This is a genomic window from Paenibacillus chondroitinus NBRC 15376 (assembly GCF_004000765.1).
Taxonomy (GTDB): domain Bacteria; phylum Bacillota; class Bacilli; order Paenibacillales; family NBRC-103111; genus Paenibacillus_E; species Paenibacillus_E chondroitinus.
In genome coordinates this window covers 1-45,257 of record NZ_BILW01000049.1, presented here as the reverse complement: position 1 = coordinate 45,257, position 45,257 = coordinate 1, and the positions used below count along the sequence as shown (strand labels likewise).

The 45,257-nt window shown below is 42.4% G+C and carries 44 protein-coding genes and 2 pseudogenes; 11 read left to right on the top strand and 35 right to left on the bottom strand.

Translation table 11 applies throughout. From position 1 onward, the window contains the following. Positions 1-263 precede the first annotated feature (263 nt). The 3 genes from PCH02S_RS30985 to PCH02S_RS30975 all read left to right on the top strand — a co-directional run bounded on the left by PCH02S_RS30985 (position 264) and on the right by PCH02S_RS30975 (position 5,459). The gene (locus PCH02S_RS30985) at positions 264-1,178 is read left to right on the top strand and encodes a hypothetical protein (protein ID WP_127457959.1); all 915 of its coding nucleotides are present in this window, start codon (positions 264-266) and stop codon (positions 1,176-1,178) included. Positions 1,179-1,699: 521 nt separating this feature from the next. Beyond that, positions 1,700-4,474, top strand: coding sequence for an HD domain-containing protein (locus PCH02S_RS30980; RefSeq protein ID WP_164819805.1), 2,775 nt, complete (start codon positions 1,700-1,702; stop codon positions 4,472-4,474). After that, a complete protein-coding gene (locus PCH02S_RS30975) occupies positions 4,431-5,459 on the top strand; it encodes a hypothetical protein (protein WP_127457957.1) in 1,029 nt (342 codons plus the stop codon). Before PCH02S_RS30980 ends, PCH02S_RS30975 begins: the two co-directional genes overlap by 44 nt. Positions 5,460-5,902: 443 nt before the next feature. On the opposite strand, the gene PCH02S_RS30970 is transcribed toward PCH02S_RS30975, so the two are convergent. The 3 genes from PCH02S_RS30970 to PCH02S_RS30960 are packed head-to-tail and all read right to left on the bottom strand — an operon-like array spanning position 5,903 to position 9,707. After that, positions 5,903-7,012, bottom strand: coding sequence for a GerAB/ArcD/ProY family transporter (locus PCH02S_RS30970; protein ID WP_127457956.1), 1,110 nt, complete (start codon positions 7,010-7,012; stop codon positions 5,903-5,905). Continuing rightward, positions 7,009-8,199, bottom strand: a complete 1,191-nt coding sequence (locus PCH02S_RS30965) for a Ger(x)C family spore germination protein (protein WP_127457955.1) — start codon at positions 8,197-8,199, stop codon at positions 7,009-7,011. The genes PCH02S_RS30970 and PCH02S_RS30965 overlap by 4 nt, the downstream gene beginning before the upstream one ends. Next, the gene (locus PCH02S_RS30960) at positions 8,196-9,707 is read right to left on the bottom strand and encodes a spore germination protein (RefSeq protein WP_127457964.1); all 1,512 of its coding nucleotides are present in this window, start codon (positions 9,705-9,707) and stop codon (positions 8,196-8,198) included. Before PCH02S_RS30960 ends, PCH02S_RS30965 begins: the two co-directional genes overlap by 4 nt. Before the next feature lie 76 nt (positions 9,708-9,783). Between PCH02S_RS30960 and PCH02S_RS35965 the strand changes: the two genes are divergently transcribed. Then, a complete protein-coding gene (locus PCH02S_RS35965; RefSeq protein ID WP_164819804.1) occupies positions 9,784-9,954 on the top strand; it encodes a hypothetical protein in 171 nt (56 codons plus the stop codon). 13 nt (positions 9,955-9,967) lie between these two features. Here the strand turns inward: PCH02S_RS35965 and PCH02S_RS30955 are convergent, their stop codons facing one another. The 4 genes from PCH02S_RS30955 to PCH02S_RS30940 all read right to left on the bottom strand — a co-directional run bounded on the left by PCH02S_RS30955 (position 9,968) and on the right by PCH02S_RS30940 (position 15,170). Continuing rightward, positions 9,968-11,119 carry a Ger(x)C family spore germination protein gene (locus PCH02S_RS30955; RefSeq protein WP_127457954.1) on the bottom strand — a complete coding sequence of 384 codons (1,152 nt, stop codon included), beginning with the start codon at positions 11,117-11,119 and terminating at the stop codon, positions 9,968-9,970. Continuing rightward, complete coding sequence (locus tag PCH02S_RS30950) at positions 11,116-12,603, bottom strand: spore germination protein (protein ID WP_127457953.1); 1,488 nt, start codon at positions 12,601-12,603, stop codon at positions 11,116-11,118. Before PCH02S_RS30950 ends, PCH02S_RS30955 begins: the two co-directional genes overlap by 4 nt. 5 nt (positions 12,604-12,608) lie before the next feature. Further along, positions 12,609-13,694, bottom strand: coding sequence for a GerAB/ArcD/ProY family transporter (locus PCH02S_RS30945; protein WP_127457952.1), 1,086 nt, complete (start codon positions 13,692-13,694; stop codon positions 12,609-12,611). A 126-nt stretch (positions 13,695-13,820) separates the two neighbouring features. Continuing rightward, positions 13,821-15,170, bottom strand: a complete 1,350-nt coding sequence (locus tag PCH02S_RS30940) for an aminotransferase-like domain-containing protein (RefSeq protein ID WP_127457951.1) — start codon at positions 15,168-15,170, stop codon at positions 13,821-13,823. Between the two features lie 117 nt (positions 15,171-15,287). Here PCH02S_RS30940 and PCH02S_RS30935 point away from each other — a divergent pair, with 117 nt between their 5' ends. Next, on the top strand, positions 15,288-16,256 hold the full coding sequence (locus tag PCH02S_RS30935; protein WP_127457950.1) for a DMT family transporter: 969 nt from the start codon (positions 15,288-15,290) through the stop codon (positions 16,254-16,256). A gap of 63 nt (positions 16,257-16,319) precedes the next feature. Here the strand turns inward: PCH02S_RS30935 and PCH02S_RS30930 are convergent, their stop codons facing one another. Then, on the bottom strand, positions 16,320-16,583 hold the full coding sequence (locus tag PCH02S_RS30930) for a hypothetical protein (RefSeq protein WP_127457949.1): 264 nt from the start codon (positions 16,581-16,583) through the stop codon (positions 16,320-16,322). Positions 16,584-16,728: 145 nt separating this feature from the next. Between PCH02S_RS30930 and PCH02S_RS30925 the strand changes: the two genes are divergently transcribed. From PCH02S_RS30925 to PCH02S_RS30915, 3 genes are read left to right on the top strand one after another with little or no spacing between them, the layout of a single operon-like run. Continuing rightward, positions 16,729-17,058, top strand: coding sequence for an ArsR/SmtB family transcription factor (locus PCH02S_RS30925; protein WP_127457948.1), 330 nt, complete (start codon positions 16,729-16,731; stop codon positions 17,056-17,058). Next, positions 17,055-17,585 (top strand): SRPBCC family protein, encoded by a 531-nt coding sequence (locus PCH02S_RS30920; RefSeq protein WP_127457947.1) that lies wholly within the window; start codon positions 17,055-17,057, stop codon positions 17,583-17,585. The genes PCH02S_RS30925 and PCH02S_RS30920 overlap by 4 nt, the downstream gene beginning before the upstream one ends. Continuing rightward, entirely contained in the window at positions 17,582-18,010 is a 429-nt protein-coding gene (locus PCH02S_RS30915) for an SRPBCC family protein (protein WP_127457946.1), read from the top strand. The genes PCH02S_RS30920 and PCH02S_RS30915 overlap by 4 nt, the downstream gene beginning before the upstream one ends. Positions 18,011-18,080: 70 nt before the next feature. On the opposite strand, the gene PCH02S_RS30910 is transcribed toward PCH02S_RS30915, so the two are convergent. The 7 genes from PCH02S_RS30910 to PCH02S_RS30880 form a co-directional block, all read right to left on the bottom strand. Beyond that, positions 18,081-18,995, bottom strand: coding sequence for an aminoglycoside phosphotransferase family protein (locus PCH02S_RS30910; RefSeq protein WP_127457945.1), 915 nt, complete (start codon positions 18,993-18,995; stop codon positions 18,081-18,083). Between the two features lie 130 nt (positions 18,996-19,125). After that, on the bottom strand, positions 19,126-20,718 hold the full coding sequence (locus tag PCH02S_RS30905) for a type 2 periplasmic-binding domain-containing protein (RefSeq protein ID WP_127457944.1): 1,593 nt from the start codon (positions 20,716-20,718) through the stop codon (positions 19,126-19,128). Positions 20,719-20,736: 18 nt separating this feature from the next. Then, complete coding sequence (locus PCH02S_RS30900; protein WP_127457943.1) at positions 20,737-21,624, bottom strand: carbohydrate ABC transporter permease; 888 nt, start codon at positions 21,622-21,624, stop codon at positions 20,737-20,739. A 36-nt stretch (positions 21,625-21,660) separates the two neighbouring features. Next, positions 21,661-22,620: an ABC transporter permease gene (locus tag PCH02S_RS30895; protein WP_246069327.1), complete on the bottom strand. Its 960-nt coding sequence runs from the start codon at positions 22,618-22,620 to the stop codon at positions 21,661-21,663. Between the two features lie 110 nt (positions 22,621-22,730). After that, on the bottom strand, positions 22,731-24,464 hold the full coding sequence (locus tag PCH02S_RS30890; RefSeq protein WP_127457942.1) for a sensor histidine kinase: 1,734 nt from the start codon (positions 24,462-24,464) through the stop codon (positions 22,731-22,733). Beyond that, positions 24,461-26,059, bottom strand: a complete 1,599-nt coding sequence (locus PCH02S_RS30885) for a response regulator (protein WP_164819803.1) — start codon at positions 26,057-26,059, stop codon at positions 24,461-24,463. Before PCH02S_RS30885 ends, PCH02S_RS30890 begins: the two co-directional genes overlap by 4 nt. Positions 26,060-26,188: 129 nt before the next feature. Beyond that, the gene (locus PCH02S_RS30880; protein WP_127457940.1) at positions 26,189-27,154 is read right to left on the bottom strand and encodes a right-handed parallel beta-helix repeat-containing protein; all 966 of its coding nucleotides are present in this window, start codon (positions 27,152-27,154) and stop codon (positions 26,189-26,191) included. A gap of 120 nt (positions 27,155-27,274) precedes the next feature. Between PCH02S_RS30880 and PCH02S_RS30875 the strand changes: the two genes are divergently transcribed. Continuing rightward, entirely contained in the window at positions 27,275-28,186 is a 912-nt protein-coding gene (locus PCH02S_RS30875) for a haloalkane dehalogenase (protein ID WP_127457939.1), read from the top strand. Positions 28,187-28,233: 47 nt separating this feature from the next. Here PCH02S_RS30875 and PCH02S_RS30870 read toward each other — a convergent pair whose 3' ends face one another. From PCH02S_RS30870 to PCH02S_RS30860, 3 genes and pseudogenes are all read right to left on the bottom strand, one after another. Continuing rightward, positions 28,234-28,578: a DoxX family protein gene (locus tag PCH02S_RS30870; RefSeq protein WP_127457938.1), complete on the bottom strand. Its 345-nt coding sequence runs from the start codon at positions 28,576-28,578 to the stop codon at positions 28,234-28,236. Positions 28,579-28,649: 71 nt separating this feature from the next. Next, complete coding sequence (locus PCH02S_RS30865; RefSeq protein ID WP_127457937.1) at positions 28,650-29,075, bottom strand: MarR family winged helix-turn-helix transcriptional regulator; 426 nt, start codon at positions 29,073-29,075, stop codon at positions 28,650-28,652. Between the two features lie 112 nt (positions 29,076-29,187). Beyond that, a pseudogene (locus PCH02S_RS30860) lies at positions 29,188-29,304 on the bottom strand (SRPBCC domain-containing protein); the annotation flags it as partial. Between the two features lie 85 nt (positions 29,305-29,389). Between PCH02S_RS30860 and PCH02S_RS30855 the strand changes: the two are divergent. Both PCH02S_RS30855 and PCH02S_RS35960 read left to right on the top strand, forming a co-directional pair. Beyond that, positions 29,390-29,722, top strand: coding sequence for a nuclear transport factor 2 family protein (locus PCH02S_RS30855; protein WP_127457936.1), 333 nt, complete (start codon positions 29,390-29,392; stop codon positions 29,720-29,722). Between the two features lie 147 nt (positions 29,723-29,869). Next, positions 29,870-30,031 (top strand): hypothetical protein, encoded by a 162-nt coding sequence (locus PCH02S_RS35960; RefSeq protein ID WP_157326216.1) that lies wholly within the window; start codon positions 29,870-29,872, stop codon positions 30,029-30,031. A 44-nt stretch (positions 30,032-30,075) separates the two neighbouring features. Here the strand turns inward: PCH02S_RS35960 and PCH02S_RS30850 are convergent, their stop codons facing one another. From PCH02S_RS30850 to PCH02S_RS30780, 17 genes and pseudogenes are all read right to left on the bottom strand, one after another. After that, positions 30,076-30,606: a GNAT family N-acetyltransferase gene (locus PCH02S_RS30850; RefSeq protein ID WP_127457935.1), complete on the bottom strand. Its 531-nt coding sequence runs from the start codon at positions 30,604-30,606 to the stop codon at positions 30,076-30,078. A gap of 4 nt (positions 30,607-30,610) precedes the next feature. After that, positions 30,611-31,186 carry a histidine phosphatase family protein gene (locus PCH02S_RS30845; RefSeq protein ID WP_127457934.1) on the bottom strand — a complete coding sequence of 192 codons (576 nt, stop codon included), beginning with the start codon at positions 31,184-31,186 and terminating at the stop codon, positions 30,611-30,613. Positions 31,187-31,214: 28 nt separating this feature from the next. Continuing rightward, the gene (locus PCH02S_RS36555; protein ID WP_246069326.1) at positions 31,215-31,499 is read right to left on the bottom strand and encodes a hypothetical protein; all 285 of its coding nucleotides are present in this window, start codon (positions 31,497-31,499) and stop codon (positions 31,215-31,217) included. Between the two features lie 3 nt (positions 31,500-31,502). Continuing rightward, a pseudogene (locus PCH02S_RS37100) lies at positions 31,503-31,826 on the bottom strand (class I SAM-dependent methyltransferase); the annotation flags it as partial. A gap of 190 nt (positions 31,827-32,016) precedes the next feature. Further along, the gene (gene ltrA / locus PCH02S_RS30835) at positions 32,017-33,309 is read right to left on the bottom strand and encodes a group II intron reverse transcriptase/maturase (protein ID WP_127457932.1); all 1,293 of its coding nucleotides are present in this window, start codon (positions 33,307-33,309) and stop codon (positions 32,017-32,019) included. A gap of 585 nt (positions 33,310-33,894) precedes the next feature. Then, positions 33,895-34,722 carry a carbohydrate ABC transporter permease gene (locus PCH02S_RS30830; protein WP_127457931.1) on the bottom strand — a complete coding sequence of 276 codons (828 nt, stop codon included), beginning with the start codon at positions 34,720-34,722 and terminating at the stop codon, positions 33,895-33,897. A 14-nt stretch (positions 34,723-34,736) separates the two neighbouring features. Further along, the gene (locus tag PCH02S_RS30825; RefSeq protein ID WP_127457930.1) at positions 34,737-35,627 is read right to left on the bottom strand and encodes a carbohydrate ABC transporter permease; all 891 of its coding nucleotides are present in this window, start codon (positions 35,625-35,627) and stop codon (positions 34,737-34,739) included. Positions 35,628-35,701: 74 nt separating this feature from the next. Beyond that, entirely contained in the window at positions 35,702-37,060 is a 1,359-nt protein-coding gene (locus PCH02S_RS30820; protein ID WP_164819802.1) for an ABC transporter substrate-binding protein, read from the bottom strand. Between the two features lie 546 nt (positions 37,061-37,606). Next, positions 37,607-39,040: a DHA2 family efflux MFS transporter permease subunit gene (locus PCH02S_RS30815; RefSeq protein ID WP_127457961.1), complete on the bottom strand. Its 1,434-nt coding sequence runs from the start codon at positions 39,038-39,040 to the stop codon at positions 37,607-37,609. Between the two features lie 171 nt (positions 39,041-39,211). After that, positions 39,212-39,385: a hypothetical protein gene (locus tag PCH02S_RS35955; protein WP_164819801.1), complete on the bottom strand. Its 174-nt coding sequence runs from the start codon at positions 39,383-39,385 to the stop codon at positions 39,212-39,214. Between the two features lie 82 nt (positions 39,386-39,467). Then, positions 39,468-40,373 carry a helix-turn-helix transcriptional regulator gene (locus PCH02S_RS30810; protein ID WP_127457929.1) on the bottom strand — a complete coding sequence of 302 codons (906 nt, stop codon included), beginning with the start codon at positions 40,371-40,373 and terminating at the stop codon, positions 39,468-39,470. A gap of 515 nt (positions 40,374-40,888) precedes the next feature. After that, on the bottom strand, positions 40,889-41,707 hold the full coding sequence (locus tag PCH02S_RS30805; protein WP_127457928.1) for an SDR family NAD(P)-dependent oxidoreductase: 819 nt from the start codon (positions 41,705-41,707) through the stop codon (positions 40,889-40,891). A gap of 79 nt (positions 41,708-41,786) precedes the next feature. Continuing rightward, entirely contained in the window at positions 41,787-42,365 is a 579-nt protein-coding gene (locus PCH02S_RS30800; protein WP_127457927.1) for a TetR/AcrR family transcriptional regulator, read from the bottom strand. Between the two features lie 133 nt (positions 42,366-42,498). Further along, positions 42,499-43,806 carry an ankyrin repeat domain-containing protein gene (locus PCH02S_RS30795; protein ID WP_127457926.1) on the bottom strand — a complete coding sequence of 436 codons (1,308 nt, stop codon included), beginning with the start codon at positions 43,804-43,806 and terminating at the stop codon, positions 42,499-42,501. Between the two features lie 18 nt (positions 43,807-43,824). Beyond that, a complete protein-coding gene (locus tag PCH02S_RS30790; RefSeq protein WP_127457925.1) occupies positions 43,825-44,271 on the bottom strand; it encodes a GyrI-like domain-containing protein in 447 nt (148 codons plus the stop codon). 13 nt (positions 44,272-44,284) lie between these two features. Continuing rightward, positions 44,285-44,656 carry a VOC family protein gene (locus tag PCH02S_RS30785; protein ID WP_246069325.1) on the bottom strand — a complete coding sequence of 124 codons (372 nt, stop codon included), beginning with the start codon at positions 44,654-44,656 and terminating at the stop codon, positions 44,285-44,287. Positions 44,657-44,699: 43 nt separating this feature from the next. Continuing rightward, entirely contained in the window at positions 44,700-45,161 is a 462-nt protein-coding gene (locus tag PCH02S_RS30780; RefSeq protein WP_246069324.1) for a MarR family winged helix-turn-helix transcriptional regulator, read from the bottom strand. Positions 45,162-45,257 lie beyond the last annotated feature (96 nt).

Here is a 45,257-nt window from a genome sequence, read left to right as displayed (position 1 = left end):
ATGGTAGGTAGCAGTATTGACAGATTCCTTAACCCATTTTCATCATCTGTGGTGCAGCGCTTGCGCAGCATGTATGGCTAACGGGCAGCAGGTTTGCGTCGAGCAAGTCAATTTTTATGTTGAGGAATCAGCATTCATTCGGGGAGGTAGTTAATACACCCTTTCTATTGCATATACCTTAAAATTAACTAAGATAAGAAGGATATATGACAGTTCTTCATGAATTGTTTAATAATTACAACATCAATTAGGGAGAGTTATCTATGGAAACCACGAATTATGAAGTCTTAATAAGCTTGCAACCTATTGAATCATTCTGTTTATGGTGTGATTTGCTTGGATATGGAACACCATTTATTAATTCTAATTGGGATCTTACTAGTAAAGAATCAAGGAAAAATCTTATAAGAATTGCGAAATTACAACATTTAATGAGAGGAATAAACTCTGTTAACCCTAAAGAAACGACACTAGTGTTAAATGATGGGTTTATTAAAAATGTTGATGTAAATGATCGACATGATGGGCCACTAGCTTATATTTACTGGTTGACATCAGTAATCAACTATTTTCGTTATCTTAATAAAGTTGATAAGGAAAATGGTTTTCCAGGAGCGAGAGGTGTACTGACTTATGGCCATAGAGTAGGATTTTCTAGAGATATTGAAACAGCAAGAGGAAAAATTTTAACACACCCTGATGATCAAGATTATTATAATAATATGAAAGTAGTATACTCTCCAAATGAGTTTCAAATGAATACCGCTTTCTCAAAAGCGTATATTATGGAGTCTTTGGGTTCACGAGTTGGGTTACGTGGTCCAAATTTGTACATTGATGCTGTTTTTTTAGATCGCTTTGTAAAACTTATTTATGATTCTAAATCCCCATTTTTTAATCGGCTTGAAAATCCTGTAAAAGATAAAGATAATGATAATGTTTATACAATGGAGATTAAACAAGTTCCAGTGTCTTTTGAGGTAAATGAATATGAAGATAATGAATTTTATGTTTGGGAAGTTATCCAATCTACTGATAACTCATCTTCCAGGGTATTGTTCAAGTTGTGGTTTGATAAAAATTACATAAACATCTCCGAAAAAGGTATTAATACTAAATTGTATAAGCTCATCAAGTATAAACCGGATAATGAGGATTCAATTATAAATTTAGAATAACCGACATTGTTCCAGTTCATGATATATGGATATGTTCATGTTAATAGGTAACTAAAAAAACACACATCGGGTCAAAAAAAGAGCCGCTGTGTGTTTTTGATTTCGAGAATAAGCCCCTCGGTATAAAGTTCTTGTCATCATCCGTCCGACACGACACAACAACAACACAACCCGCAGCGAGTGTCCAATGGCACAAATGTGCCAACATAATTTTAAATATAAATGCCTGAGGAATCAGGCTTTTTTATTTTTATGTAGGAGAATTTGTGTCATCAAAAAATGCACAAATGTCCCAACATTGTAGTCTTGCGACACAAATTTACCTACATATAGAAGATAGATTTTGGGATGAAATTCTCCACGTTCATGAACGGGCAGATTAACTGAAGATCAATTGTGATGAACGGTACCGTAAATGATGGATAAAATTCCAATTTTAATGAAAAAAGAGTATTATTTTAATGGTGACAATGTAGAATATAGAATTCTGTATGTTAAATATGAAGGAGTGGATCTATCATATGACTTTACTTGAAGAACTTAATTCGAGGTCGAATAATGGGAATATGTCTTCTAAGTTATTTATTTTAGCTCAAGAAGTAACAGAAACGGTGACAGATCATTTAAAGTTGATTAATCAGCAACTACCTGAATTCGATATTCACGATGCTTCACATAGTAAAAAAATTATTGGAAATATGGAAGGCTTAATGAGATCCGAAGTTATTAAGCGTCTGAGTAGTTATGAAATATTTTTATTATATATGTCAGGATATCTTCACGATTGTGCCATGGCACTTCCGGCTTGGGAACACCATCTTCTTAGAATGACAGAGGGAATGGTCGGCTTCACAAGTAACGATCTGGTTAATCCTATCGCAAATGATGGTAAAGTACCATATAAGTTATCCAAAGCTTTAGATTATATAAAAAGCAATTCAATAAAGTTATACAACAGCTATGAAATGATAAAATCATATATATTTTTATCCCAAAATGAAAACGAACTGCATCGTGACATGGCAGAAAGGCTCGTAGAATACCAACAATTCAGAAACGGATATTCAGAAGAGTTGAAACAGAAAGCAGAAACAGGGTCCGTAAAAAGTTATTTGGAATATAGTGATTTAATTCGGTACGAATATATACGAGTAACACACGCCCAAAGAGTTGAGAAGTATGTGCGAAATTTATCTTCTCTTTTCCAAGAACGAATTGGAGGTGTATGGGGGGAGGCTCTTGCAAAAGATCTTGCAATAATATGTCGCTCTCACGGTGAATCGTTAGAATATATAAAAAGACTAGAAGTACAAGCAGGTTATTTTGGAGAAGAGACTGCTAATTTACAATTTGTAGCTGTAATGCTACGTATTGCAGATATTTTACATTTTAGTCATGATAGAGCACCTAAATCTTTATTTGCTGAAAAAATGATCCATTCTAAAGAGAGTTTACTCCATTGGAAAGCAAAGTTTCAAGGGGTTAACTATACTCTAGATGAAGTTGATGGGAATGGAAAAATTAAAATTAAATATATGGCATACTGTGATGAACCTAGTTTATATTACTTTATTCTTGAATATTTAGACTGGATTGATTTTGAAATCGGGAATTACTTTTTATTCTATCAGGATATGCAATACAACATCCAAACTAGCCACTTAGCAGACAAATACAAGTTACAAATTGCTAACAAAGTAGACCGATCACAGATCAAGTATGATGAGAATAGTTTTATGCCTGTTGACAACTTAAGTTTTACTCTAAATCAAAAAAAAATATTAGAGTTATTAATGGGGGTTGGTTTATACAAAAATAAATTTTTATGCTTAAGAGAGTTATATCAAAATGCGTTAGATGCATGTCGATGTATGATATCAATGTTAGATAATCGGCATGGAAAAATAAAAGGAAACATTGAGTTTGGATTGGGGCAATGTATTGAAAACAACAAAACAAGAACTTATTTATATTGTCTTGATAATGGCATAGGTATGACCAGGGAAACAATTGTTAAATATTTTTTGAATATTGGTAACTCCTTTTATAAATCTAAGGATTTCCAACAAAAAAATGCTGCTTGGGGGAGGAATTTTAAGCCGACGTCGCAGTTTGGAATAGGTATTTTGTCTTGCTTTATGATAGGTGATAAATTGGAAATAACAACTAAGGCTTTAACTGATGATGAGAAAAATGGTGAAATTGTACGATTTTCTATTGATGGACCTCATGAACATTTTTATTACATGAAGCCTGATGAACTAGATATTGAAAAGATTGAGCAACATGGTACGCTTATAAAAGTATTTCTCAACGACGATATCATTATCTTTAATGACAACATTGAACAATTGGATCTAGCTATTCATGGACAGAATAAAGAGATTTATCGAGATAAAAATATTGAATTTTTTAATAGATGGAAAAATCACCTTTTTTATATTATTTATGATTCCATAGCCATTCCAAATAACAATGTTGATATAAACATAAAAATGGAAGGTGATAAAGAAGCAAGTTTAGAACCTTGGATTACACCATTCGATGTGATAGCTTACGACATTTCTGATATTAAATTAATGTACTCAGACTATAGGTATTTCTCTGATGGATATAATCCTATAGATGACTATATTAGAAGCAAGCCATTTATTGATACAAGAGCAGTGAAAATCACTAGCGAAGATGTAGAATATCATTATTTATTCAGTTTGCCTTTGGCTGGATTCTCGGAATGTGATTATAGGATACTTTTATTTGAGAAGGCATTGTTTAAAGAAAGCACCATTTTAGTTGATGGAATAGCAGTAGGAGATTACAACCGTTTAAAATTTGATTTCAATGAGAACCGGGATTTAATAAGAAATGGAACTATTGAATTTGTAGAAGTCCCTCTAACTGCTAGGGATTTCGCTCGACTAGAAAAAATTGAGTTAAAATTATTCGATGCCCGAAAGCTCTCTAGAACTGCTGAACTTATATTATTCGGGAAAATATTTATGGCAGAATATGTTCAAGTGTGTGAGACAAATGTAACTGTGGAGTCAAAAACATTTAGGGAGTTAGGTAGTTTTGGAAGGGAATCATTTAATAATAATCTCCCCGGATTTGTTGTAAAAGCAGATAAATGGTTGGGCCAATATGAAGAATATGATTTAGTTTCGTCACTTTGGCCCGTAATTCCTGAGAAATTGTACTGTAGTTTGAACGACGATTTTGAAGTTGTTAAAATTGGTGAAAGAGTTAAGACTGTTGGAAATTACGGTAACTCACAAATTGATAAATGCGTGTCCTAGCTGTTTGAGCGAAATTCCATTTTTATTAAGCGATAGCGTGCTCAGCGAACCGTTCACATGTAAATGTGGTTTTAAGTTAGCTAATTTCACAGAAACTTATTGGTCTGAATGGAATTTCCCAGTAAACATAACTGATAATTCAGTCTCTGAGTGGATTGAAGGCAAGGCAAGAAATGATGATACTCGGTTTGTATTTATCCCTAGATCTGTTTCTATTGAAGATTTTAGCCTTGAGCCAATAATCAAATCAAAGTACTTTTACGAAGTTAAACAAACCTCCGCACGTGAATACACAAATTGTAAGACGTTTAATGACGAAATATATTTCGAAAATAAATGTTGTTTTAGAACGATAGACCGATTTATAAAGAAAAAATTTCTAAAAAAACATCGAATCTGTGCACTTACACTTCAGGAGTTAAGAAAGCAGGAAGTAGGGGAGTTTCCACCAATTTGCCCATTTGCTTATGCATATGTTTTTTGGAAACATACATTACTTCAAACGACACATTTTCATAAAGTTATAAAAGGGGATGAAACAAATTCCAGAAAGTATCTAGGGCTAGAACTAGCAACTCAACTAATAGAAAAAATTATTATTGAAACTAAAAACAAATTAATAGAGCATATGAATCTCTTTGAAGTTAATAGAGAAATACTTCACTGGATCATAAAAAGAATTACATCTGAGTTGTGTCTAAATTATTTCTATCATTGGCTTGAAATATCAACAAAGGGAACAGAGCAAATACGAGTTCCTAATTGGAATCAAGTTAGGATGATGCTAGAAAAGAGTATACCTAAAATAATTTTTAAACTTTCAGAAGTTGGTAACAAAAAAGTCATTGAAGTGATATTGCAAAACGAAACAAAAAAGAAGACTGATATTAATTGTGTCATTAGCTCAAAAAGCATTAAGAAATCACTAAGAAAAATGAAGTCATTTACATCTGGCGGGAATGGGATAAAGTTCTTAAAACGTTAAAACTATGAGTATAGACATATGTATAAAATATGGGTTTTGTGAATATGTAATGGGTAAAGTCGCCAAGAGCTGCTCCCGTCGCAATCTTTCCAACTGCTATCGCGCTATAAATTCATAAATACAGTGGTTTGAACTCGGTTTGAACTCTCTGCGACTTTAGCCCCCAATTCATTTGGGCTCAAAATCACCCATTCTCCGTCGCAATCTTTCAATTTCTATAATTTCACGAAATAAATTCAATTCATTAATATGGAAAAAACCCAGGATTTCGCGAAATAAATTCATAAATACAGTGGTTTGAACTCGGTTTGAACTCGGTTTGAACTCTCTGCGACTTTAGCCCAATTCATTTGGGCTCAAAATCACCCATTCATCCTTGGATATCGACTTTAAGGATTCTGTTCAGTGTGCAGCCACCAAAGGTACTTTTCGCAAAGGCAAAATTACGACGAAGCAACGCCATCCAGCTTCTTCCGAAGCAGCATCCTTAGCCCCAGCAGAATCAGCGGCAACCCAATTGCGACAGGCAGCGCAATTTTTGGCCAAACGTGTTCCAAATAATCAATTGCGCGAAAATGATCCTCTACTATCCATGTCCCGAACACACCAAGAATGAGGCAAACAGGCAGGATCATCGTTTTATTGCTCTTCAAGCCCAGGATGCTGGCGAGACTAACTGACGAACCATAGATACAGAACATGACTTCGAACAGAACCGAAACGGAATAAAGCGCAATCATAATCATTTCATATCTCTGCAAAAAATTACCGATATGCGCATTCCTCGCCAATTTCATGCAGGAGATCGTGTATTGGCTTGTTACCTCCGCAGATAAGACTGCACCCTCAAGAATTGCCCAGATGATGACCAGCATGCCGCTCGCCAGAATGCTGATGACACTTAGCTGGCCGCCACGTGCTGCCGTACCGTTTACGTACGGGATGATTAGCGCGCCGAGCATGACGGCAAGCGCCCAATCCACATCAAAGTGCAGGCTCGCGGCAGCTGTCCGGAGAAAGCCATGCTCGAGAAACGGCAGCAAATTTCGAATATCGAATTCATTGGTTGAGCCGAGAATAATCAGTGTGTTCAATAGAAAAATAAAAAGCAGACCGATCAGTGCAATTCGCCCCATCACTTCGAGGCCGTAGTAGCAGCCAATCGCCCCAACAATCAGGGAAGAAACCGTAAAAAGCCAGACCGGTGCTTCAGGGAGAAAATAGTCCTTCAAATGATACACGAAAGTAATCATGATCGGTCCGAATTCCCCCAAGAAGAAGACGAAGATCAATAACGCTATGATTTTTCCGAACCATTTGCCGAGCAGCAGCGCGCTGAGTTCAATATAATTCAGATGCGGAGTTCTGCGCAGAACGATGTAAGTCACAAACATCATGACCGCGCCTTGGAGTGTTCCCAGCAGCGTTGCCACCCACATGTCTTGGCCGACGGCACGTGCCAGAACACCTTGCGTTACACCGATCGCCTTGGCGAAGATCACGTTGACAACCATTGCAATGAACATGCCGTTGGTAATCTGTAGTTTTCTCATTTAACCCCCTGCTCTGCTGCTTTCAGCACGGTCGACTTAATTGTTGTCTTGATCTCAACGGTTGTTTGCGCTTCGGAGAACGCAGCCCCCCACTTGGAGCCGAGTTGCTTCCATTCCATCGGAAACTTGTTGCGAAATACGTCTCCGAGTTTCAGAAAGTCGGAATGGTATTGCTGCTGTGCTTTGGTCAAGACGCTTTGAATTTCGGAGTTCAGCTTAGCCTCAAGCGCTTCTTCGGTCTCTTCGCGTAAATCCGTCATGGGAGCCCCGCAGTTGTTCTCCACTACATCTGCCTTGATCATTAGTCGAATATGGAAGCTAGGTAGCTTATCTGAATAGGATGGCTTTACTTTAAAGTCAATATCTTTAAATTCCATTGTCACAATCTTATTTTGATTATTTGGGCAAGGAATCACTTCAATACCGCTTTTCAGTTTTTGCAAGAAAAACATTAACCCCTTGGTTTCCTTCGGTGAAAGCCACCCGACCATCTTGTCATTTACAAAAGCCGCTGCTCCCTCCAAATCAACTTGCTTAATCGAACCGTGCTGCTCTGGCCTCTTATTGGAAATCCCCCTAGTTACGAGCCGTACTTGGGCAACGACGGGTTCCACGGACCGGCTCAAATAGGCTTCTTCCAAATTCATCATATTACTGGCGGGAGCAAGTCCTACGATTTGCACGTTACGGAACAGGCGGTCAACCGCTTCGCCGGGCACAACCTCCAAGCCCGTAATCGTCGAGATAACCTCACTCGGTGAATCCGGCGTTACTGTGACCCATGTATTCATGCGAAGTTCATGGTTGCGGGTGAAAAAATCAATCATATCTCCGATACCTCTACGGGCATAGCTTTCGTGCATCACAATCAAGAAATTGTGCGCCCAATAGACGCGACGTGATGTAAAATGCCCCAGATTGCGAATGGCTTCGAAAATACTTTTGCCTTCGGCGCTAACGGAATAAATCGGCTCTCCCGTGCCGCCGGAAGGCGCGCCCGTCTGCCCTCGAGCATCCGCTGGACGAATAATCTGCACGGACAGCTTGACGCTGTCAGGTTCCTTGCCCACATCCAAGCCGACTGCGGTGACAATCGCCAATTCGTTGATCTGGCGCAAACCGTAGCAAGAAGATGTAAGCAGCAGCAGAGGCAAGAACGCCAGGAGTAAGCAAACTAATCTTCTCATGTCTCTTGTTCCTCCGGCACATGCGGCTTCTGTTGATCGCTCATCCGCTGTGTATCTTGGGCGAATGCCGGCCGCTGATCAAGCATCCATAGCGGAAATCGGAGCATCATATCCCGCTGATCCACTTCGCGGAAAGGACTGGCTGGCGACAAATACGATTCGCCGAAGGAACGGATCGAGAGTGCGTGAAGCAGAAGGATGAAGAACATGCCGGAGAATCCTAGCAGCCCCAGAGTGCCAGAAGCGATGAGCAAAGGAAAACGGAAAATGCGCAGCGCAAGCGATGAAGAATAACTGGGAATGGCAAAGGAGGATATCCCGGTTATGGCGATGACGATGACCATGAAGGGCGATACCAATCCTGCTTGCACCGCCGCTTGGCCAATAATAAGTGAGCCGACGATGCTCACGGCTTGCCCGATCGGCTTCGGCATGCGAAGCCCGGCTTCGCGCATGAGCTCGAAAGCAAGCTCCATCATGACGGCTTCCAACAGTACGGGAAATGGCACTACCTCACGCCCGGAAGCAATCGTTAGCGCAAGCGCAGTCGGAATCATCTCATGATGGAAGGAAACAAGCATCACATAGATGGAAGGCAGCATCAAAGATATTAAGAAAGCCAGGTAACGCACAATGCGAAAAAAAGTACCTACCCAGTACCTGTTATAGTAATCATCTGGCGCTTGAATGAACTGCCAAAAAAATGTGGGCACAATTAAAACCACCGGCGTATTGTCTGTAAAGATGGCTACTCTCCCCTCCAACAAGGCAGAAGCTACTTTATCCGGCCGTTCCGAGCTCTGAATTGTATTAAACGGAGAAAATGGTGCGTCCTCAATCATTTCTTCGATATAGCCGCTTTCGAGAATCGCGTCAATCTTTATGTGAGAAAGTCTACGCTTCACCTCATCAACAAGCCCCTCTTTGACCAAGTCATGGATATAAGCGATGTTGATATCCGTCTTCGATCTCGTCCCGATGACCATCCCGTCCATCCGCAGCATCGGATCCTTAATCCTTCTGCGGACAAGCGCGGTATTTGTGCGGATGCTTTCCGTAAAGCCGTCGCGCGGACCGCGGACGTTATTTTCCGAGGCAGGCTCTTCTACGCTGCGATCCTTCCATCCTTTCGAACTGACGAGCAGCGTTTGATCCACTCCATCAATTAGGAAGAGTGTATCGCCGGTGAGAATCCCTTCTACACCTACAGCCAACGTACCACAGGCTCGGATCGATGCATTGAACATTAAGCTGCTGATGATTTCCTCCGCCGTGGCCAGCAGTTCCGGTTCCTCCACCAGTTCGTTGCCCGAGACGACGAGCGCCTTGAGCGCCGTATCAATGACAGTCGCATCTGCCAGTCCTTCTAAATAGAAGCAGCACCCGGGAAATTCCGGATTACCGCAAAACATAAAATCACGTCGCTGCAGATCGACGCTATGGCCTAACAATTCCTCAATGGCCGCGGTTTTGTCAGGCCAAGTTAACTTTACGCCTTCTTGCTTCATTTCCTGCACGGATGTCACCCCCCGTCGCTGGCTACACTAATACAAAAATCCCCAATCATAGAGAGGAGCAGCTTGAATGGACTTTTATCATTCCCCCATCTATCTGTCTATCCTAAACACGGAATGGTTTATGTGGATTGTTGTTGGCAGTGTGCTGGGCATCAACTTCTTCGCCCCTGTTATCGTTTGGTATCATCTAAAGGGAAAGCATATCATTCAGAAATTCAAGGAATTGAAACGGCAATGAGCCATGAGTGGGGCTAATGCGCTCTAGCTTTATACTTGCCAGTGTGCTGCAGTTTGACATTAACCTCTACTTTATCAAGGGAGTCGGCATCCAAAATGAAGTCGTTACTCTGGTTGAGTTCATGCCATTTTTTAGGGTAATTTCTGTAAAGCCGCTCGCCCAATTGCAGCACGTCTATTTTTTTGCTAAGCCCAATTTCGTATGTTTTTCTAAGCTGATCTTCAATCACTTGCTCCGCAAGTTTCCGCATGTCTTGTGGTGCAATATCCTCAACCATTTCATCGACGTAGGCATTTATTTTCAATTTAATCGTGTAGTACACTTTTCCATCTCGAATAGTGGGCAGAATACGTGATTTCGGCTCAATCATAACAATTGCAGCGACAGGCTTTTTCGTATCCGGAATGTTGATCGGAGAACGCGACAGCTTTTCTTGAAGCCATCGAAATCCCTCTAACTCTTTTTCAGACATCCACCCTAGGGATTGGCTGCCCTTTAAATAAAACGCCCCGTCGATTCTAAACATCGATCTGGGCTGTTTATCTTCGGTCCACTCTCCCTTCTCAAGTGCGATCGAAGGAAGCATGGCATATTGCCCTGGTTCATTTATCTCTGAAATAATCTTGTAACCGTAATGCGGCGTAATATACGAACGCTGGGAATAAATTTGTGACGGATTATCCAGTAAGGAATCTGTCGGTGATAAATTCAGAATCGATTTCTGCTGAAACAAATCGTTTAATGGCTCTTTTGTTCCATACAGCAGAACGTTGTAACGGATTTCCCGATAACGGTTTATCATATCGTAAGCCTCTTTGACTCTTTTACCGTTCTTTAAAAATCGTTCCGTGCACACAATTGATTTCACATGCCCCCAATACACTCTCAGTTGGGAAGTCGCATAAATCGCATTAAACGTTTCAGTGACCGTTTCCCCTTCTCCTTTCCCAATCCATATGGGGATTTTCTTCTCTAACTGAGACGACTCGGTTTTTGACACATTGGCAAAGTTGAGCACCTGTACATAGGTGACATATTTGCCATCTTCGTAATCCAATCCGATCGCTGTTACATAGGCCATGGTTTGAATATCTTTGGAATTCCAACAACCCGTTTGGAAAACTAGAAAGGTTAGGACAATTAGTAAAAGACCGAGTTTCCTCATTCGGGATCTTTCCCTTTATGGTCTGAATCGATCGTGTGCAGCTCTTGCGGACGAAAACGCATTTTAGCCCACGGAAACCTTAAAAAGCTCTTAAATAGGACTTTGTAATTGGGCGGGGACAACGGAGATAAAAAAGGGATCCCGAACGATTTAATTCTGGACATGTGAATCACCAACAATACCATACCCAAAATGAGACCATACATTCCAATGACAGCTGAAGCTAGAAAAATAACCAACCTGATTACACTTACGACTGTGCCCAAGGTCTGATTAACAAGCGTAGCCCCCATGATTGCGGTAATTGCCCCAACCACCACCACCGAAGGCGAAACCAACCCTGCGCGTATGGAGGCATCCCCAATAACTAACCCTCCGATCACCGTTAGAGTTTGTCCAATGGAGCTAGGCAATCGTACTCCAGCCTCTCGAAAAACCTCCAGGAGGAATAGCAATGTGAACATTTCCATTTGTGCTGATAGAGGTAGACCACTTCTCGCTACCGATATTGTCGCCATAAGCCGAAATGGAATTTGATCTTGGTGAAACGCAGTAAGAGCCACCCAAAAACCAGGCAAGAGGATCGACATCCAGAAACTTAAAAAACGAATCATGCGAGCAAAAGTCACGTATTGAAAACTGAAATGAATATCCTCCGGGGATTTCATAATCAACGAAAACGTCCCTGGTGCAATTAGGATCAACGGGTTGCCGTCGATAATAAGAATAAATCGTCCGGATAATAAGCAGTTGACTGCATAATCGGGCCTGCCCGTGAAGTCCGTTATAGGAAATAACGAAAATTTCTTATCAGTAAGTGCTTCTTCCACCTGGCTGATGCTATAAATGCCATCGACATCGATTTTATTTAACCGACAACGGACTTCCTCTAAAATATTAGGTGCAAGTATGTCCTTAATATACATAAGTCCGATCTTCGTTCTCGTTCTTCTTCCGAGAATGAACGTTTCACAACATAAGGAATTGCTTCGAATCCGTTTGCGAATCAAGGCAATATTCGTCGAAAACTCTTCCACAAATCCATCTTTCGGTCCTTTGATCGAAATCTCGATACTAGATTCATCAGGTGCCCGCTGAGGACGGTTGCAAATATTAAGCTTGTACATCGCATCCGAACCTACAAAAATAAGGAGAAGATCCCCTTGAAAGACGCAATCTGTCATTTCTTGCTCTGTTGCTTCTCCATCAAAGGAAATGAGCGGTAAAGAGCCAAGCACATATCCGTTTTGCAGATATTCGAAGCCATTTTCTTTATAAACATAATTCAATTCCGGCAGGACAATTTTCCCTATTTGAACGGCATCACATAAACCTTCGGCATAGATCATCATAATTGTGGATGACGGGTCATCCTCACCAAATAAGTAAGTCAGAATTTGTACGTCAGAACAGTTTGCGAACAATTGCCGAATCATCTGCTCTTTCGTTACAATGCCGGATTGTGTATCGCTAACACTGCTCATGCTGCTCACTCCTTGGTGGGTTTGGCCATCCATGCAATAGCGGTTAAAACAATTGTTAAGACTAGCGTGAAGATCAAAGTTACAGGAAAATAAATTTTATACATCCATAAATAAAACGAATTTAGGTGCGTGACAATCATTGAAAATATAATGATGCAAATTGTTAAAAAAAGAATGAACCAACGCCGCATTTCTGCCTTTTTATACGTAATTATTTCCGCAATTAAAAAAAGTGAAAGACTAATTCGTATTGCTGCTCCCGCCAACCATTGATATACAGACAAGAAATCGACATGCTCGATATACGAACCAATTTTGACAAGACGCCATTGCTCATACGGGGACACCATCTGCTTGGCAGCTTCTTGAGGGCCGAATTCAGTTATCGCTCCTACCAAAGGACCTAATGTTATATATACGAGAATCACACCGAGCAGCAACATTTGCCAGACCCGCATCTTCGATTTAAAACGGTGTTGGAACAATAGCAGCAGCATAATCTCCACTAATGCTCCTCCCGTATAAACCATACCGTTCAAAGCCGGCTGCCAACCATGTTCAAGAAAAGGCTTGAGCAGCGCGTAATCTTTCTCCGGCATATTGGCAATGGAAACGAAGTATCCGAGGCAGACGACCGTAGGCAGTAAGATACCCGCAACTATTGTTATCGTGCGAATACCATTATAGGCCGAATAATAACAAACCAAAACTAACGTAATTATTAAAATATATTGAGGTGTAGCAGGCAAATAGTTGGTGACGGTCCATACCTCCGTTTGGATAACCGTCATGCCTCCAATCAAAAACAGTTCCACGCAAATCGGAGCTATAATGATCCAAGCTATAAGAGGGCTTGTTTGCTCTGCCAACCATGCCCGCAGCTCCTGTTGACCTGATTTTCTCATAATATAAACAAGAAGTGCGCACCAAGGCAGGTAGAGAACAGCCGTCATTAGAACAGAAATCCAAGCATCTCTACCCGATGTATCCAATACCAACGGATTTACAATAACATGACTAGTCAAACCATTGAATAGCATCATGACCATAATGATGGATATAATCCCAATTTTCCCTTGTGTTCCGTCCATATTATTTTCCTCACAATGCAGCTATGAATGGTCAGTTATGACGAATAAAATCTTTAGTAATTTATCCCATTGTTACATTTATTATGCACTTATATTTCTCGTTCACTTCCTAATTCCGATCTCCGTTTAGCGAATCGACTCCATAATAACAGCGCTAATCCGTTCTATCCCTCGTTCAATCTCAACCTCGTTCACGTTCGTAGCATTTAGCTTCACTATATTTTTCCTCTCGAAATTCTGCAAATAATTCCTGTCCATAGACTCCAGCAGAATCGAGTTTTTCTTTAATTTAGCGATAAGCTTCTCAGTTGGAATTGTTTGATGCAGCAAGATATGTGTATGTATAAACGGATATTTAGAGTGTTCGTAAGTGAAGGCTCCTCCACTGCGGTCTGCTTCCTTCGTAAGTGCCGCATCGAGCAGCTTCGCCCTTGCTGTATATCTGCTCCGGATTTTGGCAAGATGGCGATCGAACATTCCGCTGCGCAAATAGATTTCAAGAGCGGCTTGCGACAACATGGAGCTGTCAATATCATCTTGTTTCTTGTACAGTCTGAACGTTTCAGCGAGCTGAAATGGAATAACCGCAATGCCGATCCGTAAACCGGGGAAAATGATTTTGGAATAACTTTTCAAATAAATGACATGTGATGTATCGTCCTGAGTAAAAATGGGATCGGCCTTGCTGTCCTGTTCGAAGTCGGCAAGGTAGTCATCCTCAACGATGTAGACATCATATTTGGCAGCAAGCTTAGCAAGCCTCTTCTTCTCTTTGCTCGTATAGGAACAGCCCAAAGGGTTGTGAAACCGCGGCATGGTATAAAAAAACTTGATGTCCTCAGTTTGGAAAATCTTCTCCAGTCTGTCAAAATCTATTCCCGAATTGCTGCGCTCTATCCCGATAACCGGCATGCGGCGCGTCTCCAAATACTCGATAAACAGATGATAGCTAGGTTGTTCAATCAGCACCTTCTGCTTTCCGTTAGGGAATGGCATTGCGGCAAGGAGTGATAACGCCTGCTGAACCCCGGATACGACAAAGATGTTCCGCTCGTCCGTAAACACCTGGTAGCGCATTAATTGCTTACGCACGATTTCGATCAGGGATGACATTCCTTTGGCAGTGCCATATACAAATAAATCCTTCTGGTAGGTGTCAATCGCTTTATTGATGCAATGCTGAAAATCCAAATAAGGAAATACATTTGGATCAGGAGCGGCAGCTGAAAAGTTCAAAATTGGAGACGTTTCGTCCTGAGCGGCATTCACCCCTTTGACCACGTAATAGCCGCTCTTCGGCATCGCATAGATGAGATGATGCATCTCCAACTCATTCAGTGCCTTAATAATCGTACTTTTGCTGCAAGTATACTGCTCCGAAAGCGTGCGAATAGAAGGAAGTTTCTGTCCAGCCTTATAAGGTTCCTTCCGTATCAGTTCCTCCAGCTCATTCATTAGCTTCATATACATGTACATCGGACAAGCTCCTTAGTTGTAATCTGTAACGGTACAGATTGCTGTTTTCTATATTGTAGCATGTAGTGAGGGTGAGATACGATATACGTATAAATTACAGTTACTAGGAGGAACGTCATGACAGCTGCACAAATTGATACCAAAACAAAACGCTTCGCCTACTCAGCCATCGTTATTTATTCCATCATTGTAGGACTCTCTTTTCTGTTTGGAAAATTAGCTTTAACGGTTGCGTCTCCACTAGATAGCCTTGCTCACCGATTTACGATCTCCCTTATCGCCGCCACCATTCCCGTTCTATTAAGATGGGTGAAGCTGCAAATACAACCGCGGGATGTTCTGGCTATTCTTCCACTTGCGGTCTTATATCCGTCGCTGTTCTTTGCTTTTCAAGCATTTGGCTTACAGTTCACCACTTCTGCTGAAGCAGGTATAATCCATGCAACCGTGCCGATCTTCACGATGATTGCAGCAGCACAATTCCTGAAGGAACGTGCAACTAAGTTGCAGCAGCTTTCTACGTTACTCTCTGTTGCAGGGGTTATATTCATCTTTGTCATGAAAGGCACGACAATTGATTTAACGAATATGAAAGGCACACTGCTAATTCTTTTGTCAGCCCTTTCTTTAGCAGGTTACAGTGTGCTTGCAAGAAAGCTAACTTTACGATTGAATGTGTTTGCCATGACCTATGTGATGACCATCATTGGTTTCCTTGTTTTCAACCTCATGGCGGCTAGTCAGCATTTGGCATCAGGAACGCTTTCCCTTTATTTCGAGCCATTTGCAAGTCCGGTGTTCTTAATGTCTATTCTCTATTTGGGCGTCCTCTCTTCGCTCGTTTCCAGCTTGCTCAGCAACTTCGCTTTATCCAAATTGGAGGCATCGAAGGTAAGTGTGTTCAATCATCTTGCTACTTTGGTTTCAATTGTTGGGGGCTTCGTCTTTTTAAATGAACAGCTTGCCTACTATCACATCATCGGTGCAATTGTTATTATTCTGGGTGTGCTTGGTACGAATGTAAAAACACGGCGAGCCAGACGAGTAGGCTCCTCCCAGTCCTCGCGCACTAGTGATTCCCGTTAGATTCTAGTTAACCGGTCTGTGAACTAAAAAAAGACACCTTCGCGGTGTCTTTTTTAAATGATATTATTCCTGTTCATTTTCATCTTTGAACTCGTAATAAATCCTCGTCGCCTCGTAGGGAGGCATTATATAAACCTTAGTGAGCTGAACTAGAGTCTCAGCAATCTTCTCACGCTCTACCCCTGCTCGTTTCATTGCCTCAATGAAGTAACCAGCCTCCGCTTGATCACTCCTTACATCATCAAGAAGCGGGCCCACATCATCCTCATCATCATCGAACAGAATAGGAAGCACGATTCGTTCATTTTTACGTTCATGTTCAGCCAATGTGAGACCTCCTATATGTTGCAAACTCATTCTGCTTGTTAAAATTCGTCAAGAAAGTTCATTTCCCTCTCGTACACTTATATGCATTTGTATTTATATAAACGATTATTTATACTAGTTATCAGAGAGATAAGAGGTGATGATTTTGCACGACATTTATACGATTATTGCCGAGCCTTCTCGTCGAAGAATCCTGGACTGTTTGCTCCGGTCGGATGCGACGGTCAAAGATTTAACAGAAGAGCTGGGTTTATCTCAGCCGCTGATTTCCAGCCACTTGCGATTATTGCGCGAGAGCGGCCTCGTACGTGTCCAAGCAGATGCACAGCGCCGTATCTATTCTTTGGATGCAAGTCCCTTAACCGGTGTGGATGATTGGTTAAGTACATATCGTGCAAAATGGAATCAACACGTCGATAGGCTGGAAGAACATCTCGATCGGCAAAAACGTATCAAAAAGGAGAACCTGCAATGAAACGACATGGCGAAGAACTGATGCCCATCCTTAACCGTTCGGATGAAAAATGGGTGTTAATTCTTGAACGAACGCTGAAGCATCCGATAGAAGATGTATGGGCTGCTCTAACTGAATCGGATCAACTACCCGCATGGGGCCCTTTTGCCACGGATCGGGACCTTGTATCGACTGGAGCGGTCACACTCTCCCATGTGAACCATTCAGAGGAAAACGTCAAACGACAAGGCGAAGTGCTTACGGTGGAAGCCCCTCACCTGCTTATTTTCAAGTGGGGCAACGACATTTTACGCTGGGAATTGATTTCGAGCAGTAACAACACGGTTCTTATTCTCCGCCATCGCTTCACAGATTATCAAATGGCACCTTCACTTGCAGCGGGTTGGACTTTATGTTTAAAAGGCTTAACTGGCATCCTCGACGGCAAACAGATGCCTTCTATGGCTGGAAGCAACGCTGTTCTTTATGGATGGCAAGAGCTGCATGACGAGTTCAAAAAAATGTTTGAAAGCGAGGCTAACCGATGAACAATGTAACCAAAATGGCCATTGCCAAACCGGCAAATGAAGTATTCGAAGCATTCGTCGATCCCGAGAAGATCGGAAACTTCTGGTTCTCTTCCAGCTCTGAGAGATGGACACCTGGAAAAACAATCCAGCTGCGCTATGATGAATACAATGCAGATGGCGAGATTAGAGTTAAAGACATCGTGAAAGACGAGAAAATTACATTCGAATGGGATTACGGGCATGTACACCTCGTCACCATAACCTTCACGGCAAAGGACGAAATGAACACGATAATCGAAGTGAACGAGGACGGTTTTTCAGATGACAAGGAGTCTATTCCTTTACTTGTAGGCAACAAAGAAGGCTGGGTATATACGTTGACATGCCTTAAGGCTTATCTGGAACACGGCATCACGACATTACGTGCGGCGTTAGTTCATTAGCAGGCTATAAGAAAAAGGAAAGCACGCGGCGCATGTCTAAACGCGTCCTGCTTTCCTTTTTGTTTCCCTGCTAGTTTTCTTTATACCAGAGAGGAACAATTTCCTCGAAATTCTTATGGTCTTCCAGCACAACGCGAATTCTAGCCAACATGGATTCAAGCTGCTCCGGCACAACTTTAAGAGTCCACGTAATCGTTGGAAAAATAATCATAGCCGTATACAATGCGTACAACTTCCAGAACTCTTGCGGAACTTCGTTATGAAAATACCCATTGATTTGCCCAATGCAAAACGGAATGCTTACTTCTCTACTGAAATAGGCGATTTTCAAAAAATCATGGTAAGGATCTCCCCAATCATAGCGGTTAAAATCGATGACCCCTGAATAGCAGCGATGATGAACAATCAGGTTGCTCGGATGGAAATCATCATGTTGGAATCGATTGGGTCGATCGGTCATGTGTATTAGATTGTTATTGATAAAAGATAAAATGGCATCCTCCTCTGGTAGCTTAACACCACTGTTCCGGTAACTTTCATACTGGCGATTATGTTTCAATAATCTTCGGTCATGCCAACTTTCCATGACAGGTGCAGCTATTTCATGCATGACTCTTAGTTCTTTGCCCGCTTCAACACCGATCTGATATTGTTCGTCAGAGGATAACGAAGGAAGTATTTCAGAAGCATCTTCCCCTTCAACATAACTCAGTATCATATAACAAATGTCTAAGGCTTCGATCGAACCGAATTCAATTGGCCTTGAAGTTTTGACTCCGCGTTCATAGATACGAGTAACGGCTTCATACTCTTGCATTTTTTGCTGAATTTGCTGCTTAGGTGAAGTGCGCAAGACAAATTTAGGTGAGCCACTTTCCTCATGTAAAAAGTACTTAACATCGTAAGAAAATCCCTTAGTAACCTGTGAAATATCAGAGATATTCGACATGGATGGTAGGTGTTTTTTAATATCAGATAGGTTCATGGACATACTCCCTTGGGATAATGAGATAGAAATGATTTCTTCTAAATTATACCATGAAAAATCAAAACACCTATGTTTGTGTCATCAAGCCGTCACACAAAACTTAGGTGTATTTGATCGTCATGCCCAGTTACTTTTTGAAATTTTCTTCAAATTTCTTCTGGGCTTCGGCCATGACTTTGGAACCGCCGGCTTTTTTCCACTCTTCCACATATTTATCGAAATCACTTACAGGACGCTGTCCGGTAATGATATCGATATAAGTTTTCAGCGTCAATTGGTCAAGCGCGTCGATATTTTCGTTGTAAGCTGGAATCGCAATCGGCTGCATGATATCGTATTTTCCTTTGCCAATATGCTCGGAAGCCTTACGTAATGACATCAGCTCGTTAAGAGTCATATACGGAGTCTGAAAATCATAATCGTTAAACGATTTGCCCAGGAACGTGTACTGCTGACCGATACCGAACTTGATCTGCTCTTCTTCTTTATCGTAAGGAGGGAGATATATGTAATCTCCTTTCTCTCCCTTCTTATAGGTTTTTCCTTTTTCCCCATACACAATATTCTCAAAAGTCTCCGCATCAAAAGCTGTAGCATCCGCAACCTGCAAATATTTGGCCATTTTCTCCTTGTCTTTTTCCATATGTTTGCCGAATTGGCCGCCTGAACTTGCGATTGGGTTTAACTGTACGGTACCTTGTTGTCCCTCAGGTCCTTTGGGTCCAGCGGTTAACACCCAACTGGCATTCGGTACATTGACACGAAGCTTATCGTAATATTTTCCATCAAAAAAAGCGGCCTTCGTAATAAATTGGTACCAGGAAGCGGTTACAATTCCGGCTTTGCTGGAGATGATTTTATCATCCACGTTCTGTCCTTTGTTTAGCACAAATTCCGGATCGAGCAGCTCCTCCTTGTACCATTTATTAAGCAGCGTAAGCGCTTGTTTCGCTCCCGGCTCAATCTCTCCACGAACAATTTTCCCGTCCTTATCCGTAAATGTACCTGGAAATACACCGAACGCACCGAACACTGGGCTGAAAATATCTTTCACGCCTACAGCTTGCCCCGTCCAACCGTAGGTATCTTTTTTGCCGTTTTTATCGGGATCGTTATTGCGGAACTTGCGCAGCGCATCTTCAAACTCTTCCAATGTTTCAGGATTCTTCGTGATACCTACTTGATCCAGCCAGTCCTTACGCAAACCAACGACCGTACGATCCGGCCCCAACGTCTGGATGATCGGCATGGAATAATTTTTACCGTCTCGCTTATATAACTTCAAGGGGTCATCACCCAGATGCTTCTTCAGCCAAGCCCAGTAATGCGGGGCATTCTTCTCAATCATCTCCTGTGGAATTTCGGCAACGGCTCCCTGATTCACCAGTTTCTCATATTCGGGAAAACCTAAATCCACCCAAACGTCCGGAATTTCCCCAGAAGCCACTTTTAGCAGAAGCTCGTCCTTATAATTGTCTTTCGAACGTGGGAGTTGTTCAATATCGACATTGAACTTGTTTTCGACATACTTAATCGCATAAGAATCTTTGACGGTTTTATCGAAATTCTGATTCAGATAGCTTAACTTCATTTTTTTCTCGACCGTTGGTGCAGCGGTTTGTTCCCCTTGTACACCACTTCCCATTGAACAACCAGCCAGAACGGCTCCAAATAAAGCGACGCTTATCGTCACTGGAATAACCTTTTTCAATTTGATCACCCTTTCAATCCCTATTGTTTATCCTTTAACGGCACCGATCATGATCCCTTTAACAAAATACTTTTGCACGAAAGGGTAAATCACTAACATAGGAATGACAGAAAACATAATAACGGTAGCTTGCAGCTGACGAGTAGAGAACATGTCCTTCTGATCAAATTGATAAAGCATAGCGTTTAATTGATCCATATTATTATCTACGATGATTTTTCTGAGAACGACCTGCAGCACCTGCTTCTTCGGGTCGGTTATATAAATTAAGGCGTCGAACCAAGCGTTCCAATGCTGGACCGCGATCCACAATGCGACTGTAGCCAGAACCGGTTTTGATAAAGGCACAATGATTTTGCGAAAAATAAAAAAGTATCCCGCTCCGTCAACACGTGCAGACTCTTCCAAGCTGTCCGGAATCGATCGGAAGAAGTTCCTCATAATTAAGGCATTGAACGCACTGATCATGCTTGGCAGCACAAGAGCCCAGATGGAGTTATAAATGCCCAGCTTTTTAATCAGCAAATAATTGGGAATTAAGCCTCCACTGAACAGCATGGTGAACAGTACGAGTGATGTAACGGTTCGATTAAAAGGCAAATCCTTCTTGGATAACGGGTAAGCGAATAACGCGGTAAAAGTCAGGCTTAAACTTACGGCCAGAATTGTACGCAGGATGGTGTTGCCATAACCGGACCAGATCGCTTTGTATTGAAAAATAACATAGTAGCTTTCAAAGGAAAGCTTGCTCGGAAAAAGCAGCATCCCTGTTGTATACAAGGTGTTTTCAGCACTAATCGACGTCACCACTTGATTCCAAAAAGGGTACAAGGTGATTATCGTAATCACAATCATTACCAGGTAAAGCGAAAATTCACCGATTGTCTCTGTAGATGATTTTTTCGTCTTATTCATAGCAAATTTCCTCCTTCCCGCTTCCCTCAAGCCTGATTACCAAAGGGTATGGTCCTTTCCTCCCATCATGTGAACGGCTTTATTGACAAGCACGATTAGCACAAGGGCCACGACGGATTTAAAGAGCCCAACCGCTGTCGCATAGCTATAGTTCGTTTCCAGCAAACCCTTCCTATACACGAAAGTATCGAGAATGTCTGATACTCCGTACACTTTGGGGTTATACATATTGAAAATTTGATCGAAGCCGGCATCCAGCACATGAGCCATACGAAGGATAAGCATAATGGAGATCACGGGTAACAGCATCGGAAGCGTTATGTAAATGATTCTTTTAAAACGGTTGGCACCATCCATAATGGCTGCTTCCTGAAGCTGCGGATCGATCCCGGCGATCGCTGCAAAATAAACAATGGATCCCCAACCGAACCCTTGGTAAATGTCTGTTAGGACCAGAATCGAACGGAAGTATCGATCATCAGCCATGAATAAAACCGGATCGCCACCGAATAGTTTGACAATTGCATTCATAGGACCGTTCAGCGAGAAGATGCTAATGAATATCCCGGCCAAAATGACCCAAGACATGAAATGAGGCAAATAGGAAATCGTCTGGACGAGTTTTTTAAACCGTTCTCTCGTGATTTCACTTAATAAGAGGGCAAAAATAATCGGAATCGGGAAAGCAAAGACGATTTTATACAAACTGATAATCAAGGTATTATTTAAGACGCGATAAAAATTCGGATCTGCAAAAACTTTTTCAAAATGATCAAATCCTACCCAGGGGCTCGCCATAATGCCTTGCATAATTTTGAAGTTTTTAAAAGCTAGCACAACACCGTAGATTGGGATGTAGTGGAAAACAAGAAAATAAAGCAAGCCTGGAAGCAGCATAAAATAAAGAACGCGATAGCTTTTCAATTTCCGTCTGAATTCACTTTTAGTTATGGAAACGGTTTCAACTCTCGGGGTTACGACAATGGAATCTTGCAAATAACCCTCTCCTTCCCCACAAATCTGAAATGAATGCGCATTCACTTGTTATTTACTATAGCACAGGGTTTATTTCATTGATTTATCTCATTTTTTTGAAAATTATTGATTTATTGCGATTTTGTGTTTCTATATTTCGGAATCGTCATGATCATCGTCGTTCCTTGCCCAATTTCACTGATCACTTCAATGCCATACTCTTTCCCGAACACGAGTTTAATGCGCTCATTCACATTTTTTAATCCGTATCCCTTGGATTGTTTAATCAAAATCTCACCTAGTCGTTGCTTATCGATACCAGGCCCGTTGTCCGTTACATGAATGTCAATCGTATCCTGGTTAGCAATAGCTTTAATCGTCAGCTTGCCTCCGCCTTCTTCCTTTTGGTCGATTCCATGTACGATTGCATTCTCGACAAGCGGCTGAATGGATAGATTCACCGTATCGTACTGATAGACATCATCATCTATTTGGTAACTGACGTTGAAGCTGTAATCGTGCATGACCAGCTGAATTTCCACAAACGACTGAGTGTTCTGCAGTTCATCCTTCAGAGAAGTCATACTCTCACCACGGTTTAAAGCAGTCCGATAGAAGCGGGATAACATCGTGACCACATGGCTTATATCCGTAGCCCCGATCTTCAATGATTTCCAGTTAATGACGGACAACGTGTTATATAAAAAATGTGGATTAATTTGAGCCTGGAGTGCTTTAAACTCCGCTTCTTTCTGAATAAGTTTGTTCTGGTATACTTCTGTCACCAGCTCATTGATCCGGCGTAGCATGATACCGAAACGATTTGTTAATTCCCCTATTTCATCCCTGCTATCGCTTCGAATATCCATCTGCAAATTTCCGAACTGCACTTGCTTCATCCATTTATTCAGGTGATAAATACGCTTGATCATGGTATGCGAAAATACTGAGATAAGGGCAACCAATATGACCATACACGTAAGAATGAGTGCAATCGTCGCTTTGACAATACTCGTCGCATCCATGGATATGTCCTGTTCCGGTATATAATAATGAAGCGTCCAATTGGCTTGGCGAAGTGGCTCCTGTATCAGGATATAACGAAGGCCATCGATTTCGACCATATCCTTGTTCTTTAACGGAGCCTGCAGCATTTGTCGTTGAATTTCCGCAGCTTCAATGTTGTTGGAGTAAACAATATGATTATTTGGGTCGGAGATAAATAGTCCATCGTGTGCGGACTGTGCCGTAGTCATCGTAGTCGTAGTTAGCGAATCAAAAAAGCGATCCTTGTTCAGCTTCAAGTACAGGATACCAGACATCTGATTGTACAGAATCGTTGGAAACGGTCTGAAAACGACCAACTCAGAGCTTTCAAGATACCAACCTGTTTTCTTTTGTTCGGCTATGTCCTTATACCACGGACTCCCTTCCTTAATCCGGTCCAACGAGAGAATAAACTCACCATACTCGGGCATTTTGCCAGATGTATAGACGGTGAGCTGCAGAATGTCCGTATTCAAATTTTTGATCATGCTAAAATAGGGACTCACATAGTTTCTCAGATCCTCGGAAAGAGTCGTAAGGCTTGCATAATTCGTAGCAAAAATACGCTGCAAACCTGTATTCATAACGACGGAATCCACGGTCCGCTCAACCTGTTCCGTCTTATCGTTCATCCCTCTTGCTAACGTGCCAACCGTATTCTGCAAGCCTTGGATCGCTTGTTTTTGGAGAAGAAGCTTGGATTGATTGTACGAATAAGCGCCTAGCAATGCCAGTGGAATTAAGCTAACAACCAGGTACGACAGAATCAGCTTTTGCTTGAAGCGCATATTCTTAAGCACGTCCAGCCAGCGACTCATGCGGTGTCCCCTTCCCGATACTTGGCGGGAGTTTTCCCGTAATAATTTTTGAATATGGAACAGAAATAAGCGAAGTTGGTATAGCCCACCTCTTGCGAAATATCTGAAATTTTCTTTGTCGTACTCCGAAGTAGTTCACCCGCCTTTTCCAACCTGTAGCAGGTTATATATTTCACAAGGCTTGCTCCGGTCTCTTTCTTGAACAGGTGGCTCAAATAACTTGGAGACAAATAAGCCTTCTCCGCCAAAGAATCCAAGCCGATATCCTGTCCATAATTGCGGTGGATCAACTTAAGAACCTCACCGATCACCTTTCTGGTGGACTCTGTAGCAGGCTTCTCCCGCTCAACGATCAGGTCGTTCATCAATTCTTTCAGCTGAACCAGGTTTTGTGTCGTATAGATTTGCTCGACAAACCTATGAAAGCAAGCATGGGATTCACGTTTATACGTCTGGATATATTTCTTTGCAATTTCCGAGCATATGTATTTTACATAAATGTTGGAAAGGCTATTGCTGTTTTGAAGCACATCGAACATTTGTTCTATTCCATTCCGAATCAAAAGAGTTTCGCCATAGGTCATGTAAGTTGAGATCTCCTCGAGTAAACGCTCAATATACACAGGTTCTTCCTTCCGTGGAGTGCAGCCTTGTTCGGTAAACATCATGGCTGTTGCAGGCAGGAAAAATTTGTGTTCCAATGCTTTTTCCATCTCCTGAAATTCAGTTGGAAGCATCTGAAAGCCGTTAAGTAATTTGCTGAAAACAAGCACATGATTAGCATGATACTTTACAAGCAGGTACTCTTGCAGCAGTAACCCATACGACTCTAAGCTCGTGATATCATCCCAACTTTTTTCAATATGTAAGAACAGCACACTTTGATATTCATTCAAGTTTACATACAAACAATCCCAGGGAAGCATTGATTTCAATTCGGCTTCGAATCCATGATCAACAGAATCAAAAAACTTTCTCCGCATATCCATTAGAACCACTCGATATCTTGCATGTTCATCTAGCCATTCGAATAACGTCTCACCCGCTAAGGCATTGCGCGTAGACGCGGTACCTTGCAATAAGTTAAGCAGCGTTTGTTCCTGTACGTAACGGTTTCCTATCTCGTACACCTGTTGAAGCTTAAGTGTTCTTTCCCTCTGCTCCCGATCTTCATCACATAATCGGACAACCTGGGTCACAACCTCCAGAAACTCAGCTACCTCAACGGGCTTGAGCAAATAGTGAACAACATGAATTTGAATAGCTTGTTTGGCATATTCGAAATCGCCGAATGCGCTTACAATTATAACTTTAAGCTTGGGATGAAGCTTCTTGGCCTTTGCTGCAAGCGCCAGGCCATCCATAAAAGGCATGCGGATATCCGTGAACAGGATGTCCACTTCGTGGGCTTGCAAGTACTCCCATGCTTTGACACCGTTTTCCGCTTCGGCAGTTAGTAAAGACAGCCCCAGCGTTTCTATTAAAAATTTAATGCCTTCACGTTCAATTCTTTCGTCGTCAACAACCAATGCTTTGTACACCCAACCACCCTCCGCATCCAGATTTACCCATGAACGGTTACTTAGATGATACATGGATTGCAACCTACATGCCATGTGATAACTTTTATGCGTCTGTGTTTTTTTATGATTTGTTGCATACGAAACAGGCTGCCGCGCGTAGCACTGCGCCAACCTGTTTTGCTCCAAGCTCCATGATGCTAATTATTCCTTAATCGTATTCTGGATTATATGATTGTTTTCTCCTTCATCTTTTATGTTATTTGGGCTATTGCGCTTAAATTGATTTTCGAACACTAAATTTGCAGTATGTGGTTGATGGATTAAAACGCCGTTATCCTCATTTTTTTCAATCTTATTATTCTGAATATCGTTAAAGTCAGAGATAACTTGAATTCCACTTTGCTTATTTTCTTTGATTTCATTGAAACCGGCAAAGTTATAATTAAATCCGATGAATAGGCCATTTTCGCGGTTCCCTTTTATTTTGCTATCCAATACAATTGTATTTGTACTCTGTGCATTTACTCCGTTATTTCCATTGTTAGTTATCTTATTATCATATATGAGATTATTGTCTACCCGACTCACCAGAATTCCGTCACCTTTATTATGGGAGATCTGATTACCGACAATCGCATTATGGCTGCCATCTATGACCTCTATACCTTGGGCTGAATTGTGCTTCAGCTTATTCTTAATCACCCAGTTGCCTGTGACCGATTGAAGATGAATTCCCGATCCTGATCCTGCGCTTCCAATTCTCTCAACTACATTCTTCATGACTAAATTACCTATTGAATTATTTATAAAGATACCAACCGAATTAACGCCACCATCTATATCGCTGATTTTGTTGCTAAAGATATGATTTGATTTTGCGTTAAGAAGCTGAATACCGCTCGAAAGATAGTTTATCATTTTAAAACCGTAAATTTCGACACCAGCGACACCATTTAACTCAAATGCTTCAAGCAGCATACACCTTCCATCTAAAATCGCAGCATGTTTATGCTTGGAAATGATGCGAATGTTGTTTTTAATACCGGATACCTGTACACTTTCATGGTACACGCCTCTATGTACCAATATGACGTCGCCTTCATTCGCCATCGTTACCGCATCTTGAATGGCCGTCTGACTGTTGGGAAATACCTCAATGATCGCCATTCTATCACCTCAATCGATAAGAATTAACTATCTGTTCTATAGTAAATTCAAAACGATGCTGCTTAGAAAGGAACATTTGACCAGTATTTCAACAATAAATATTAAGGGAGTTGTAATCGTATGTCTAATCATGAGACTGCACCAATTGGAAAAGAATATCCCTTTAAATCCCGTTTTCTTGAGATAAATGGTCAGCATTTGCATTATATCGATCAAGGATCGGGGAATCCTATCCTATTCTTGCATGGCAACCCGACTTGGTCTTACATGTGGAGAAATATCATCCCCTACCTAACGAATTCCGCTCGCTGCATCGCGGTCGATCTCATCGGGATGGGCAGGTCCGACAAATCAGATGTCGGGTATACCTTCTTGGAGCATGTCGACTACATTAGCCAGTTTATTGATAAACTAGGTCTTTCTGATCTCACAATCGTCGGGCACGATTGGGGAATGGCGATAGGCTTGCAGTATGCTATGAATCACTCGGGCAATGTGAAGGCAGTTGCGATGATTGAACCGCAAGCCTTGTATCCATGCCCGGATTGGTCCGTATTTACGCCTGCTGAAGCGAAAGAGCTTTTCCAGACACTGCGCGATCCAGAGCTCGGATGGCCGCTGATGCGGGATAAGAGCGTGTTTGTTGAAGGTATGCCTACGATCATCATCAACCGGACTTTGACCCCGGAGGAGCATGAACAGTATCGCGAACCCTTCAAGGATCAGGATAACAGAAAACCAATGTGGATGTTTCCGAACCAAATACCTATCGATGGCAGCCCTAATGAAGTCGTACAAGCTGTGCTTTTGCGTAACAAATGGTTTACTGAGGCCTCTATGCCGAAAATCCTGTTTTACGCCACACCAGGATGCACCATACGCGAACCGCAAATTAGCTGGTGCCAAGCAAATCTGCAAAACTTCACAACCTTCGATATTGGCAAGGGATATCATCATTTAGTGGAGGAGAACCCTCATGCTATCGGCCAAGAACTACAGCGATGGTATGGTGAGGTTTCCTCCAAATCGTGAAAAAAAGGCTGCCGTTGCTAATGGCAGCCTCTTTCTTATTTTCATAATCAGAGGTTGAAATGATATAAAGCAATTCCAAATGACAGCAGACAGAGTATGATGGCTGGAATTGCCTTGGTAAATGGATCACGAGCCATCACAAGTAGAGAAAAGGCTGCGGCCAGCATTGTCGCTCCTAGAAGTAAACCGGATAACAGGGCTATGATGGGATACCATATCCCCACGATCATGCCAACTGAGCCTATGATTTCAAAAAAACCTGTTACGAAATTAAAAAAGGACGGAAGGCCAATCCGGCTAAATTCCTTAGCCATTTTACCTGAGATAATTCTCATTCCTGTTATCATGAAGAAAATACCCAAAATAACTTGTAAAATAATAGCTATTATCATTGTTTTCACTCTCTTTCGGTTTATAAATCATTGAATTTATATGCTATAGCATATATTTGAGGTAGTAGCACTCATTCGTCTTTTACAGTTGAATATAGCTTGCTAAGAATTTCATGCAGCTGTTGAATCTCATCGTTACTCAGATATTTGGTTACATGATCGTGAGCTGCCTTTACAATCGGCATCAGTTTGGTTTTGAGACTCATTCCTTTCTCACTTAGGAACAGGTTGTGAGATCGTTTATCCACATCACTCTGTATTCTTCTTACGATTTCCTTCTTTTCCAGTGAATATATCATCCTCACAACAGTGGTTTGATCTCGATCGATGGCTTCAGCAAGCTCTTTTTGGCTCGTTGCCCTTTCCGTATCGAGTACAAGAAGTATTCCCCATTGTTCCGGTGTTACTTCGTGTTGTTTCAGTATTTTTGTGAAAAAATTAGTCATTTTTAGGTCGGTTCGATGTACGAGAAATCCAGTGAGATGATTCAGCTCCATCCTATGCGCTCCCTTCTGTCTCAAATTAATATATGCTATAGCATATAAAATAACGTAAAACCGTTTGTTTGTCAAATCCAGCGGCATATTTAAAACTTTACCCTACTGCCGCTCTCGGCCCCCACCATTTCGACAGCTGCTCTTCGTTCGTCCAAGCATCAAACACCAGTTCGCGTGGAGCATCGAATACTCGGGTGATCACAAATACGAGTAAAGACATCCATTGCATATGTATCTTGTTACTCTTCTACAATGCGGCTAATTTGTTTATACTATACTTCTGTATCAACATTATTTTTTTGGAGGAAAGACACATGGAAAACTCGGTTGTGGAAAGACAATTACAGGCATACAACGATAAAAATATTGATTTATTTATGAGCTGTTATAGTGAAGATGTGAAAATCTATGATTTTCCTGACACCCTTACTATGGAAGGCCAGGCTGCTATGAGAGCACGTTATCAAAAATTGTTTGAAACCTTCCCGAACATGTTTGCAACGGTGGATAAAAGAATCATTCATGGCAAATATATCATCGACCATGAGCAAATAACCGGCAGATTAGAAGGCGCTATTTTGGAAGCTGTGGCTATGTATGAAATAGAGGATGATATGATTATTAAGGTTTGGTTTCTTCGGAATTAAGCTGCTTTTCGGATATCTTCACAGGGCCTGCAGGACCCGCTTTTCAAGATGCGTGGAAATCAAAATAATGGTAAAATACGTATAGGCAGATGAACTCTGCACATGCTAACACACAGATTTCCAAAATGTCATTTGGGAGGCAACAATATGGATGATTATTTCTTGGTTAAAGACGGTAGAGTTGTACGTTGGGACGGGCTTACACTTGGTGGAACGAAAATCCGAGCTGATGAACTCATTGAGTCTTTTGGACGTAAAGCTTTAGACGAAATCGAACAGTATGGATTTTATACGATAAAGAAAGCTTAACTAGTTAGCAAAAGAGGCTGCCGTTGATTCCGGCAGCCTCTTTTTCATACCTGGATCCAGAAACGTCTAACCACATTTCCATGATCCTCTACATATTCCGATTCAAACTTGCCACCGTTTTTTAGGATGGTTCTTTCAGAGGCCACGTTTCCCTTATCACAAACAAGAAGTACATTGTTCAGGCCCATCACTTTCATCCGTTTTAACGTTAAATCCAAAAGCTGTGTGGCATATCCTTTTCTTCTTGCTGACGGCCGTATGCCATATCCAATATGTCCACCGCTATTGAGAAGTCTTTCATTCAGTCTATGCCTCAGATTTGCAGCGCCAATAATCATTCCCGAATCATCATCTAGTAGCCAATAGGTAGAGTGCGGCACAAAACTTCCGTCCGTTATCTTCTCTTCGGAATCTTGTGAGTATAAGAAATTCAGCATGGCGGTGAAATCATAAGGCTCCTTCTCAACAGTCCATGGAACAATATCTTCACCACTCGCTATCCAATCCTCATAAAACGAAATATACTCATCCTTATACTCAGCCGAAGGTTGTACCAGCCTAATTGAATTTCGCATCTCTTCACCTCCATAACCTCTCAACACTTCCTAATTCCTTGTCTTTGAATTCAAGTTTGTAGATATCAGGTTTACTTGTTTGCTTCCAAAATTCAAATCCATAACTTGAATCAAAATACTTCAATATGATGGTCATAATATTCCCATGTGTCCCAATTACAATTTTCTTACCTGCATAGTCAGATAGCAATTTCAATATGACGGGTATCGCTCGCTCTTGAGCTTGCCTTGTTGTTTCCCCCTCAGGCATGCAAAAATCAAGATCTGTGAATGATTTTTCAATCCCAAGTAGAAATTGCTCCTCGGGTATTGGATAATTTAAGCTCGCAATGGGTCTTTCAATGAGTTCATCATATTGGATAATTTCTTGTTTTAGCAGCTCTGCCAATGGAGTAATCGTCTCTTTTGCTCGATGATAGGAGCTCGAAACTAAAACATCTATATTTTCGTTGCCTAACAATTCTGCCACTCTTATGGCATCTGCTTTTCCCTGTTCTGAAAGGCTTGCTCCTCCTGCCCGTTCCAGTTCATGTGAAAATGGTGCGATACCATGTCGTACAAAATAAATGTATGTAGTCATAACTAACCATAACCTCCTAACAATATTCTTAATGGGTGTCCGTTGGTTTTACCCAAGAAAGCAGATAACGGTAATAGAACCGTCGCCGGACTATTGCCCCTGGAAGGATCTCGTTTACAGCTTGACGAATTTCCATAATTGATTCTTTGGGTTCTGCAATTCGCACATTTGGACCCTTCATTCCGCCATGGACTCGGTCCATAATTCGGATTGGGAGAAGCATCAGCCCTGCGATGATAAAGTCGATCATCGACTTATCCGCTGCTAACCCAATGATGAGGAGCCGGCCGCCAGGTGCGAGTACTTGTTTCATTTTTACCAGTGCGCTTCTTAAGTCCATATGGTGCAAAGTTGCTACACAAGTGACAGTAGAAAAGCGTTCCTCATGAGGAGGGATTGGCATGGTAAGGAAGTCACCGTTTATGAGTGTTACATTTGATACTGCAGCAAGCCGCATCCGTGCGCGTTCGAATGATTTCGAATCGGGGTCTATGCCGACAACCTGCTGAGCGAAGGGCGCGAGGCGTTGAAGTAATAACCCGTCCCCACATCCGATGTCGAGTACTCGACCGCCATGAATTTTAGCGTTGTCCACCAACTCTTCGTGAAATGCTGTATTGTGATTCCAATACGTATCCATTCTCTTCTTTCGCTCCCTTCCTCAAGTCTCTCTGTTTAGACACTTTAAATCAAATAAAGTTTCAATATTCCTCCCTAATTTTTACCAGCTAGAGTAAAGGGCTGAGATTTTCAGCCCCTCCTCATCAAACCGTACGTGAGGTTTTCCCTCATACGGCTTTCCGATGTTCGTCATTCATGAGCATGCGGAATTACAGTAACGTTTTTAGTCCAATTTGTTTGGCCATATACTTAACTTCTTGAAATGACCCCATCCATCTTCTTCGTTGTCTTTTCTTTGCGTACCATCGAGTCAACCTCTGTAGAATATACCAGTTCAACTTCGCTAATTTCCTCTGGCTGTAGTTCGTGTAGTAGTAATTTTTCCATCCTTGAATTTTGGGATTGAGCCATTCTACATGTTCTTCAAAGGTACGTGAGCGCATGCTCGGTGGTGACAATCTTCCCTTCACCACTTCCCTAATGCGTTCTTCTGCCTTTGTCGTTAGCCATTGTTGGGTCGTGTAGTAAACTACTCCTTGCGAAGTTTCTGCTTTTGTTTTCCGATGGTGCATGCCTAGAAAATCGAATCCTTCTTCTCCTGTCCACAAACCCACAATGCGGGTTTTGGTTGGATGTAGGGTAAGTTCTAGTCGCTCCATAATCGTACAAATGAGCTTGTATGCATGATCTGCTTCTTTCTTTGTTTTACAGACGACAACCATATCGTCCGCATAACGTGTTAACTCACCTACACCCTTCCCATGTTTCTCCCACATCTGGTCAAAGTAGTTTAAATAGATATTCGCCAGTAACGGCGAGATAACGCCTCCTTGAGGTGTGCCTAAGTCCGAGCGTCTTAGTGTTCCTTCTTCCATCACTCCCGCTTGTAACCACTTCCTAATTAACTTCAATATCCGCCTATCATTGATGCGCATTTGCACCAATTTCATTAGCTTCCCTTGGTTAATGTTGTCGAAGTAACCTTGGATATCGACGTCGACTACCCAATTTCCTTTGCGATTGCAGGCTTTACGGATACGCTCTAACGCTCCTTTAGCACCCCGTTCCGGGCGAAATCCGAAGGACGTTTCTTGAAAGTCTGCTTCAAAGATGGGTTCCATCATTAGTTTTGTTGCCATTTGTACGACTCGATCTCGAACCGTCGGAATTCCGAGTGGTCTTTGTTTACCATCCTTTTTAGGAATGTAATGTCGTCTCACTGGATCGGGACGGTATGTACCTTCTTGCAAATTTCGCTGCAAGTCTCTAAGGAACGAGACTTCTCCTTCTCTCTCGATGTCTGCAAGCGCAATGGCATTAATACCAGCCGCGCCTTTGTTGGCACGCACTCTGTTCCATGCTTCGCATAGAACATCCCATCGGTGAACCTTGTCGTACAAAGCGTGGAACTTACGTTTCTTGTTTTCCTTGGCTGCATGACCTAGCTTTTCTTGGAGTTGTTGAACTTTTTCCTTTGGTGTTGTTAGCCGTTTGGCATTCACTCACTCGTACCTCCTTAAAAGCATAAACAAAGCAGGGCTCCTTCCCTCCCAAAGGTTATGTTGTCCTTCGGTTCTTTGGTACTATGAGCCCCTCGGACTCCCTTCCTGCAGACAACTCACTTCACTTTTCGGGTTTATAGAGTGACTCATTACGGTTTCTAAAAAAAAAAAAATCCGTGCAGGGGAGGGTCTCCCCAGTTCACTACATTATCTTTCATACCATGCCGATCCCTCTACACCGGAGGATTCTTCACTATGGATTCCAAGTTCTACACAGCTTCCATGGCCTTCGTCTATATTAACGAGACTCGGCTTCCTCTTTTCCCTCTCGCGAGGCCTTTTTGACGATGCGGCAGGATTCACTTGATGTTACGGCCTGGTATGTTGCTCGCCTTGTCTCTGACAAGTACTTTTGTCGATGCGCTTTTACGCACAGATTTCGCCGTACGCAAGCATCCTAGCTACAAAGGTGGCTTGGCCCCTCCTTTGGTTGGACTTTCACCAATTAGATAATGCGTGCCTCTGGGCACGCTTAATATAAAAAGCCGCCAAGCTATCGCTCAGCAGCCTAAATCTTTCGTTCTTTCATCCCTTCACAGCGGAACTGACCGTCAATGCGCTTTCCACTTGTTCGGTGAAAATCAAATATAACACGACCATCGGCAAGCTGGCGATCGTCATGACAGCTCCCATCCCACCCCAGTCGGTCGCGTGAAGGCCTTGAAAATAGATGAGTCCTATCGGCAAAGTCATTAATTCCTCTTTTGTTATTAAAATTGATGCTAAAAAGAATTCATTCCACGTTCCCATAAACTGCAGAATAACGATGGTGGCGACGGCTGGCGTGAGAATCGGCAGCATGATACGAAAGAAAGTGAGGTAAATCGAAGCGCCATCCATACAAGCCGATTCTTCCAACTCTTGCGGGATTCCACGTAGGAATCCATAAAAGACCATCGAGGCAAAGGGCAGCCCAAACGCTATGTATGGGATCAATAGAGCGCCGTAAGTATTCGTCAAGTGGAAATCTTTTACGATAATCGCCAAGGGAATGATAATGACTTGAATCGGAATAAACATCCCGATAATCATGTAAATCCGCACCGTTTCTCGAAATTTCCACCGAAGTCTGGCAATCGCGTAGGCAAACATGACGGCGAACAAGACAACACCTATCGTTGTAATCGTTGAAACAATCATACTGTTGGTGATATAAGTCGGGACACTGAATTTATTCCACGCATTTACATAATTTTCATATCGAAAGTGGGTTGGCAGCCCGAAAGGATTGGTTACGAAGATTTCATCATTGTTTTTCAACGAATAGGAAACCATCCATATTAACGGATAGACGGAAATAACGAAATAAGCCCATAAAAAAGACTGCAGGACGACTCCAACGATTTTGTTCATATCATGACACTCCTTTACCCCTGTTCCAATCCGGTTTCTCTGCTATCAAACACTTTGTTGATGATGATGGTGGCGATCAGGCTAATCACAATCAACAAAACCGAAATGGCACAAGCATACCCATATTGATTACCCGAGAATGCATTCCGAATGATCATGAACGTAATCGTATAGTTTGTCGTTCCTGGACCGCCATTCGTCATAATTGCCATTTGCACATAAGCACCTATCCCAGCTGTAATCGCAATAATAAAGCAAAACTTGAACGTCTCCTTCATTAATGGGAGCGTGATGTGCCAATGCGCCCTCCATTTCCCTGCGCCATCGATTCGAGCAGCCTCTGTATAATGTTCTGGAACGGATTTCGCGCCGGCATAAAGTAAGGCAAACTGAAACCCCATATACTGCCAAGCATTAACGAAAGCAATTGCTATTATGGAGACGCTCGGTGAGTTCAACCAGTCTTGCTGATAAGCGATCCCAAGTGCTTGAAACAATTTATTGATGATTCCGTTAACCGGGTCATACATGGAAAGCCATAGTTGACACACGACCGTGACCGACAATACAACAGGAATGAAATAGGCGGTTTTTAGGATTTTTCTTCCCTTAACCGTAGGATCCGAGCAAATTAGCGCCAACAACGTACCTAGACCGATTTGGAAAATGACTAGGACAAGGGCGAACAAAAACCCGTTTCGCAGCGATGTCGTCAATAAATAATCTTGGCTAAGGTCGATATAATTTCGCACGCCAATAAAAGTCGCATCGCTAAGCCCATCCCATTCAAAAAAACTGCGATAAACAGTCTGCAGAATGGGATAAAACACAATGACACTATAGAGCACAATTGCCGGTGTTAAAAAAAAGAGAATAGCCCATTTGTTTCCTAAGTATTGTTTCATCTCTATGCTCCATTTCTTGAAAAAAACTCACACCGACTTACAGATCGATGTGAGTCATCAGGTGCTGAAAGGATTTATTTCTTCAGCGATTTATTGAGATTCGTTACGAACTGATCCGCCGTAAATCCTGCCACAATCAAGTTCTGTGAGTTGTCGTCAATACTGAGATTCACATTTGTATCATTCTGCACGGTTGCGAAGCTCGTAATATTCGGAATCACTTCTTTACCAAGACGAGACAGCATGGCAGGCACTTGCGCCGTGATAGGCTTATCGACTTTGATAGAGACAATCGGTGTGCCCACTTGCGTATACTTGTACTCTGCATATTTACGTGCCATGAATGCTGCTACTTTAATTGCAGCTTCTTTGTTTTTTGTTTTGGCGGAAACGGCGAAGCCTCCTGGACCCCCTGCCCCATTCATGGCAAACTTGGCCTTTTCGTAGGTGGCTTCATCTTTCGCTGGGAAGTTCATGAAATCTACATTGTCTCCGAGGTTTTTTTGTGAGCTTGGAATTTCCCATTGACCATTCACGAACATGGCCGCCTTGCCTTGGTAAAAGAGCGAAGAAGCTTGATCGTAATTCGTCTGCGTCGCATTTTTAGCAAATAAGCCCGCCTTTTGCAGCTCTTCTACTTGCTTGGCGGCCAGTTTCAGAGCTTCCGGCGTTTCCGCCGCGCCGTTGAGGGCTCCGTAACCTTTCGACTCTTCGCGAGTCATAAAGCCCTGCAATAATGCGTTGCCAATCCATTTCTCTTTGGAAAAGATCGCAAGTGGGATAATCCCTTTCGCATTGAATTTTTTAGCGGCATCCTTCAATTGATCAATCGTTTTGATCGGTGCTTCTATGCCTGCCTCAGCAAAAAGTTTTTTATTATAGTACAAAATAATAAATTCAGTGCCGGCATACGGATAGCCATACACATGGCCATCTGGTGCAATTAGTTTCGCCTCGTTGCCTTTGTTCAAATCTTTCTTGAATTGTGACGTTTCCTGAGCATCGTCTAACGTCAGAATATTGTTTGACTTGCTGCCGATCTGCATGATATCCCAATTCGTGTCAATAATATCAGGCAAGTCTCCGGTTGCCATTTGCGTTTTGATTTTCTGTCCATTATCTTGCAGACCAGGGACTAGCGTAACTTCGATGTTTGGCATCTCTTTTTTTAGCTCTGCAACCGCGTAATCATAAGGCTTTGATGTGTCATCGTCAAAATGATTCGTATAAATGCTAAGCTTAACTGGCGCATTGGCTGGTGCAGCAGCCGTTGTGGCAGCAGGCGCAGCTGGAGTTGCCGCGGCAGGAGCTGTAGATGTTGCCGGTGTTGCTTTTGAGCCTGCGTCACTTTTCGTTTCCGTTCCACACGCTGTAAGTGAAACGGCCATGATTGATGCGAGTCCGATGCTGCTGAGTTTCGTCCAGTCCCTCATTTAGAATACCCCCCAGTAATAAATTCGAGATAATTGTAGCGCTTACATGACTGATTGTAGGGGGAAAATGAGTTCACCATAAGGTACGATTACGTCTAATAACGTACAAAAAGCCCGCTTTCTGGCGGACAATTTTCAGAAGAACGGTCTTTACTCCTTCTTTTTAACTTACTTTGTTTGTCGGAACCAAATTAGGCAGTACACCTACGACATATGATCGATCCAAGAAAACAAAATCGTGCCTCCTTGCACGAAGTTAACTTCTTAGTTCCGCTCATGAGGCGATCCAATAAGCAGCTTGTGAGCTGCCGCGAGATAAACCAGGCTAGCGTGCTTGCCAACAACATCACATTTCGTCAAACGTAGTGCAAAATGTGATTAAAATATTGTGGACGATTGGTACACGTAATGATAGAAACACCTGCTGCCGTCGTATTTTTCCCCATTCGTTTCCTCCCCTTTCCTACCATTAATTCAACATACGTCTATGGTAGATCATTTGTGAAACAAAAAAAGAAGCCCGCCTGAGCGAGCTTCTTACTAATTTTAATGCATGGCATTCATCGTCGCATGCTTCACGATGACACGGCGGATGAAGAAGGCTACGGCTAATCCGATAAGTGTCACAATCATAGCGAAAATGAACACGTTCTGGGAACCAAGCATCATAGCTTTTGCAGCCTCGAGGGGTTCACTTGGCTTGGAAGAGCTGCCTAGATACTTCTCCATACCGCTAGTCAGGATACTGATTGCAATTGCTGTACCGATCGCCCCTGCAACCTGTTGCAGCGTGTTCATAACCGCTGTTCCGTGCGGATATAGTTCCGGCGGAAGTTGGTTAAGTCCGTTCGTCTGAGCCGGCATCCATACCATGGAGATACCAACCATAAGTCCGATATGCAAGACGACGATAAACGCTACGGAAGAAGCAACCGTGATACTGGAGAAAAACCATAACATCACAGCAACAATGGCTAGGCCAGGGACTACAAGCCATTTAGGTCCATATTTATCGAATAAGCGCCCCATCCGTGGAGACAAGATACCATTCAACGCGCTACCCGGAAGCAGCATGAGCCCTGTCGTAAACGCGGATAACTTCATCCCATTTTGCAAATACATCGGCAAAATAATCATCGTTGATAAAATAATCATCATACAGGACAACACAAGAAGCAGTCCGATGATAAACATCGGGTATTTGAAAACGCGCAAGTTCATCATCGGCTCACGCATGGATGTCTGGCGAAGCGCAAACAACACAAGAGAGATTAGGCCGATTATGATCGAAATTAATACGATTGCGCTAGTCCAGCCGCCCTCTCCTTCGCCTGCTTTACTGAAGCCAAACACTACGCCACCGAAACCTATAGATGATAAAATAATTGAAATGAGATCGATACGCGGTTTTGTGACCTCGGTGACGTTTTCCAGGTTTCTCAAACCAATCAAGAGCCCAATAATTAAAAAAGGTAGAGATAACCAGAAGATGTAGTGCCAAGTTAAATACTCGATTAAAAGTCCCGCCACAGTTGGGCCGGTTGCCGGTGCGAACATGATGACCAAGCCAACGAACCCCATTGCTGCGCCGCGTTTCTCCGGGGGATAAACGACCAAAATTGTATTAAACATGAGTGGAATTAATAACCCCATGCCAGCTGCCTGAAGGACACGAGCGACCATCAACATTTCAAAATTGACTGCCAGAGCAGCAATCAATGTCCCAACGATCGAGCTTGAGAGTGACACAATAAAAAGCTGCCTTGTTGTAAACCATTGCAGCAGCAAACCAGTCATCGGCATCAGTATTCCGAGTGTCAGCAAAAACCCTGTTGTTAACCACTGGGCAGTGGCAGCTGAAATCTGGAACACATTCATCAAGTTACTAATAGCTATATTAAGTGCCGTCTCACTGAACATGCCTACGAAACCGCAGATCAGCAGCGACGCCATAATAGCCTTAGTATTATATTGCTTCATTTGTTTCTTCACTTCCCTCTCCTGAAAACTAATTAAATAGTTCTCTATCTTTATAGTCCGCTTAAAAATACAACAGTCTGTGGAAATATACAAGTGCAAAAATAAATTAAATGATATTCTCCTTTCCAAAAAAAGAAAACACCTCCAAATGACACAGGGAGGTGCCGTTCATCATTTTAGTCCAATTAGTGTTAGAAGACCAGACAACATGGTCAGTTTTTTTGATTGTTTGACTTGTTTCCCACTAGTTCGCGGCGTCCATTTCCAGGCATTGTTTTCAATTGTTTTAAGCTCCTGTTTATGCTCATTCATCGTTTCCTCAAAAAAATAAGGATCATGATGCAAGGCGCACACCTCCACTTCCTTGATAGGATGACTTCCCTTCGCTTTAAGCTCATTATACGAAAACAAGTATGACAGCAGTCTGTCATACTTGTGGGTATCGATTTAACATTTTTTCAATTTTAGCTTTGAGCATTTGCCTTAACGACAGAGGTTCGAGAACCTCCACATCTTCACCAAAACTTAATATCATTTCAACTAACCTTTCAGCCTCTGAAGGATTGATAATGGTAATTGTAAGCGTGCCATCTTCATTGAAATATTTATCTTCCGCATAAAAACAATCCAAGGCATGTGCCAATGATCTCCCTGAGAAATGAAGAACAGCTCCTACGATTTCATCTTTCCGATAATCCAAAGAGAGATCTTGTAGAAATGCTGAATGGATACAAGGATAAATTTCGGGCAAGGTAACCAAATCTATCATTCTTGTGAGTTTAAATACGCGATAATCCTTGCGAACTCTACAATACCCATGTAAATACCAAGAATAATATTTAAAAAGCAGGCTAACTGGCTCAACGATCCGACGAACTCTCTCATTCTTGGAATTCATATATTCAAATCGAATGACTTGGCGCGTTGTTATCGCTGCACGAAGCGTATGCAGTGTTTCATTGTTAGCTCGCCAGCTTCCTAAATCCATGGTCAAGCTAGGCATTTTATCCTTTTGAATCGTTTGGAGCCTATGCATCGTCTCCGTAGCTCCTTCATCTTTGAACACCGTTGCCGTGCTGTGAAGTAGCGTGATTAATGACTCAATGTCGTTGTCATGCAATAAAGTTTTTTCCATCTTATACTCTTTAATAATTCCATATCCGCCATTAACGCCCTGATAAGATACGACAGGGATTCCAGCCGCACAAATAGCCTCTATATCTCGATAGATGGTTCGTTGAGAGACCTGATATTTGTTCGCAAGCTCTGAAGCGGAAATCACTTCATTATTCAAAAGCGCATACGTAATCGAAATTAATCGTTCTAACTTCATCTCATCACCCTTTAAACTTAGGAACATATGTTTGTATCCATTACACCATAATTGCCCAATCGGTTCAAGGGGAACAACGAAAAAGCGTATTAGCTTTCGACCTCGACTCTACTACTTATAAGCTTCTTCTTCACCTGATCATCTCAATCCATTTATTACTCATCTCATCACCTACCACTAAACGCTCACCAAGTTGCGACTGTAACCGTATTCTACGTTGTACTTCGTGCAATCATTTAGCTGTAATTTGGCTTAAGATCGGCTTTTTATTGTACTTTTTACAACGAATCTCGCGTTAAAACGCTTCCATCATGCCTTTTCGCAACAAATGGTTGTATTTTGTGCAACGAAAGAACGCCTTCGCGGTCAAACCTCGCTGCTATGTTGTATAAAATACAACGTATGACTTCGAATTGATACTCTCATTTTAACCCCTTCCCTAAGTGTCAGGGTCAACGATGAAAAGCAAAAAAGGCAGTCCGCTATATCCAGCGTTCTGCCTTCTTTTATATAAATCAATTCGAATCTGCTTCAGCTGACCGATCATACCATGCGTTGAGTTCTTCCAACCGTTTGTTGTAAGCATCGCGAATGGAATATGCAGCTTGGGAACCAACTGGAAGCCGCAGCGGCGCATTCCCTTCATTGATGACGGAGATAATATATTGAACCGCTTTGGCTGGATCGCCAATTTTGATGTTTGATAGGTTTTTTTCATACGCTTCGTAGTACGGAATGTACTCCGGTTTTTTCTCCGTCTGCTCCAGGGAATGTCCGAGAAACTCGGTTGCAAAAACAGCCGGCTCGACAATCGTTGTCTTGATTCCAAAGCTTGCAAATTCCTTCTCGAATGCTTCAGAGAAACCTTCTACTGCAAACTTCGAGGCAGCATATAGGCTGAACGTCGGGAAGGAAACAACTCCGAAGAAAGACGAGAAATTAAGATAATGTCCTGATCCCTGGCGTTTGAATACAGGAAGCGTCGCGCGAATGACGTCCAATACACCAAAAACATTAACATCAAATTGTTTGCGAATTTGTTCGTCCGTGTACTCCTCAAGCATCCCGAACAGTCCGTATCCCGCATTATTGACGACGATATCGATTTTTCCGAATACTGCAACAGCTTCTTGAACAGCAGCTTGAATTTGGTCCGGTTTGGTGACATCCAGAGCGACGAGATGAACACGATCCGGTGCTATTGTTTTAAAATCCTGAATAGCTTCAAGTTTGCGCGCAGTAGCAACTACTCGATCTCCAGCTTGAAGCAACTGCTCCACAAAATGACGGCCAAATCCTGTCGAAGTTCCTGTAATAAACCATACTTTACTCATTATTTATTTCTCCTTTTGTTTATCGATTTTAGTGATCGAGAATGAACGTTCTAGTATTTGCAAAAAAATAAGGCTCCAATTAAATATCTAACATCGACATAGCGGAACCAGCTATGCGGTGAAGCTTCTCTTTGTCGGTAGAGGTTCTGGCAAGTACACGCAAACCTAGCATTGTGTTATGCATTTCTTCAGCAAGCACACTTGCGTTACGAGTGGAAGTGAACTCACCACTTTCCAGTCCACGCTGAATCAGATCAGCGAGTAGCTTCTCCACTTTATCGAAGCTTTGTACAGTCTTGGCATCCACTTCAGGATCCCATGGAGCAAGCTCTACAGCCATGTTGACAAGCAGGCAACCAGGGGGCTTGTCGTCGGTCCCTTCAATCATGAAGTCAAACAAAAAACGAATAGCTTGCTTAGCACTGTCAGCGCGGGTGATGCCTGATTGAAATTGCCCGTTCAAGTACTCATTGTAACGTTCAATGGCTTTTAGAAACAGTTGATGCTTGTCTCCGAATGTATCGTACAAGCTTCTGCGATGAATACCTAAATGATCAACCAGATCATTAATCGATGTTTTCTCATAGCCTTGTTTCCAAAATAACCTCACAGCTTTCAGCAGCGCTACATCGACATCAAATTCCTTGACTCGAGGCATTTCACATCACCTCCCTTCTGAATATAGTTATAACACATTGAGAACGTTCGGTAAAGAATTATTTTTACCGAACGTTCTCATATTGCGCAATAGAAAAAAGACTATTCCATCAAAATGGAATAACCTCAGAATTTTATGCCGGTACTCCGTGCCGCATTAGAACAGCCTTCACAAGCTCGCTGCCCGAGGCCTTCTCCGGAAGCCTTACGCCTGCTGCAATAAGGCTCTCGGCTACAGCGGCATAATCTCCTTGAGGGTCCTGATTGTGCATTGAACCCCACATACAGCTATTGAGCGGGGTCCCCCCATATTCATTACGAATATCGATGGATGCTCCACGTCCTAGCAGCATTTGGACAATTTCGTTGTCCCCCCGGATCGCCGCATGATGAAGGGCCGTCATCGAATGCTCATTACGCCGCGCATCTGGTTGAAAACCAACATCCAACATGAGTCGCACAGCTTCTATCCGATGATCCCATGCTGCATTCGCAATCATACTCTGGTATTCCGAATCCAGGGATTGGATAATACCCCGATGCTCCTTCAACATGTTATAGACGGTCTCGGTATCCGCCCGCATACAAGCGAGCAGCAATTTCTGCTCAACTGAACTGTACGGCAGCATCAACTCCGTAATGGCTTCATGTCCCAGGTGCGCAGCAAGGAAAAATGGTCTCGCTCCAGCGCTGATCATGTACTCATAAATATGCCCACCGTTCGATTCACCGGAGGTAAACTCCCCTTTTCCTACCTGAGCTTGAAGAGCATTCGGATTCTCGTTAAGAATCCTGCGAACAAGTTCAAGGTCTCCCAACTGAACGGCCATAAAGATATCCGTCTGAGCACCACGTTGAATCAAATGTCTGCATTTGTCAGGTTTATTAACCGCATATTGAGCAGGCGTACTATTGTGGTCAATATCCCGCTTATCAATGTCAGCCCCGTGATCCAGCAGGAAATCGATGACGTCAGATGAGGCGGCATAATGGAGAGGAACCTGCCCATCTGGACCACGCTGATTGACAACCTCCGGATCCTCTTCCACCATCTTTTGCAAGACGTCTAGCATACCCAATGCTGCAGCAGCGTGTGGATCTACACGTGCTCCTCGTTCAATCAGGTAACGAGACAAGTTATGATGGTCATGATGCAGAACACCAAATCCGCCGGCCCACCAGCTGCTCTTGGCATTGATATCCGCCCCGAATTGCAGCAACACATCAACCATCTGGCGGTTACCTCTGTATGAAGCGATCACAATCGCTGGTGTATCAAAGGCAAAGCTTGGTTCGTCTATCCGTGAAACAAGCGATGGATAGGTTTGAAAAATTTGTCTTACAGCTTCGGGGTCATTGCGATCAACCGCCTGCTTGAATTGTTGAATTACCTTCGGGTCCAGATCATCCTTAGAAAGAGAATCATTAAACGATTCCGTCACGTAAGCATCCTTCCTCTTCTAGTATGATTTGAGATTATAGAAAATCTCCGTTTCTAATTTGGTTTCATCTTCATTCCAATGTCCATACACTTCCAATAACGGAAGCTCATGATATTCATCTGAAGCTTTCACTTTTGCACGAATGCTTTCATAAGTTTTATCTAGCTCGCTATAGGACCCGATATGTTTGCAATAGGCATATTTTTCTAAAATAACATCCTTCTTCTCCAGTAATGAATCTTCAATCGGAGGAAGAACCAACTCAATGCCGGCAAATACATGGTGACCATTTTCATAAACTACGTGGTTCATTCCCTTATGAGAAAGCCCCTTCTCACGTACTTCCTTCCAAACTTTATCCAGCAATTCGAAAATCGTATCACTATACCTTTTTTGTTGATCATGCGTTTTAGAAAAGCCGAACAATGTAACCATTTTTCTTTGATTGAAAATGACTGGTTCCATTATGATCTCCCTTCTACTCTCGATAAAAGGACAGCACCCAACATACGCCGTTCCGGTCAGTTACGATCGCCAGCAAACCGTTAAATGGAGCCTCATATATTTCCGTAAGAATTGTCCCGCCGGTTGCCAATGCTCCATAAATCGCCCGGAACGATTCTTCCGAATCGATTTTCAGGAAAACTCTTACATAGTCACCTTTCAACGCCGGTTTCGCCGCTTGAACATCGGCAAATTTAAGCGTTGCCGTTCCCACATGAAGGTCCGCGTTTAACACCACTTCACCTTGCTTGCGCAGAATAATAATCTCACCACCAAAAATACTTTGGTAGTAATTAATTTCGTCTTTACAGTTCTCCACTACGATAAAAGGGATCGCAATCATCATGTACATCCTCCTTAAATTTGTTCTTACTATTAAGCGCTTGCCTCTACACGTCTTCTTGTTCACTCAGATTGTGAAGGACCGTCTTCAAAAGGTCGTTCAACAAGTCATACTCCTCATCCGAAATACCTTTTCGGGTTTTACTCTTGACGCGGCTCAATGCTTCTTGTACTTTGGGCACCACCTCACGACCTGACTCTGTCAAATAGAGTAGTTGATAGCGATTGTCCGCGGGATCGGCTTCCCTCCGAACATATCCTTCTGCCTCCAGCTTCGCAATCGCTTTTGCCGTAGTCGTCTTGTCAATGAGCAGCCTCTCGCTTAACGCTTTCTGTGTAATCGGCTGATGAAAAGCTATTGACATCAAGAAGATATACTGACCGCTTCCGATGCGATAAGGTTGCAGCTCAGATGAGATCAGGATTTGCATGTGTCGATAGATGGCTGAGATATATTGCCCATGTGATTCCGTGCTGTCCTTGTTAGCAGGCTTCCAATGATCGTTCAATTTGCTCCTCCTTAAATAGGGTGTTATTGCAACTAATTTCATTATACGGCTTATAGGATGTTATTGCAACTAATTTCATTATACGGCTTATAGGAT

Bases quoted from the DNA above. Each gene is read 5' to 3' on its own strand.
- PCH02S_RS30985 (WP_127457959.1), top strand. From the start codon at position 264: ATGGAAACCACGAATTATGAAGTCTTAATAAGCTTGCAACCTATTGAA.
- PCH02S_RS30980 (WP_164819805.1), top strand. From the start codon at position 1,700: ATGACTTTACTTGAAGAACTTAATTCGAGGTCGAATAATGGGAATATG.
- PCH02S_RS30970 (WP_127457956.1), bottom strand. From the start codon at position 7,012: ATGAGAAAACTACAGATTACCAACGGCATGTTCATTGCAATGGTTGTC.
- PCH02S_RS30965 (WP_127457955.1), bottom strand. From the start codon at position 8,199: ATGAGAAGATTAGTTTGCTTACTCCTGGCGTTCTTGCCTCTGCTGCTG.
- PCH02S_RS30960 (WP_127457964.1), bottom strand. From the start codon at position 9,707: ATGAAGCAAGAAGGCGTAAAGTTAACTTGGCCTGACAAAACCGCGGCC.
- PCH02S_RS35965 (WP_164819804.1), top strand. From the start codon at position 9,784: ATGGACTTTTATCATTCCCCCATCTATCTGTCTATCCTAAACACGGAA.
- PCH02S_RS30955 (WP_127457954.1), bottom strand. From the start codon at position 11,119: ATGAGGAAACTCGGTCTTTTACTAATTGTCCTAACCTTTCTAGTTTTC.
- PCH02S_RS30950 (WP_127457953.1), bottom strand. From the start codon at position 12,603: ATGAGCAGTGTTAGCGATACACAATCCGGCATTGTAACGAAAGAGCAG.
- PCH02S_RS30945 (WP_127457952.1), bottom strand. From the start codon at position 13,694: ATGGACGGAACACAAGGGAAAATTGGGATTATATCCATCATTATGGTC.
- PCH02S_RS30940 (WP_127457951.1), bottom strand. From the start codon at position 15,170: ATGTACATGTATATGAAGCTAATGAATGAGCTGGAGGAACTGATACGG.
- PCH02S_RS30935 (WP_127457950.1), top strand. From the start codon at position 15,288: ATGACAGCTGCACAAATTGATACCAAAACAAAACGCTTCGCCTACTCA.
- PCH02S_RS30920 (WP_127457947.1), top strand. From the start codon at position 17,055: ATGAAACGACATGGCGAAGAACTGATGCCCATCCTTAACCGTTCGGAT.
- PCH02S_RS30915 (WP_127457946.1), top strand. From the start codon at position 17,582: ATGAACAATGTAACCAAAATGGCCATTGCCAAACCGGCAAATGAAGTA.
- PCH02S_RS30910 (WP_127457945.1), bottom strand. From the start codon at position 18,995: ATGAACCTATCTGATATTAAAAAACACCTACCATCCATGTCGAATATC.
- PCH02S_RS30900 (WP_127457943.1), bottom strand. From the start codon at position 21,624: ATGAATAAGACGAAAAAATCATCTACAGAGACAATCGGTGAATTTTCG.
- PCH02S_RS30890 (WP_127457942.1), bottom strand. From the start codon at position 24,464: ATGAGTCGCTGGCTGGACGTGCTTAAGAATATGCGCTTCAAGCAAAAG.
- PCH02S_RS30885 (WP_164819803.1), bottom strand. From the start codon at position 26,059: ATGTATCATCTAAGTAACCGTTCATGGGTAAATCTGGATGCGGAGGGT.
- PCH02S_RS30880 (WP_127457940.1), bottom strand. From the start codon at position 27,154: ATGGCGATCATTGAGGTATTTCCCAACAGTCAGACGGCCATTCAAGAT.
- PCH02S_RS30875 (WP_127457939.1), top strand. From the start codon at position 27,275: ATGTCTAATCATGAGACTGCACCAATTGGAAAAGAATATCCCTTTAAA.
- PCH02S_RS30870 (WP_127457938.1), bottom strand. From the start codon at position 28,578: ATGATAATAGCTATTATTTTACAAGTTATTTTGGGTATTTTCTTCATG.
- PCH02S_RS30865 (WP_127457937.1), bottom strand. From the start codon at position 29,075: ATGGAGCTGAATCATCTCACTGGATTTCTCGTACATCGAACCGACCTA.
- PCH02S_RS30855 (WP_127457936.1), top strand. From the start codon at position 29,390: ATGGAAAACTCGGTTGTGGAAAGACAATTACAGGCATACAACGATAAA.
- PCH02S_RS35960 (WP_157326216.1), top strand. From the start codon at position 29,870: ATGGATGATTATTTCTTGGTTAAAGACGGTAGAGTTGTACGTTGGGAC.
- PCH02S_RS30850 (WP_127457935.1), bottom strand. From the start codon at position 30,606: ATGCGAAATTCAATTAGGCTGGTACAACCTTCGGCTGAGTATAAGGAT.
- PCH02S_RS30845 (WP_127457934.1), bottom strand. From the start codon at position 31,186: ATGACTACATACATTTATTTTGTACGACATGGTATCGCACCATTTTCA.
- PCH02S_RS36555 (WP_246069326.1), bottom strand. From the start codon at position 31,499: ATGAAACAAGTACTCGCACCTGGCGGCCGGCTCCTCATCATTGGGTTA.
- PCH02S_RS30830 (WP_127457931.1), bottom strand. From the start codon at position 34,722: ATGAACAAAATCGTTGGAGTCGTCCTGCAGTCTTTTTTATGGGCTTAT.
- PCH02S_RS30825 (WP_127457930.1), bottom strand. From the start codon at position 35,627: ATGAAACAATACTTAGGAAACAAATGGGCTATTCTCTTTTTTTTAACA.
- PCH02S_RS30820 (WP_164819802.1), bottom strand. From the start codon at position 37,060: ATGAGGGACTGGACGAAACTCAGCAGCATCGGACTCGCATCAATCATG.
- PCH02S_RS30815 (WP_127457961.1), bottom strand. From the start codon at position 39,040: ATGAAGCAATATAATACTAAGGCTATTATGGCGTCGCTGCTGATCTGC.
- PCH02S_RS30810 (WP_127457929.1), bottom strand. From the start codon at position 40,373: ATGAAGTTAGAACGATTAATTTCGATTACGTATGCGCTTTTGAATAAT.
- PCH02S_RS30805 (WP_127457928.1), bottom strand. From the start codon at position 41,707: ATGAGTAAAGTATGGTTTATTACAGGAACTTCGACAGGATTTGGCCGT.
- PCH02S_RS30800 (WP_127457927.1), bottom strand. From the start codon at position 42,365: ATGCCTCGAGTCAAGGAATTTGATGTCGATGTAGCGCTGCTGAAAGCT.
- PCH02S_RS30790 (WP_127457925.1), bottom strand. From the start codon at position 44,271: ATGGAACCAGTCATTTTCAATCAAAGAAAAATGGTTACATTGTTCGGC.
- PCH02S_RS30785 (WP_246069325.1), bottom strand. From the start codon at position 44,656: ATGATGATTGCGATCCCTTTTATCGTAGTGGAGAACTGTAAAGACGAA.